56 protein-coding genes, 1 tRNA gene and 1 pseudogene (1 of these 58 running past the window's edge) are annotated in these 57671 nt (G+C 64.7%); 19 read left to right on the top strand and 39 right to left on the bottom strand.

Going from position 1 to position 57671, the window contains the following annotated elements; translation table 11 throughout:
* The 6 genes from IPL75_14165 to recN all read right to left on the bottom strand — a co-directional run.
* Window positions 1-220, bottom strand: the 5' end (the start) of a protein-coding gene (locus IPL75_14165) for an LptF/LptG family permease (protein MBK9241366.1). The gene continues 2081 nt to the left of window position 1, outside the view; the window shows 220 of its 2301 coding nt (coding positions 1-220); it begins with the start codon at window positions 218-220; its stop codon lies beyond the left edge, outside the window.
* Between the two features lie 362 nt (window positions 221-582).
* The gene (locus IPL75_14160; protein MBK9241365.1) at window positions 583-1377 is read right to left on the bottom strand and encodes a ParB/RepB/Spo0J family partition protein; all 795 of its coding nucleotides are present in this window, start codon (window positions 1375-1377) and stop codon (window positions 583-585) included.
* Window positions 1378-1402: 25 nt separating this feature from the next.
* Window positions 1403-2158, bottom strand: coding sequence for a ParA family protein (locus tag IPL75_14155; protein MBK9241364.1), 756 nt, complete (start codon window positions 2156-2158; stop codon window positions 1403-1405).
* A 56-nt stretch (window positions 2159-2214) separates the two neighbouring features.
* Complete coding sequence (locus tag IPL75_14150; GenBank protein MBK9241363.1) at window positions 2215-2697, bottom strand: bifunctional nuclease family protein; 483 nt, start codon at window positions 2695-2697, stop codon at window positions 2215-2217.
* A complete protein-coding gene (miaB, locus tag IPL75_14145; protein ID MBK9241362.1) occupies window positions 2687-4024 on the bottom strand; it encodes a tRNA (N6-isopentenyl adenosine(37)-C2)-methylthiotransferase MiaB in 1338 nt (445 codons plus the stop codon). The genes IPL75_14150 and miaB overlap by 11 nt, the downstream gene beginning before the upstream one ends.
* Complete coding sequence (gene recN, locus IPL75_14140; protein ID MBK9241361.1) at window positions 4014-5717, bottom strand: DNA repair protein RecN; 1704 nt, start codon at window positions 5715-5717, stop codon at window positions 4014-4016. The genes miaB and recN overlap by 11 nt, the downstream gene beginning before the upstream one ends.
* Window positions 5718-5930: 213 nt before the next feature.
* Between recN and IPL75_14135 the strand changes: the two genes are divergently transcribed.
* From IPL75_14135 to ssb, 8 genes are read left to right on the top strand one after another with little or no spacing between them, the layout of a single operon-like run.
* Window positions 5931-6596 (top strand): MotA/TolQ/ExbB proton channel family protein, encoded by a 666-nt coding sequence (locus IPL75_14135; protein MBK9241360.1) that lies wholly within the window; start codon window positions 5931-5933, stop codon window positions 6594-6596.
* Between the two features lie 12 nt (window positions 6597-6608).
* Entirely contained in the window at window positions 6609-7082 is a 474-nt protein-coding gene (locus tag IPL75_14130) for a biopolymer transporter ExbD (GenBank protein MBK9241359.1), read from the top strand.
* Window positions 7079-7867 carry a TonB C-terminal domain-containing protein gene (locus tag IPL75_14125; GenBank protein MBK9241358.1) on the top strand — a complete coding sequence of 263 codons (789 nt, stop codon included), beginning with the start codon at window positions 7079-7081 and terminating at the stop codon, window positions 7865-7867. The genes IPL75_14130 and IPL75_14125 overlap by 4 nt, the downstream gene beginning before the upstream one ends.
* 2 nt (window positions 7868-7869) lie before the next feature.
* Complete coding sequence (locus tag IPL75_14120) at window positions 7870-9261, top strand: PD40 domain-containing protein (protein MBK9241357.1); 1392 nt, start codon at window positions 7870-7872, stop codon at window positions 9259-9261.
* A gap of 14 nt (window positions 9262-9275) precedes the next feature.
* Window positions 9276-10649 (top strand): PD40 domain-containing protein, encoded by a 1374-nt coding sequence (locus IPL75_14115; protein MBK9241356.1) that lies wholly within the window; start codon window positions 9276-9278, stop codon window positions 10647-10649.
* Between the two features lie 27 nt (window positions 10650-10676).
* Window positions 10677-11273, top strand: coding sequence for a peptidoglycan-associated lipoprotein Pal (pal, locus tag IPL75_14110; protein ID MBK9241355.1), 597 nt, complete (start codon window positions 10677-10679; stop codon window positions 11271-11273).
* A 28-nt stretch (window positions 11274-11301) separates the two neighbouring features.
* Complete coding sequence (locus IPL75_14105; GenBank protein ID MBK9241354.1) at window positions 11302-12183, top strand: tetratricopeptide repeat protein; 882 nt, start codon at window positions 11302-11304, stop codon at window positions 12181-12183.
* A 47-nt stretch (window positions 12184-12230) separates the two neighbouring features.
* Entirely contained in the window at window positions 12231-12701 is a 471-nt protein-coding gene (gene ssb / locus IPL75_14100; protein ID MBK9241353.1) for a single-stranded DNA-binding protein, read from the top strand.
* 100 nt (window positions 12702-12801) lie between these two features.
* Here the strand turns inward: ssb and IPL75_14095 are convergent, their stop codons facing one another.
* From IPL75_14095 to guaA, 13 genes are all read right to left on the bottom strand, one after another.
* Window positions 12802-13152, bottom strand: a complete 351-nt coding sequence (locus tag IPL75_14095; GenBank protein ID MBK9241352.1) for a cupin domain-containing protein — start codon at window positions 13150-13152, stop codon at window positions 12802-12804.
* 21 nt (window positions 13153-13173) lie between these two features.
* On the bottom strand, window positions 13174-14925 hold the full coding sequence (gene ptsP / locus IPL75_14090; GenBank protein ID MBK9241351.1) for a phosphoenolpyruvate--protein phosphotransferase: 1752 nt from the start codon (window positions 14923-14925) through the stop codon (window positions 13174-13176).
* Entirely contained in the window at window positions 14922-15188 is a 267-nt protein-coding gene (locus tag IPL75_14085; protein MBK9241350.1) for an HPr family phosphocarrier protein, read from the bottom strand. The genes ptsP and IPL75_14085 overlap by 4 nt, the downstream gene beginning before the upstream one ends.
* An 8-nt stretch (window positions 15189-15196) precedes the next feature.
* A complete protein-coding gene (locus tag IPL75_14080; GenBank protein ID MBK9241349.1) occupies window positions 15197-15643 on the bottom strand; it encodes a PTS sugar transporter subunit IIA in 447 nt (148 codons plus the stop codon).
* On the bottom strand, window positions 15636-16523 hold the full coding sequence (gene rapZ / locus IPL75_14075) for an RNase adapter RapZ (GenBank protein ID MBK9241348.1): 888 nt from the start codon (window positions 16521-16523) through the stop codon (window positions 15636-15638). The genes IPL75_14080 and rapZ overlap by 8 nt, the downstream gene beginning before the upstream one ends.
* Complete coding sequence (gene hprK / locus IPL75_14070; protein ID MBK9241347.1) at window positions 16523-17494, bottom strand: HPr(Ser) kinase/phosphatase; 972 nt, start codon at window positions 17492-17494, stop codon at window positions 16523-16525. Before hprK ends, rapZ begins: the two co-directional genes overlap by 1 nt.
* A complete protein-coding gene (gene rpoN / locus IPL75_14065) occupies window positions 17494-18915 on the bottom strand; it encodes an RNA polymerase factor sigma-54 (GenBank protein MBK9241346.1) in 1422 nt (473 codons plus the stop codon). Before rpoN ends, hprK begins: the two co-directional genes overlap by 1 nt.
* A 30-nt stretch (window positions 18916-18945) precedes the next feature.
* Window positions 18946-19671: an LPS export ABC transporter ATP-binding protein gene (gene lptB / locus IPL75_14060; GenBank protein ID MBK9241345.1), complete on the bottom strand. Its 726-nt coding sequence runs from the start codon at window positions 19669-19671 to the stop codon at window positions 18946-18948.
* On the bottom strand, window positions 19672-21675 hold the full coding sequence (locus IPL75_14055) for a hypothetical protein (protein MBK9241344.1): 2004 nt from the start codon (window positions 21673-21675) through the stop codon (window positions 19672-19674).
* 270 nt (window positions 21676-21945) lie between these two features.
* Window positions 21946-23685, bottom strand: a complete 1740-nt coding sequence (gene recJ / locus IPL75_14050; protein MBK9241343.1) for a single-stranded-DNA-specific exonuclease RecJ — start codon at window positions 23683-23685, stop codon at window positions 21946-21948.
* On the bottom strand, window positions 23685-24680 hold the full coding sequence (locus IPL75_14045) for an acetyl-CoA carboxylase carboxyltransferase subunit alpha (protein ID MBK9241342.1): 996 nt from the start codon (window positions 24678-24680) through the stop codon (window positions 23685-23687). The genes recJ and IPL75_14045 overlap by 1 nt, the downstream gene beginning before the upstream one ends.
* 7 nt (window positions 24681-24687) lie before the next feature.
* Complete coding sequence (gene dnaE / locus IPL75_14040) at window positions 24688-28191, bottom strand: DNA polymerase III subunit alpha (GenBank protein ID MBK9241341.1); 3504 nt, start codon at window positions 28189-28191, stop codon at window positions 24688-24690.
* Between the two features lie 2 nt (window positions 28192-28193).
* Window positions 28194-29738, bottom strand: a complete 1545-nt coding sequence (gene guaA / locus IPL75_14035; GenBank protein ID MBK9241340.1) for a glutamine-hydrolyzing GMP synthase — start codon at window positions 29736-29738, stop codon at window positions 28194-28196.
* Between the two features lie 35 nt (window positions 29739-29773).
* Here guaA and IPL75_14030 point away from each other — a divergent pair, with 35 nt between their 5' ends.
* Window positions 29774-30901, top strand: a complete 1128-nt coding sequence (locus IPL75_14030; protein MBK9241339.1) for a PQQ-binding-like beta-propeller repeat protein — start codon at window positions 29774-29776, stop codon at window positions 30899-30901.
* On the opposite strand, the gene IPL75_14025 is transcribed toward IPL75_14030, so the two are convergent.
* Window positions 30846-32102: a PLP-dependent aminotransferase family protein gene (locus IPL75_14025; GenBank protein MBK9241338.1), complete on the bottom strand. Its 1257-nt coding sequence runs from the start codon at window positions 32100-32102 to the stop codon at window positions 30846-30848. The genes IPL75_14030 and IPL75_14025 overlap by 56 nt on opposite strands.
* Window positions 32099-33148, bottom strand: a complete 1050-nt coding sequence (locus IPL75_14020; GenBank protein MBK9241337.1) for a hypothetical protein — start codon at window positions 33146-33148, stop codon at window positions 32099-32101. Before IPL75_14020 ends, IPL75_14025 begins: the two co-directional genes overlap by 4 nt.
* 66 nt (window positions 33149-33214) lie before the next feature.
* Here IPL75_14020 and IPL75_14015 point away from each other — a divergent pair, with 66 nt between their 5' ends.
* Window positions 33215-37030 (top strand): HAMP domain-containing protein, encoded by a 3816-nt coding sequence (locus tag IPL75_14015; GenBank protein MBK9241336.1) that lies wholly within the window; start codon window positions 33215-33217, stop codon window positions 37028-37030.
* Here the strand turns inward: IPL75_14015 and pssA are convergent.
* From pssA to tsaB, 5 genes are all read right to left on the bottom strand, one after another.
* Complete coding sequence (gene pssA, locus IPL75_14010) at window positions 36984-37757, bottom strand: CDP-diacylglycerol--serine O-phosphatidyltransferase (GenBank protein ID MBK9241335.1); 774 nt, start codon at window positions 37755-37757, stop codon at window positions 36984-36986. The two genes, IPL75_14015 and pssA, sit on opposite strands and share 47 nt — an antisense overlap.
* 23 nt (window positions 37758-37780) lie before the next feature.
* Window positions 37781-38410, bottom strand: coding sequence for a phosphatidylserine decarboxylase (locus IPL75_14005; GenBank protein MBK9241334.1), 630 nt, complete (start codon window positions 38408-38410; stop codon window positions 37781-37783).
* 81 nt (window positions 38411-38491) lie between these two features.
* Window positions 38492-38731, bottom strand: coding sequence for a YdcH family protein (locus IPL75_14000; GenBank protein MBK9241333.1), 240 nt, complete (start codon window positions 38729-38731; stop codon window positions 38492-38494).
* 37 nt (window positions 38732-38768) lie between these two features.
* On the bottom strand, window positions 38769-39275 hold the full coding sequence (gene rimI / locus IPL75_13995) for a ribosomal protein S18-alanine N-acetyltransferase (protein ID MBK9241332.1): 507 nt from the start codon (window positions 39273-39275) through the stop codon (window positions 38769-38771).
* Window positions 39265-39960: a tRNA (adenosine(37)-N6)-threonylcarbamoyltransferase complex dimerization subunit type 1 TsaB gene (gene tsaB / locus IPL75_13990; protein ID MBK9241331.1), complete on the bottom strand. Its 696-nt coding sequence runs from the start codon at window positions 39958-39960 to the stop codon at window positions 39265-39267. Before tsaB ends, rimI begins: the two co-directional genes overlap by 11 nt.
* Between tsaB and mutS the strand changes: the two genes are divergently transcribed.
* From mutS to speB, 3 genes are read left to right on the top strand one after another with little or no spacing between them, the layout of a single operon-like run.
* The gene (mutS, locus tag IPL75_13985; protein ID MBK9241330.1) at window positions 39959-42631 is read left to right on the top strand and encodes a DNA mismatch repair protein MutS; all 2673 of its coding nucleotides are present in this window, start codon (window positions 39959-39961) and stop codon (window positions 42629-42631) included. The two genes, tsaB and mutS, sit on opposite strands and share 2 nt — an antisense overlap.
* Window positions 42628-44184, top strand: coding sequence for an ABC transporter substrate-binding protein (locus IPL75_13980; GenBank protein ID MBK9241329.1), 1557 nt, complete (start codon window positions 42628-42630; stop codon window positions 44182-44184). Before mutS ends, IPL75_13980 begins: the two co-directional genes overlap by 4 nt.
* Before the next feature lie 14 nt (window positions 44185-44198).
* On the top strand, window positions 44199-45095 hold the full coding sequence (gene speB / locus IPL75_13975) for an agmatinase (GenBank protein ID MBK9241328.1): 897 nt from the start codon (window positions 44199-44201) through the stop codon (window positions 45093-45095).
* 84 nt (window positions 45096-45179) lie between these two features.
* Here the strand turns inward: speB and IPL75_13970 are convergent, their stop codons facing one another.
* Genes IPL75_13970 through IPL75_13960 form a run of 3 tightly spaced genes read right to left on the bottom strand, consistent with a single transcriptional unit; the run spans window position 45180 to window position 47332 of the window.
* Window positions 45180-45755 carry a class D sortase gene (locus tag IPL75_13970; GenBank protein MBK9241327.1) on the bottom strand — a complete coding sequence of 192 codons (576 nt, stop codon included), beginning with the start codon at window positions 45753-45755 and terminating at the stop codon, window positions 45180-45182.
* The gene (locus IPL75_13965; protein ID MBK9241326.1) at window positions 45752-46624 is read right to left on the bottom strand and encodes a VWA domain-containing protein; all 873 of its coding nucleotides are present in this window, start codon (window positions 46622-46624) and stop codon (window positions 45752-45754) included. Before IPL75_13965 ends, IPL75_13970 begins: the two co-directional genes overlap by 4 nt.
* Window positions 46625-46627: 3 nt before the next feature.
* Window positions 46628-47332, bottom strand: coding sequence for a hypothetical protein (locus IPL75_13960; GenBank protein ID MBK9241325.1), 705 nt, complete (start codon window positions 47330-47332; stop codon window positions 46628-46630).
* A 255-nt stretch (window positions 47333-47587) separates the two neighbouring features.
* Between IPL75_13960 and IPL75_13955 the strand changes: the two genes are divergently transcribed.
* Entirely contained in the window at window positions 47588-48073 is a 486-nt protein-coding gene (locus IPL75_13955; protein ID MBK9241324.1) for a hypothetical protein, read from the top strand.
* A 117-nt stretch (window positions 48074-48190) separates the two neighbouring features.
* Here IPL75_13955 and IPL75_13950 read toward each other — a convergent pair whose 3' ends face one another.
* From IPL75_13950 to IPL75_13920, 7 genes and pseudogenes are all read right to left on the bottom strand, one after another.
* Window positions 48191-48913 (bottom strand): tetratricopeptide repeat protein, encoded by a 723-nt coding sequence (locus IPL75_13950; GenBank protein MBK9241323.1) that lies wholly within the window; start codon window positions 48911-48913, stop codon window positions 48191-48193.
* 32 nt (window positions 48914-48945) lie between these two features.
* A tRNA-Arg gene (locus IPL75_13945) sits at window positions 48946-49022 on the bottom strand.
* 12 nt (window positions 49023-49034) lie between these two features.
* Window positions 49035-49549 (bottom strand): annotated as a pseudogene (locus IPL75_13940) (adenine phosphoribosyltransferase).
* Window positions 49550-49614: 65 nt separating this feature from the next.
* Window positions 49615-50031, bottom strand: a complete 417-nt coding sequence (locus tag IPL75_13935; protein MBK9241322.1) for a hypothetical protein — start codon at window positions 50029-50031, stop codon at window positions 49615-49617.
* Between the two features lie 13 nt (window positions 50032-50044).
* Window positions 50045-51814, bottom strand: coding sequence for a hypothetical protein (locus tag IPL75_13930; GenBank protein MBK9241321.1), 1770 nt, complete (start codon window positions 51812-51814; stop codon window positions 50045-50047).
* Complete coding sequence (locus tag IPL75_13925) at window positions 51708-52148, bottom strand: hypothetical protein (protein ID MBK9241320.1); 441 nt, start codon at window positions 52146-52148, stop codon at window positions 51708-51710. The genes IPL75_13930 and IPL75_13925 overlap by 107 nt, the downstream gene beginning before the upstream one ends.
* 7 nt (window positions 52149-52155) lie before the next feature.
* The gene (locus IPL75_13920) at window positions 52156-52791 is read right to left on the bottom strand and encodes a hypothetical protein (protein ID MBK9241319.1); all 636 of its coding nucleotides are present in this window, start codon (window positions 52789-52791) and stop codon (window positions 52156-52158) included.
* 229 nt (window positions 52792-53020) lie between these two features.
* Between IPL75_13920 and IPL75_13915 the strand changes: the two genes are divergently transcribed.
* The 3 genes from IPL75_13915 to IPL75_13905 all read left to right on the top strand — a co-directional run bounded on the left by IPL75_13915 (window position 53021) and on the right by IPL75_13905 (window position 54710).
* On the top strand, window positions 53021-53602 hold the full coding sequence (locus IPL75_13915) for a TonB-dependent receptor (GenBank protein ID MBK9241318.1): 582 nt from the start codon (window positions 53021-53023) through the stop codon (window positions 53600-53602).
* Entirely contained in the window at window positions 53575-53820 is a 246-nt protein-coding gene (locus IPL75_13910; protein MBK9241317.1) for a hypothetical protein, read from the top strand. The genes IPL75_13915 and IPL75_13910 overlap by 28 nt, the downstream gene beginning before the upstream one ends.
* A gap of 149 nt (window positions 53821-53969) precedes the next feature.
* Window positions 53970-54710, top strand: a complete 741-nt coding sequence (locus IPL75_13905; protein ID MBK9241316.1) for a TonB-dependent receptor — start codon at window positions 53970-53972, stop codon at window positions 54708-54710.
* Window positions 54711-54982: 272 nt separating this feature from the next.
* Here the strand turns inward: IPL75_13905 and sugE are convergent, their stop codons facing one another.
* On the bottom strand, window positions 54983-55306 hold the full coding sequence (gene sugE / locus IPL75_13900) for a quaternary ammonium compound efflux SMR transporter SugE (protein ID MBK9241315.1): 324 nt from the start codon (window positions 55304-55306) through the stop codon (window positions 54983-54985).
* Window positions 55307-55390: 84 nt separating this feature from the next.
* Between sugE and IPL75_13895 the strand changes: the two genes are divergently transcribed.
* Together IPL75_13895 and IPL75_13890 are read left to right on the top strand one after the other, a co-directional pair.
* Window positions 55391-55741: a hypothetical protein gene (locus tag IPL75_13895; protein MBK9241314.1), complete on the top strand. Its 351-nt coding sequence runs from the start codon at window positions 55391-55393 to the stop codon at window positions 55739-55741.
* Window positions 55741-56904 (top strand): aspartyl protease family protein, encoded by a 1164-nt coding sequence (locus tag IPL75_13890; GenBank protein ID MBK9241313.1) that lies wholly within the window; start codon window positions 55741-55743, stop codon window positions 56902-56904. Before IPL75_13895 ends, IPL75_13890 begins: the two co-directional genes overlap by 1 nt.
* Window positions 56905-56910: 6 nt before the next feature.
* Here the strand turns inward: IPL75_13890 and IPL75_13885 are convergent, their stop codons facing one another.
* Together IPL75_13885 and IPL75_13880 are read right to left on the bottom strand one after the other, a co-directional pair.
* A complete protein-coding gene (locus tag IPL75_13885; protein MBK9241312.1) occupies window positions 56911-57246 on the bottom strand; it encodes a DUF2339 domain-containing protein in 336 nt (111 codons plus the stop codon).
* Window positions 57247-57294: 48 nt separating this feature from the next.
* Window positions 57295-57657 (bottom strand): hypothetical protein, encoded by a 363-nt coding sequence (locus IPL75_13880; GenBank protein MBK9241311.1) that lies wholly within the window; start codon window positions 57655-57657, stop codon window positions 57295-57297.
* Window positions 57658-57671 lie beyond the last annotated feature (14 nt).

Genomic DNA, 57671 nt, shown 5'->3' with positions numbered 1-57671 from the left:
CGACGCCGGCCAGGAATGCCATGGGCACCGTAATGCCGAGTGCCTGCGGCAGCAGGGTCAGCAACAGGTACCCGATGGTCTGGATGGGCGCGCCCTTGGCAATGAACATCTCAGCCGTTTTGAGCATCGGCTGGACCCAGAGCAGGAACGTGAACAGGGCCAGGGCCAGCGCAAACGGGCCGAGAGTTTCGCGAATCAGGTAGCGGTCGAGGGTCCGCATTCAGGCTTGGTTTGAGACGATATCACGCTGGAAGTGGCTCCGCAATTCATGCACAGGCACCAACCCCGAACAATATATTCAATGTCTGATAAGACATATTATGTCATCTATTATTGCTGATTCATAGCCCTGCGGGTGCTTGTGGCTTGGGCTTCCGGCCTGAGTCGTATGCAGGCCGCGTGTATAACTATGCGCCCGGCCTACTCCGTGACGCGCACAGAACTTCAAGCGCGCGTGTGTCCGCGGCCTTGAGAACCAGGCCGCGCTACGAAATGCGTGTCCTCGTAGGGCGCGCTGGGTCTCAAGCGCGCCGGACATCGCGGCCTTGAGACCCAATGCCGCGCTATGTTTCGGGTCGCGTCTCAACTCTTTCGGAGGTCGGCGATGATGCCTTCGAGTGCGGCGATGACTTCCGTCTTGTCCACTTCAGACTTCTTGAACTGGAGCTTCAGACTAAAGGTTTTTGCCGGCGGAAGGTACTTGAAGACGAACGCCTTGGGACGACCAGGCTTCGGTTTTGCGGCCACTTTCCGCGCCTGTTCACGCGTTACAGCGGCACCGCCGCCATCCCTGGTCAATCGCTCTATTAACGCGATCATTTTCTGTGGGTCCTGTTGCCTAACTATCTGTAAAAGCAACGACTTAGAGGAAATGTCGGCCAGCCGACAGAGATTTCTGACCTCTGTGGGCATCTGCGCGAGCGCCAGAGACTCCGTGACGTTGGTACGCGACTTCCCCATCCGCCGTGCGAGATCTTCGTGGGTGTATCCGCAGCGTTCGGCCAGTGTATGGAGCGCCTCGGCTTCTTCAAAGGCGCTCAGGTCCTTGCGCTGGATGTTCTCAACGAGCGCGACTTCCACAATCTCGTTGTCGTCCACATCGCGAATGACGACCGGCAGCTCGCGGAGCCCCACCTGGACCGAGGCTTGATACCGGCGCTCGCCGGCAACAATCTGGTACCGGCCGCCGCGCTGGCGGACGATCAGCGGCTCGATGATTCCCTTCTCGGCAATGGACGCCATCAACTCCGACAGGTCGCCCATGACCTGGCGCGGCTGATCCGGGTTGGGGTCAATCTCGTCGATGGGAATCATCCGGCCGATCGGCGTGCCCGCCGAGTTGGTCAGCGCGTCCACGTAGTGTTCGTCATGACGCATCTTCAGACTGGTTGGCAGGCCTCTTTTAGACACGATCCAACACCTCCTCGCAAAGCCGGTAATACTCTGTCGCGCCAGACGACTCTGGTGCGAACTTAAAAATGGACTCTTTGTACGCCGGACTTTCCTCCAGCCTGACGCTCTTCGTAATCACCGTCTTGAACACCTTCTTGCCAAAGACCTTGTCGATCTGGGCACGGATGTCCTTCGCCAGGGCCGTGCGTTTGTCGTGCATGGTAATGACCACGCCGAGAATCCGAAGGTCGGTGTTGGCCCGCATACGGACCTTCTCAATCGTCTCGAGCAAATCGTCCGTGCCCTCAAGTGCGAAGTACGACGACTGAATCGGAATCAACAGGTGCGTGGCCGCCACGAGTGCGTTGACCGTCAGCAACCCCAGCGCCGGCGGACAGTCGATGACAATGGCCTCGTAGTCGTTGATGATCGGCGCGAGTTTGTCCTTGAGCCGGAAGTGCGAGTCGAGCTCGCCCGACAGCTTCCCCTCGAGCTTGGCCAGCGCGATGCGCGACGGTGCCACCCACAGATTCGGATGGGAAGACGCCTTGACGATGTCCTGGATCGCGACCGCGGGATCGGTGATCGCGTCGTAGACCGAACGCTCCACCGTCGCCACGTCCACGTAGGACATCGTGCTGTTGGCCTGGGGATCGAGGTCGACCAGAAGCGTACGCTGGCCCCGAAGGGAAAACGCTGCCGCCAGATTAATGGCGGTGGTCGTTTTGCCGACGCCGCCCTTCTGGTTGGCAATGGCAATAATCATGTTGTTGGAACGGTCAGCCTGCGCGCCGGCAATCCGCCGCGTTGATGATACACCCACTACATCTTGTAGCCAAGATCATCCGGATCCAGGCTCTCAAGCCAGCGCTGTAATCGCTCCTGATCGACGTGTTGCGGTCCCACATCCACCGCCTGGACGTTCGAGAAGACGCTCTCGTTGACGAAGATGGGGACCTTGGCCCGAAGTGAGAGCGCCAGGGCGTCACTCGGGCGGGCGTCAATCAGCAACCGCTCGTTGTCGCGAATGACCTCGAGGAAAGCATAAAAAGTACTCTCCCGCAGTTCGTGAATGATGACGCGGTTCAACCGGCCACCCATCCCCTCAAGAAGCTGCCGCAGCAGGTCGTGGGTCATCGGCCGAGGCGTCGCGACGTTCTCCATCTGGAGGGCGATCGCGTTGGCCTCAACGGGACCGACCCAGATCGGCAGCACCCGCTCATTCGCCTCGTCTCGCAGAATGATGATCGGCAGGTTGGTCAGCGGGTCCACCATCAGTCCCTTGACCGACATCTCAATGAGCATGCGCGACCTCCGCGACTTCCCCACGCAGGCTGTTCGGCGCGGCCGACGTCACCCGCACCTGAACAAACTGGCCAATCAACTCTTCAGAGCCGGAGAAATTGACCAGCACCCAGCCATCGGTGCGCCCCGCCAGCTCCCAATCCCTGCGACGTGATTTTGATTCCACCAAAACCTCAACGACCGAGCCGACCTGCTGCTGATAAAGGCCGAGCTGAATCTCCGCCTGCAGAGCCTGGAGGGCCATGATCCGGCGCGTCTTGTCGGACTCCAGAACGTCATCAGACAAACGCTTGAAGGCCAGCGTGTTCGGCCGGGGCGAGTACTTGAATGAATACATCGACGAAAACTGCACCCTTCGAACCAGGTCCATGGTCTCTTCGAAGTGGCTTTCCGTCTCGCCAGGGAACCCGACAATCACGTCCGTTGAGACAGAAATGCCCGGCACGTCGGCTCGTAGCTTTGTCACCAGAGCCAGGTAGTCCTCGCGCGTGTAGCGGCGCCGCATGGCCTGAAGGACGGCATTGGATCCTGACTGGACGGGCAGATGGAAGTGCCGGCAGACCTTGGGCAGGTCGCGTATCGCGGCGATCAGCCGGTCGGTCGCGTGCCTGGGATGGGGACTCGCAAATCGAATCCGCCTGATGCCGGGCACCGCACTCACCCGCTCCAACAACGCCGCAAAGTCGCACGAAGCATCATCGGGCGCCTGGTAGTGATTGACGATCTGGCCAAGCAGTTGCACCTCGACCCGTCCGCTCTGTGCCGCGCGTTCGACTTCTGCGAGGATGTCGGCCACGGGCCGCATCCGCTCGTGGCCGCGGGTGTACGGCACCACGCAAAACGAGCAAAATTCGTTGCAGCCCTCGATGATGGTCACCCAGGCCCGCGACGGGTCGGAGGCTTTTGCCACCCCCAACGGAAACGACACATCGTCGTACGGCTGGATATCGACGAGTCTGGCCTGGCGCTCGGTGGCCTCACGCACAAGGGCCGGGAGCTGCTTGAGGGCCTGGGTGCCGACGACCACATCAATGGATTTGTCGCTGTCGATGAGCTTGGCGCCCTCCTGCTGTGCCACACAGCCAGTGACCGCGATTGTGGGGCGCCGACCGGCCGCGCGTGCCGCGCCTCGAATTTCGGCGAGGCGATGATGGAGCTTGTCTTCTGCCCGTTCACGGACACTGCAGGTATTGAGAACCAGCAGATCGGCCTCGGCATCTGAGCCAGCCAGTTCGAACCCGTCCGCCTCCAGCAGTCCTGCAATGCGTTCGCTGTCGTGGAAGTTCATCTGACAGCCGAAGGTCTCGAGGCGGTATTTACGCGCCACGCCGCTTGCCTTTCGCTTTCGCCATCGACCCACTTTCGCTTTCGCCTTTTGCTTTATCTTCGACGAAACGGCGGGCGGCCAGCATGTCGCGGGCGGACGCCAGGATTGGGGCGGACACGTCCTGCCCCGCAATCATCCTGGCAATCTCAAGTTCGCGGTCCTCCCCGTCGAGCCGCGAGACCGCGGTGATGGTGCGGCCCTGTTTGACCTGTTTGGCGATGTGGAGGTGGGACACCCCGCGTGAGGCAATCTGCGGCAGGTGGGTAATACACAGGACCTGGAACCGCGCGCCCAGTTGCTGGAGCCTGGCGCCGACCGCATCCGCGGCTGCCCCGCCGATGCCGGCATCAACCTCGTCAAAGATGAGCGTCCGGCCGGCCACATCAGGGGTGGCCAGAGTCTTGAGGGCCAGCATGATGCGGGAGAGCTCGCCACCTGAGGCAATGCGTGCCAACGGGCGGAGGTCCTCGCCAGGGTTCGGGGACAGGAAGAATTCGACGGCGTCCACTCCGAGGGCGGTCCAGGTGTCTGGCTGGTCCGGACTTGAAGAGACCCGGACGTCGACCCGGGCGCTGGGCATGGCGAGCTGACCGAGCGCGGACTCGAGTGCGGCCGACAGGCGCTTCCCCGCCGCCTTTCGGGACGCCGACAGTTCGAGCGCCCGAAGCCGGAACCTCTCAGCCGCCGCCGCGGCCTCTCGCTCAAGCACGGCAGCTCGCTCGTCGTTGGCCTCGAGGGCGGCCAATTCGTCATGGAACGCCTGGCGTGAGGCGATGACCTCGTCCAGCGTCGGTCCGTACTTCTTCTTCAGCCGCTCGATCGCGGCCAGGCGGTCTTCGGTGAGTTGCAACCGTTCGGGCGAGGCGTCGAGGTCACCCGCATAGGACCGCAGCATGAAGGCCAGGTCTTCGAGACGGGCTTTCACTTCATCGCGCTGATCGACGTACGGCGCAAATCGCGGATCGATCTCGGCGAGATCGGCAACCCGCTTCCAGACGACCGCCAGAGATTCGAGCGCCGACCCTTCCTTGTCATACAAAGCGCCGTAGGCTTCGGTCGAGAGCCGTTCGAGGCGGTCAACATTCGCGAGCACTTGGCGATCACCGGCGAGTCGATCGTCCTCACCCGGCGTTGGCGCCACGCGATCGAGTTCGGCAAGGTGAAAGGTCACGGTCTCGATGCGCGCCGCCTTCTCGCGCTCCGAGAGTCGCGTTCGTTCCAGGGCGCCGGCGGCCGCACGCCACTCGGCAAACAGTCGGGCCACATCAGAGGCCAGTTCATGATGCCCGGCGTACGCGTCCACCAGTCCGGCGTGTTCCAGCGGATTCAGTAATGTCTGGTGTTCGTGCTGTCCGTGCAGGTCCACGAGCGACGCGCCCAGTTGCCGCAGGGCGGCCGAGGTGGCGAGCGCATCATCAATAAACGCGCGGCTGCGGCCCTGCGAAGAAATCTCGCGACGGACGATGACTTCGCGCCCGTCCTCGCGCTCGAAGATCGCTTGAATAGTGGCGGTCTCCTCGCCGGTGCGCACCAGGTCCGCGCTCGCTCGTCCGCCGACGAGTAAATCGATGGCTTCCACGAGCATCGATTTGCCGGCGCCTGTTTCACCGGTGAGCACCGTGAGCCCCGGCACAAACTCCACCTCGAGGTGATCAATGACCGCGAGATGACGAATCGCAAGAAAGCGCAGCATGGGAATTGAACGAAGTCCAATCGTATCAAACCTTTGACAGCCCTTTGACCTAGTGGTACATTCAAATCTGTTCTCGCGCTTCCCAGCGCGCCCCAACTTGTGTAGGCGGAGGTTTTGTTGCGCACGCTAGGCACACTGATCCTGGCTTTTCAAACCCAGGGTCCGGCTGGAGATGCGGCCGTCACCGGCCCGAGCAATACCGATATCGTTTCGCTGCTGAAAGACGCGTCGCCCCTCTCGTGGGCGGTGCTCGTCATTCTGCTGCTGTTCTCGGCATTGTCCTGGGGCATCATTTTTCACAAGCGGAGCCAGTTCCGTCGCGCGGAAAAACAGACGGCGACGTTCCTGGAGATCTTTCGCAAGAGCAGCCGCTTCTCCGAGGTCCACTCGGTGTGCGGCAGTCTGGTGGCCAGTCCCCTCGTGGGCCTGTTCCACATGGGATACGCGGAGTTGAACACGCAACTACGCGCGGCCGGTGAAGTCAAACCCGGTTCGGCTGTCCCGCGTCCTACTCTACGAAGCCTTGAGAGTCTGGACCGTGCGCTCCTGCGTGCCACTACCGTTGAGGTAAGCCGCCTGGAATCGCGCATCGGTTTCCTGGCGACCACCGCTTCAATCACGCCGTACATCGGATTGTTCGGCACGGTCGTGGGCATCATGTCGTCGTTTCAGGGCATTGGTGAAACCGGGTCGACCAATCTCGCGGTGGTGGCCCCTGGTATCGCCGAAGCGCTCGTGGCCACCGCGGCCGGGTTGTTTGCGGCGATCCCGGCGGTGTTTTTTTATAACGACCTGACGTACCAGGTGAAGGGCTTTGCCGCCGCGATGGATGACTTCTCGATGGAGTTCCTGAACATCGCCGAGCGGAATTTTTCCTGAAGGAGCGCGCCCGTGCCAAAGGTCGAACAAGTCTCGCAGGGCGGCGGTCGCAGTCGGCGTGGACGGAGCCAACGTGTCTCCACGTCCCTCGCCGAGATCAATGTGGTGCCGCTGGTGGACGTTATGCTCGTGCTGCTCATCATCTTCATGGTGAGCGCGCCGATGATGCAGCAGGGCTTCGGCGTGCGCCTGCCCCAGTCGCGCAGTGCGCAGCCCATCAAAGCCGAACCGGTTTACGTCACCGTCCCTCTCAGCTTTGAGCGCGACAGGGTTGTACTCCTCGGGAAGTTGCGCGTCGGAATCCGGTTCCTGGCCGAGCGAGTTTCGCAGGAGCTGAAGGATCGCCCAACCCGAGACGTCTACGTCAATGGCGATGCGGACGTCACACTGCAGACCCTGTTCACCGTGCTGGACACTCTCAAGGCTGGAGGCGTGGACCGGGTCCAGATTGCCACCGCCCCACCCGACGGGAGACAGTTCCCGTGAGAGGCGCGATCACCGACGTCATCGACGCACGTGCGAAAGACGACGGAGGGCTGACGCGGCTCTTTGGATATTCCCTGGCCATCCACCTGATCGTTTTTATCGGCGCCGTGCTGATTCCCTCGAATTGGTTGTCGAGCGAACCGGTCAAGCCGAATGTGATTGAGGTGAGCCTGGGCGGTTCGTTTGGCGAAAAGACGACGGGAGTCGCGCCGATTGCCGGGCGACCGGTTGAGAAAGCCGTACCCGACCCGCCGCGCCCGGAACCGGTCAAGCCGGTGCCCCCACCAAAACCAGACGTCATGCCGACGCCGACCAAGGCCGTCACTCCGGCGAAGGTGCCTGAGAAAGTGCCCGAGAAGGCCGCGCCTCCAGCGGTGACTCCCCCGAAGCCGCCGACCACCGGAAAACACGTGCAGGTCGGCACGGCCGTGACCGATACAGGGGCCACAGGCATTGGACAGGGGTTGACGCAGGCCGGAGGCGGCGGCACGGGTGGCGTCGTAGACCTCAATACGTTTGATCCTGTCTGGACCAAACAAATGGTAGACGCGATCCGGAAAGTGTGGAACAACCTCCAGCAGGAAACGGGCTGGAGCGAGATCCTGTTTATCGTCGCGAGAGATGGCAAGGTCATCGCTCGGGACCCGGTTGCCTCGAGCGGGAGCTTTATCCTCGATCAGGAGGCGCGCCGAGCCGTGGGGCTGGCGATGATTCCTCCGCTGCCCCGCGACTACAAAGAGAGCACGCTTCGGGTTCGGCTACGCTTCGACTACGGAGTCAAATAGCGATGCGTGCGACTGCCCTCGTTGCCGCCGCGTTGTTCGGAACCACACTCGCGGCCTGGGCTCCGGCGATCCACACGGACGACGTCACGTCCGTGCCGCTTGATGATCAGCAGACGGAGATTCGCGCAAGTATTGGCGGCGGCAGCGGCCGCCTGCCCCGCCTCGCGATTCCTGCCTTCCTGGTGACCGGTGCCGATGCCGAGGTGCAGGAGGCGTCCGCGACACTTGCTGAGGTGCTGTGGAACGACCTCGAGTTCGAGCGCGAATTCCTGATGATCAGCCGGCAAGGCGTCAGCCAGATTCCTGCCGCGCCGGCCGAGTCACTCCCCTACGACCTCTGGAATCAGATTGGCGCCGATGAGGTGCTGGTCGGAAGTGTGCGGCGTGTGGACGGCAACATCCAGTTCGACGTGCGGATGATGAATGTCGAGCGGAAGGTCTCCACGTTCGGCCGGCGCTACACCTGTTCACTGCGCGGCCTCCGGCTCTGCGCGCATACGGTGGCCGACGAAGTGCACAAGGAGCGGTTCGGCCTCGATGGCGTGGCGCGGACCAAATTCGCCTTCACGTCGGACCGCGATGGCGATCGCATGGGCGACACCATCGAGGCGCGCTCGGTCAAGGAAGTGTATGTGTCGGACTACGACGGGTTCAGGGCCAGCCGCGTCACCACACGCGGGTCACTGAATCTGGCACCGGCCTGGGCTCCCGACAGCCGCGCCATCGTGTATCAGTCGCATCAGTCGGGCTTCGTGGACATCTACGTGCAGAAACTCTACGAGGCGCAGGCCCAGCAGGTGCGTCCGGCGCGCGGCACCGACCGCACCCAGAACTTCCTGCCCGACTGGTCTCCCGATGGCACTCGCATCGCCTATGCCTCGAGCCAGGACGGCAATTGGGACATCTACGTGGTCAACGTGGATGGCAGCGACATGCGCCGGTTGACGTCCGACAAGAGTACCGACAGTTCGCCCACGTGGTCGCCCAACGGGCTGCAGATCGCGTTCACCTCGAACAGAGGCGGCAGCAATCAGATTTACATGATGAGCGCCGACGGCGGCCCCGTGACGAAGTTAACGAGCGAGGCCCGGCGCGCAGACCGTCCGACGTGGGCGGGCGGCTACATCGTCTATAGCGCCGAGACGCCTGACGACCGCGTGGAGATCAAGCGCATTGACGTGGGCACCCGCAAGGTGGACCAGCTCACCGACGGCGCGTCGAATGAGAGTCCCACCGTGGCGCCCAATGGGCGGCACATCGCCTTCGTCACCACCCGGTGGGGCAAGGGCGAACAGATCGCAGTGATGAACCTGGACGGTAAGAACGTGCGACAGGTGACATTTGTCGGCAACAACAGATATCCCAGCTGGTCTGCCAGCCCCCAGGGAAGATAGAGGTCAAACAAACGATGCGTGTTACTTTTTTTGTCGCGACGGCCCTGTGCGGAACCGCGCTCGCGGCGTGGACCCCGCCGATCGGCACGACAGAGGTCACCTCAATGCCGCTCGATCAGCAGACCGAGATCCGCACGAGTATTGGCGGCGCCAGCGGCCGGCTGCCGCGCCTCGCGATTCCAGCGTTCCTCATGACTGGCGCCGATGCCGAACTCCAGGATGCGGCCAAGACACTCGGCGATGTCTTGTGGAAGGACCTCGAGTTCGAGCGCGAATTCCAGATGATCAGTCAGGCCGGCGCCGCGCAGGTGCCGTCTGCGCCCGCGGAATCCCTTCCCTACGACTCATGGAACCAGATCGGCGCCGACGATGTGCTGGTGGGGAGCGTGGTGCGGGCCGACGGAAACCTGCAACTCGATGTGCGCGTGATGAACGTGGAGCGCAAGGTGGCGACCTTCGGCAAGCGATACACCTGTTCATTGCGAGGCGTGCGCCTTTGCGCGCATACCATCGCCGACGAACTGCACAAGGAACGATTCGGTCTCGACGGTGTGGCGCGGACCAAGTTCGCGTTTGTCTCAGACCGCGATGGTGAACGGATGGGCGGCACGATCGAAGCCCGGTCGATCAAGGAAGTGTATGTGGCCGACTACGACGGCTTCAGGCCCAGCCGCGTGACCGTGCGCGGCTCGCTCAATCTGGCGCCCTCATGGTCGCCCGACAGCCGCGCGATCGTGTATCAGTCTCACCAGTCGGGGTTTGTCGATATCTACGTGCAGAAGCTGTACGAAGTGCAGGTGCAGCTCGGCCGGCCGGCTCGCGGCACTGATCGCGCACAGAACTTCCTGCCGGCATGGTCGCCCGACGGCACCCGCATCGCGTACGCGTCCAGTCGCGACGGTAACTGGGAGATCTATGTCGTCAAGGTGGACGGCACCGACATGCGACGGCTGACGTCGCATCCGTCAGACGACAGCGCTCCCGCGTGGTCGCCAAACGGCACGCAGATCGCGTTCACGTCAGACCGCGGCGGCAGCAACCAGATCTACATCATGAGCGCCGACGGCGGGCCGGCCACCAAGATGACCAGCGAGGCCAGAAAGGCCGACCGTCCCACGTGGGCGCTCGACTTCATCGCATACAGCGCCGAAGTGCCTGGCGGTGTCGAGATCAAGAAAGTCAACGTCGGCACCCGCGACGTCGTACAGTTGACTGATGGTCCTGGCTCCAATGAAAGTCCCACCGTCTCTCCCAACGGACGCCACATTGCGTTTGTGACGACACGCTGGGGCAAGGAACACATCGCCGTCATGGATGCCGACGGAAAAAACGTGCGGCAAATCACCAACGCCGGCAACAACCGCTACCCACGCTGGTCAACTCGCTAGTCGAACGATCAAAAGGATCCCACGCTTATGTCACGTTTCTCGCTCTCGTCTCTTCTGGTGGTTGGTGCGCTGTCGCTTGCCACGGCATGCGGTGGCAAGACGCCGCCCGCGACCAGCCCCACGACTCCGCCGCCCGGACCTCAGGCATTTCCCGGCGCCGGCGGCACACCATCCACACGCCCACCGGTGCCGCAGGCGCCCGACGCACCGCCTGTCATCTCCGCAGAGCCGCTCGTCGTCTCGTCAGACCCGCTCGCGACCATGGATACGGATGAAATTAACCGGCAGGCGCCGCTTGGTCCCGTGTTTTTCAAGTACGACAGTGATTCGGTGGACGAAGAAGGACAGAAGGTGCTGACCGACAACGCGGCCATCCTCAAGAAGTACCCCACATGGGCCATCACCATTGAGGGCCATAGCGATGAACGTGGCACCGCCGAATACAACCTGGCGCTCGGCGAACGTCGCGCCCTGTCCGCGAAGAGTTATCTGCTCTCACTCGGGATTTCGGCAGACCGCATTCGCACGGTGAGCTACGGCAAAGAGTTTCCGTTTGACCCCGGTCACGATGAGGCCGCCTGGGCCAAGAACCGCCGGGGCCACTTCGTCGTCACGGCGAAATAGGTCTTTCCGTCCGCGAAGGGATGACGTCATGAATGTTCGGTCACTGACCCGCACCGGTCTGTTTGTGATCGCGGTGGCGGGCTCGTTAGCGCCCGGTGTCGCCTCCGCGCAGAATCGCGAGCACCAGCAACTGTTTGCCGACGTCCGCATGCTCCAGGAGCAGACGCAGCAATTGCGGCTGGCCGTGGCGTCGCTGTCCGAGGCCCTGGCCAAAGTGGGTCCGCGACTGGACGAGCAGGCCGGCGCGACGCGCAAACTGTTCGCCGATCAGGGGCTGGTGATTGGGGCACTGACCGACAATGCGCGCATCCTGCGCGAGAAACTCGATGCCACGAACGTGAGTCTCTCCAAGGAAGCGCACGAAATGGAGACCATGCGGCAGGAACTGGCCGCCCAGCGGACCCTGCTCACCCAGATCATCACGCTGCTGACCGCGGCGTCGGCGGCAACCGATCCGTCAGCGGCCGCGGCCGCCGGCACCGGCGCGACACCTCCCGTCGCCACTCCCCCGCCCGCCGTGCCCGCCCCACCGCAGAACCCGCAACGCGCCTTTGATTCCGCGTTCGGCGATTACGCCCGTGGTGACTTCGAAATGGCGATTACGGGGTTTGAGTACTACATCAAGATCTTCCCGACCTCGCCCGACGCCGCCAAGGCCCGCTTCCACATCGCCGAGTCGTATTACGGCAAAGGTGGATTCAAAGAAGCCGTTGCAGCCTATGAACAAGTGATTACAATTCACAAGGGGACGGACTGGGAACCGCAGGCGATCTACAAACAAGGCCTGGCCTACGAACAACTGGGCCAGACGGCGCGTGCCAGGACGAATTGGGAACTGGTGCGGCGGTCATTCCCCGATAGCAGCGCGTACATGCTGGCCACACAGGCATTGGCGCGTATTAATAAGTAGCACCACCCACGCGCGGGGTATACGCGCGAGAGAGCAAAGGACGGGTCATGGGCAGTGTCAATAAAGCAATTCTGGTGGGGAACCTCGGTCGCGACGCAGAGATGCGTTTTACAACCGGCGGCACAGCCGTCGCCACGGTGAGTATCGCCACCACCGATCACTTCACAGACCGCGATGGTCAGAAGCGTGAAGATACGCAGTGGCATCGCATTGTCATCTGGGGCAAAACGGCCGAGTCCATTCAGCCGTATCTCACCAAAGGCAAACAGATCTACGTCGAGGGCAAGATCCAGACGCGCGAGTGGACCGACAAGGAAGGCAAGCAGGTCAAGACGACTGAAATTCGCGCCGACCGTGTGGTCCTGCTTGGCGGCGCCGGAGGTGGTGGTGGCGGCGAACGCGCCGCGCGGCCCCAGCGTGACCGCTACGCGTCAGCGGGCGCCGGTTCCGGAGGCTCGGACATGCCCGACGACATGGGCCCGGTCGACGCCCCGAACGACGACGACATCCCCTTTTAGCTGAATCGGTTCATGCATGTCGCCGGGTCTGAAGACCCGGCCTCCTTCCGGATGGACGCCGGGTCTTTCCGGATGGAGGCCGGGTCTTTAGACCCGGCGACTACGTCTTCCGTCCGTAGAGGTCCTGTAGCCGGACGACGTCGTCGAGCTCTGGCGTCGAGACTTCCATGATGTCCGAGTCTTCGATCGCCGTCATGCGGTGCACGGTCGGCGGCGTGATGTGCACGGATTCTCCCGGCAGCATTTCGCGCTCGACGAGCTTGCCGTTCTCTTCGATCTCAAACTTGATCTTGCCTGACCAGAGGAAGATCGTCTCGTCCTTGACGTTGTGGTACTGCAGGCTCAGCGCGTGACCCTTGTTCACGTGGATGACCTTGCCCACGTAGCGATCCGTCTTCGCCCAGTGCAGTTCGTAGCCCCAAGGCTTCTCTACCCGTATCACGTTCACCATTGTTCCCTCACTCCTGTGCGGCTACCCACCCGCAATCGCCTTGTGCATCACTTCTGCGATGGGCGCCAATAGTCTGTGCACATCCTCGGCCCCGTCGGCAATGATCGCCTGGCGCGCGCACCGTTCCGCGAGGCGGCTGTCCACAGCCCGCAGGCCCCGCTTCACGACTGGAAGCGCTGCCGGCGTCATGCTGAACGCCCGGTATCCCAGCCCGACCAGAAGTGCCACCAGCAACGGGTCGGCCGCCATTTCGCCGCAGACCGAAAAATCACGGCCCGCCCGCCGGCCGGCCACCGCCACCATGCGCAGCAGCCGCAACACCGCCGGCTCACGCGGCTCATAGTGGCCCGACAGACGTTCGTCTGTCCTGTCTATGGCCAAAGTGTACTGGATCAGGTCGTTGGTGCCGACGCTGAGAAAGTCAGCGTCGCGCGCGAGGCGATCGGCCGTCAGGGCCGCCGCCGGCACTTCAATCATGGCGCCCACAGGCACGGCGTCTGCGCCTGGCAGGCCACGGCCGATCTCCGCGATGAGGGCCCGCGCCTGCCGGAACTCCGCCGCTGAGGTCACAAACGGCAGCAGGATGCGCAACTGCCCGAACGGCGCGGCACGCAGCAGGGCGCGAATCTGGACGCGAAATCGATCGTCGTGCTGGAGCGCGGCGCGCACGCCCCGAAGGCCGAACCGCTCGCGGTGTGCCAGGCCGTGCGTCGCCCGTTCCCATCGCTCTTCGCCAGCGTCGAATGTACGGATCGTGACCGGCCGTGGGGCCAGCGCTTCAAGGAGCCTGCGGTAGGTGTCGAACTGGGCGTCTTCGTGGAGCCCGCCGGCGACCGGCGCGCGGTCGAGCAGGAACTCGGATCGGTAGAGCCCAATGCCTTCGGCGCCAACGTCGAGCACGCGGCCCACTTCCTCCGCGATCTCGAGATTGGCGTCGAGTCGAATCCGCAGACCGTCGGCGGTGGCGGCCGGCACGGCGCGCCACTCATCGAGTTTTCGCAGGGCGGCGGTCGCCAGCTGTGCCCGCAACGTCCAGCGTTCCAGCGCTTGCTGGTCGGGCTCCACCACCACTTCGCCCGTGGCGCCATCAATCGCGATGGTCTGTCCAGGCAGGATGACCTGCGTCGCGCTGCCAAGCCCCACCACCGTCGGGATGCCAAGGGAGCGCACGAGAATGACTGTGTGGTTGGTCGGGCTGCCGACGTCGCACACCAGCCCGCGCACTTTCGTCCAGTCGAGCTGAGCGGCGATCGACGGCGACACTTCGTCTGCCACCACAATCAAGGGGCCATCGAGCTCCTGGACGAGTGACACCAGCGGATCGCGACCCGGACGCAGGTTGCGTTGCAACCGCCCGCCCACATCGGCGAGGTCGCCTATGCGTTCGCGCAGCCAGGCATCGCCTTCCCTGGCAAACACCTCGTGCAGTTCCTCCATCGCCCGCTCAAGCGCCCAGTCGGCGTTGATGCGCTCGGTGCGGATCAGTTCATCCACTCTCGAGGCCAGCATCGGGTCATCAAGCATCAGCAACTGCGCGGCGAAGATGGCCGCCTGGGCCTGGCCCACGGTGCGCGAGACGCGCGTCGAGATGTCCTCAAGTTGGGTTCGAGTGATCGCCCGGGCCGCCCGCAATCGCTGCCGCTCGCGATCCACCCGGCCGGCTGCGAGCCGGTAGCGCACCTGCCGAGCGTCACTGACGGCCACGACGGCGCGGCCAATGGCGGTCCCTTCCGCGACGCCCCGTCCGTTCAGGCGCACATTCGTGCGGGTCATGGTTCGTCGAATCCCCGCGCCACCAACGCCGCCAGCGAGTCCAGCGCATCGACCGCATCCGGCCCCGACGCAGACAGCTCAAGCGTGGCTCCTCTGGGCGCCGCAAGCAACAACAGCCCGAGAATGCTCTTGCCGTCTACGGTACGAGCCCCGCGCGTGATCTTGATCTGGCTCTTGAATCGCCCTGCGTGATGGACAAATCTCGCAGCCGCCCGCGCATGAAGCCCCAACGCGTTGACGATGGTTACCGTACGCGCCTCCATAGGGCCAATCAGCTGCCCGTGCCGCGCAACAAGTCGGACGCCACACGAATCGCCTGCCGGCCATCGTCGGCGATCGCTCGAGCCGCGGCCAGGACGTTCCCGGTGGCGGCCGCGCGCGCCAGTTTGATGAGCATCGGCAGATTGACGCCCGTGACCACTTCGATGCGGTCGGCTTCGAGGAAGGTCATCGCCAGATTGGACGGCGTGCCGCCGAACATGTCCGTCAGCAGGAGGACACCCGCCCCGGTATCCACTCGCGCGATCGCGCGTGACATCGCACTGGTCGCGACGGGCACATCGTCGTGCCAGCCGATGGAGACTGCGGTAAACCCCGGCAGGTCGCCCACGATCGTCTCTGCGGCGTTGAGCAGTTCAGTGGCGAGCAACCCGTGCGTCACGATCACGACGCCCACGACGGGACCAGCCGAGGGAAGCACCGGTTCGTTGTCAGACATTGGCCAACTCCCTGTGCCGGACCCTCACCTGCACGTGCCGTGTCCGGCGAAGCGCGCGCCCAAGAGCCTCCGCGATGGCAACGCTGCGGTGCTGCCCACCTGTGCAGCCGATGGCCACGGTCAGGTAGGCCTTCCCCTCCGCCACGTACTGCGGCAGCAGAAACCGCAACAGCGCGGTGGTCAGCGTGAGAAATTTTGCGGCTTCAGGCAGGCCGAGCACGTAACGCGCGACTTTTCGGTCAAGGCCTGTGAGGGGCCGCAGGGTCGGGACGAAATGCGGGTTCTTCAGGAAGCGCACGTCGAACATGAGGTCGGCATCAGATGGCACCCCGCGCTTGAACGCAAAACTCTGCAGCGTCACGGTCAGCGGCGTTGTTGCCGGTGTGCCACCACCGAAGGCGAGCATCTGCCTGCGGAGGTCGTGCACGGTCAGGCGGGTCGTATCCAGCACGAAGTCGGCCAGCTTCCTGATCGGCGCCAACCTGCGTGACTCTTCGGCGACGCCCTCGGCGGCGGAACGCCCGCGACCCAGGGGATGCGGACGCCGGGTTTCACTGAACCGCCTGACGAGCGCCTCTGGCTTTGCGTCGAGGAACACCAGCGTCGTGTCGACATCGGTGCGCCGCTTCAGCGTGCGATACACGCCTGGCAGCTGAGACAGTCTGGCGCCCTCGCGCACATCCACGACCACCGCGACGCGGCGACGAGTGTCGTCATCCCTGACAATCAGATCGACAAACGTGGATATCAGCGCCACGGGCAGGTTGTCGATGCAAAAGAACCCCAGGTCTTCGAGCGCGTGAATGGCCTGGGACTTCCCCGCCCCCGACAGGCCTGTCACCACCACGAGGTGCGGGCTCGGGTTTCGTGCCTTCCCCATCAGTCCTCCTCCAGCCCTGTGTCGTCCTGCCGTTCCGCGGCGCGCGCCAGTCGATCCTCCAGACGTCCAGCCAGCAAGCGCGCGGCATGGCGGCCTCGCGAGCGCAGCAGCGTGTTTCTGGCGGCGACCTCCACCAGCATGGCCACGTTCCTGCCCGGCGCCACCGGCATGCGGATGAGCGGCACAGCCACGCCCAGCAGGTCGCTGGTCTCCACGGTCAGACCCAGGCGATCGTATTCACGCCCCATTTCCCAGCGTTCCAGCTGCACCACCAGTTCGATCCGTTTTGAGGACCGCGTCGCGGCCACACCAAACAGGTCCGTCACATTGACCAGACCCAGGCCGCGAATCTCGACGTAGTGGCGGGTCATTTCCGGGCAGCTGCCAATCAGCACCGACTCGCCGCGGACTTTGACCTCCACGGTGTCGTCGGCCACCAGCCTGTGGCCGCGACAGACCAGATCCAGCGCACACTCACTCTTGCCGATCCCGCTTTCGCCCGTGATCAGCACGCCCAGGCCCAGGATATCGAGGAGAACGCCGTGCAGTACTTCGCGCGCCGCCATCCGGTCTTCGAGCAGCGTGGTGAGTCGTGCGATTGCGGTGGGCGTGGTCGCGCGGGTGCGCAGGACGGGAACGCCGGCGCGCTCGGCTTCCGCCAGCAATTCGGCGGGCGGCTCCAGCCCCAGCGTCAGTACCACGCACGGAAAATCCCGGGTGAAGAGGCGTGTCAGCGCCTGGCGCCGGTCGTCGGCCGCCATGCGCTCGAGATAGCGGACCTCACTCTCGCCAAACACCAGCACCCGGCCCGGCCGGAGGTATTCGTCGAATCCAGCCAGGGCCAAGCCTGTTTTCTGTGCATACGGCAGCGTGATCGCCCGCTCGAGGCCAGCGGCGCCCGCCAGAAGATCAAAATCGAGACCGGCGTCGGCTCCGCGGGCCCCAATCAGGGACGCCACCGGCACTGACATCAGAAGAACACCTTGCGCTGATTGGAGGTGGGAATCCGCAACTCCTCGCGGTATTTCGCAATCGTGCGGCGTGCCAGCACCAGGCCTTCGCGCTGCAGCACATTCATGATCTTCGAGTCGCTCATCGGCCGCTTCGGATCTTCCCCTTCGATGATCTTCTTGATCCGCTGTTTGATGGTCACCGACGACACGTTTTCGCCGTACGAACTGCTGATGCCGCTGTGGAAGAAGTACTTCATCTCGTACACGCCCTGCGGCGTGTGCATGTACTTGTTGTTCACCACACGCGAGACCGTGGATTCGTGCATCCCGATATCGTTCGCTACATCCCGCAACACCAGCGGCCGCAGATACTCGATGCCCTTGTCGAGAAACTCGCCCTGGAACGTGATGATGCTGGTCGCCACCTTCACAATCGTTTTCTGGCGCTGATCCACCGACTTCAACAGCCACAGGGCGGATCGGAATTTGTCTTTGACGTATGCCCGCGTTTCGTCGGATGCTTCGCCGCCCTTGTCGAGCAACCGTCGATACACGGGACTGATGCGCAACTGCGGCAGGCCCTCTTCATTGAGCACCGCGCGATAGCCGTCTTCCGTCTTGATGATGTAGATATCCGGGATGACGTACTGGGAGTCTGCCGGCGTGTAGCGCGCGCCGGGTTTCGGATCCAGATGGCGCACCACTTCGAGGTACGCCTTGATTTCCTCTGGCGGCAACCCCAGCGCCTTGGCGAGTTCAGGCACGCGGTGATTCTGCAGCAGCGGCAGATGATCCCGCACGAGCGTCTCTACCGGCGTGCCCGCCAGACCCGCGCCGCGCAACTGCAGCAACAGGCACTCCTGCAGGTCCCGTGCGCCGACGCCGATCGGGTCGAACGACTGGATGTGCTCCAGTGCCTTTTCGACGATGGCCACAGGCCAGGGGCCGAGGCCGGCGATTTCGCCGATCGACGCCACCAACATGCCATCGTCATCGATGTTGCCGATGATGGCTTCGCCAATGTCGCGAATCAATGGGTCGGCGGTCTGCAGGCTCAGTTGCCACTTCAGGTGATCGGCCAGCGAGCCCCGATTGGCCAGCGTATTTTCAATCGGCGGCAATTCGCGTACTTCATACGCCTGCTTGGGCCGATAACCGTCGTTCAGGTAGTCGCCGAAAAAATACTCGTAGTCGGCATCATCCCAGGTGTCGCCTTTTTCATCGGTCTTATCGGGAACAGGCTCGGCTTCGGCGGCCACTTCCGGCGTGGGAACATCTTCGGCCGATTCCTCGAGGAGCGGGTTCTCGATCATCTCCTGGTTCAGCAACTCCGCGAGCTCGATCGTCGTCATCGGCAGCAGCTTGATCGCCTGCTGGAGCGATGGCGTCAGAATCAGCTTCTGGGAGAGCCGCGCGGAGAGTTTTTGTGAAAGGGCCATCAGGGACGAAATACTGCTGTCGATCCCATCTTAGTCCAGGCGGAAATCGGTCCCGAGGTAAATCCGCTTCACATCGTCATCATCGGCCAGCGCCTGCGGCGTTCCGCTGCGGAAGATCGCACCATCGTGAACGATGTAGGCGCGGTCGGTAATCTTCAGGGTCTCCCTCACATTGTGGTCGGTCACCAGCACGCCGATGCCCCGGGTCTTGAGGTGCACCACGATCTGCTGGATATCGCTGACCGCGATCGGGTCAATGCCCGCGAATGGTTCGTCGAGCAGGATGAACTTCGGAGAATTCACGAGCGCGCGGGTGATCTCAGTCCTGCGGCGTTCGCCTCCAGACAGCGTATACGCCTTGGACCTCGCCAGGGCTGTCAGACCCAGTTCTCCCAACAGCGTCTTGAGGCGCGTGCGCCGTTCAGCGGCCGACAACGGCAGCGTTTCGAGGATCGCCAGAATGTTCTGCTCCACCGTCAGGCCACGGAAGATGGAGGCTTCCTGCGGAAGATAGCCGATGCCTTTGCGCGACCGGACATACATCGCATCGCCGGTCACGTCGGCATCATCAAGGAGCACGCGTCCACTATCGGGCGCCGTCAAGCCGACCACCATGCCGAATGTGGTGGTCTTACCTGCGCCGTTGGGGCCCAACAAGCCGACGATTTCGCCGGACGAGACCGAGATGTCCACGCCCTTGACGACCGTGCGTCCGCCGTAGGCCTTGGTCAGGCCTTCACTTCGCAGGGTCGCCATCTATTTGATGACCTCAGCGCATTTCCGCTCCCGTGCCGTGCCCAACGAGCCTCCCTTGTTTTTCACGTTCGAGTATCCTTCCGTGCGCAGGAAGGACAATTCCGTCCCGGTTCCAACCTCGCAAATGCCGGGCCCCTTCGTGGCGGAGCGTGACACGAATAGCGCCTGCGCTCCGGTGACCACATACCGATCGGTCTCAGCATCGTATGTCAACCGCGTGCCGATCGTGACTCGGCCCTCGGGCAGGGTCGCGCGCACTTCGCCTTTGTCTGCGGCCACGGCTTCCAGATTCTTGAGCGCGCGGCGCTCGGCCATCATGTCGAGTGTGATGCGCTCCGCCGTGAGTCGTTGCGCCACGCCTGCCTCGATCGTGTCCATGGTGGCGTCGCCCGAGAACACCACCTGCCTGGTGGCGTCAACAAACGTCATCCGATCGCCCGTGAGTACCGTGCGGCCCGGCACCTTCGCGTCGCGCGCCCCGGGGGCCTGCTCGATCAGCAATTCCGCCCGCGCGTTGCCATTGGCTTCAATGTCGTGTTTCCGTTCGTCGAGCCGAACCTGGTCCCCGCGGATGACGTTGGCCGCCGCGTTCCCCTCACCCCTCTGCACCAGCACCACGTCTCCGATGTACTCCGCGATGCCCGTGACTTCGGAGTAGGCCAGCTCACTCGCAACTCCTGAAATCGGTCTTCCCCTATCGAACAGTCCAGCTGTTTTGGCACCTTTCGCCGCGGTCGGCCGCGGCATGATCGTCGACTTCACTCCGCCGTGCGCAGTGAATGCGTCCTGCCTGATATCCAAATTGATCTCAACCGCCGTGACATCGGTTTGCTGGTTCACCACTTTCGACTGTGACTTCTGGACACCGGGTCGCAGTTTCAGGGTCTCAGCCTTGGCGTTATACAACCCCTGGTCGCCCGCCGCCACCACCGACGTGTCCCGCGTTCCCGCGAACGCAGGCATCTTCGCGGCCGAACACTGGACGACCGAGCCGGGGGGCGTTGGTGCAATGGGACCGACGAAGCAGAAGTTCTGCCGGAAGTCCGCCACGGTGACCTGGTTCAGCGCACCTTCGAGACCAAGCACCAGCGAGTTCGAACTCGCGACGCGAATGGCGGCGGCCTGGCCTCGCGACGCAGGCAACGTCTCGCGGTACTGCACCCCGCCGGAAAACACGGCCCGGTCCAGGCCTTTGGGATCAGGCCCCTCTGCCAGCAACTCGGCGGATTGAATCGTGCGGGCCGGCGTCTCACCGTCGCGCGGCAGCAGCACCTCTGTGGGCGCTGTCGTCGAGAGCCGGGTCAGCACTTCCCCGTCCGCTCCGACATAAAACTCGATATCACTGCCGCTCACACGTGTCGTGCTGTTGTTCTCCCGCATCGTCAGCACGGCGCTGCCGCCGATTTGTGCGTGGGCCAGCAAACTTGTCTCGGGCGCGAAGTCCATGAAAATCCGGTCACCACGCATGTCGGGCCGGTCGCCCGTGCCGGTCTGCCTGACCACAGACTTGCCCTCCAGTTCGATGCGATTCACGCTCTGCGTGTTCTCACCAAATCGCACCACCATCGCATCCGCGCTGAAATGCTGGTTGTCACGGGTGAGCTGTGTGCCTTCTTCGGCGCGGATGTACCGATCCGCCTCCGCGAGACCGATGCGTTTTGCCGTGACCACCACCGACGGCCCACTGCCCTCCGGGGCAATGGTGAGGCGCGACTGGTCGTACATCCAGAACACCGAGCGGTCCATGTACAGGTCGCCGCCCACCCCCTCGCCCGTCATCCGGTCACGTTTGAATGACACCGGGCCAGGAAAGTTCGTCCGTTTTTCCTCATTGAGGTAGGTCGCCTCATCGCCAGACACTTCGAACCCGTTTTCGCCCGTCATCCGAACCTTGCGGCGAAACACGACGGTTGAGGGTTGGTCCCCCGTCGGTCCCGACTTGCCCGCCAACTCGGCCACACCCGCATTCACCGTGTATGGGACGCCGTTGTGCCCAAAGGTCATGTGAACCTGACTTCCTCAAATACCTTGCGGCCGTCGGCCATGATCCGAGCATCCTCTTGTAGTCGATGGAATAACTCACGAGGCCGGTTGCGGAATCAACCACCTTCGTGGTGCCTTCGGCCGCGGTCGCCGTCACCGTCGCGTCCAGCATCGTTGGAGTCGCGATCGCGGGCGGCGGCGCGACGGGTTTCTTGCGCAGCACGACGTACACGGCCACCGCGCAGCCCACGCCAATGAGGGCGACCACCACCCGCGCGACCTTCTGCCACTTCACGCCGCTGTCTCCCCTTCCGGCGCCCGTACATCAGCCACCGTCAACTCCGTGACCCGCTCGCCTCGAAAGTCATTCTGATCGAGAGAGTACGCCAGTTCCAGCCCAAATCGGTTTGCCGACAGGTAGGCCTCCCGCTCGGCCGCCCGCCACGCCACACCCCTGAAGGAGCGCCCGTCCTGGCGGAACATCAGCGAGAGGTGCCGCTCCTTCATGACGCGCGGCGGCTGCGCCAGTTCCACGGGCGACGCCCTGAAGATCGGCTTGGGATTGGCCGAGCCAAACGGCTCGAGGCGCGATAGCGCCTGGACCACATCCCCGGTGATGTCACGGAGTCCCAGGGGCGCGTCAATCCGCAGGCGAGGAATGAGGTCGGCCGGCTCGAGGTTGAGGTTGGCGTACTCAGTCAACCGGCGTCGCATCTCGGGCAGCCGCCCAACGTCAACCGTCACGCCTGCGGCCTGCTTGTGGCCCCCGAATTTCATGAACACGTCAGGGTTGGCCTCGAGCGCGGCGAGCATGTCGAACGCGGGAATGCTGCGACACGAGCCGTGAGCCACGCCGTTCTCGATGGCCAGCACGATGGCCGGCTTGCAGAACGAGTCCACCAACTTGGATGCGACGATCCCCACCACACCCCGATGCCACCCCTCGGACGCCACCACGAGCATGTTGTGACCGCCGATCTCCGGGTCCTTCTCCACCATGCGCCTGGCTTCCACGAGCATCCCGGCCTCGCTCTCCTGCCGGCGGGTATTCTCGTCGGTCAGTTCCTTCGCGAGCGCGCGAGCCGCCACTCTCGACTCCGCGTCTCGCCCTCTGGACAAGAGGAGGTCCACCGCGCGGCCGGCGTGCCCCATTCGCCCGGCGGCGTTCAACCGGGGCGCGAGCACGAAGCCGACGTGAAAACTGTCGAGTCGCTTGCCCGACAGCCCGCTCTCCTCCAACAACGCCTCCAGTCCCGTGCCATGCGGCCCGCGCGAAAGTGCGTCGAGCCCGAACTTTGCGATCACCCGGTTCTCGCCCACCAGCGGCACCACGTCAGCCATCGTGCCGATCGCCGCCATCTTGATGAACGACGACAGCGCGCCAGCGCCCGCCGCGTGGTCCTGTAGCAAGGCCTGCACCAACTTCAGCGCCACGCCGGCTCCGGCCAGAAACTTTTCGGGATAGGCGCAGTCGGGCCGCTTCGGGTTGATGACGGCGACGGCCTGCGGCAGTTCTGCCTCAGGTTCGTGGTGATCCGTGATGATCAGATCCACGCCGAGGTCGCGCGCACGCCGTGCGGCCTCGCTCGCGCGAATGCCGCAATCGACCGACACAATCAGCCTGGCCCCCAGCGAAGCCAGATGTTCGATCGTTTTCGGCTGCAATCCATACCCGTCCTTCATGCGATCGGGTACGAAATGACCCACGTCTGCGCCGAGCATTTCGAGCGCGCGCTGAAGCATCGCGGTGGACGTAATGCCATCCGCGTCGTAGTCGCCATGAATCATCACGCGCTCGCGGCGCTCGATCGCCTGGTGCAATCGGGCCACAGCCGGCCGCATGTCGGTCAGCAAGAACGGGTCATGCAGGTGCGCCAGGCTCGGGTCGAGAAAGCGCTGTGCTTCGTCCGGATCGGTCAGGCCACGCTGGTGCAGCAACCGCGCGAGCACCGGCGGCAGGCCGAGGGCCGCGGCCAATCGTGAGGCGCCGTCGGCATCCGACGGTACCTCGTCCCAGATCTTCCGGGCCATCACTCAGCGGGCGTGGCCGCCGCGCCGGCGCTCTCGTCGGTAAACGCGTGATCGAGGCGTCCGATCGAGCGGAACTTCTGGTAGCGGGCCTCAAGACGGTCGGGACCGCTCATGGCCGACACCTCGGCCAGGTGCCGGGCGATGGCCTCATCCAGGAGCGCGGTGGCTGCGGCATGGTCCTGATGCGCGCCACCAAGCGGCTCTGGAACAATCTCATCGATGACCTGCATGGCCAGCAGGTCGGGCGCCGTGATCTTGAGCGCTTCGGCCGCCTCCACTTTTCTCGCGGCATCGCGCCACAGGATCGCCGCACAACCTTCGGGCGGGATGACGCTGAACACCGCGAACTCCTGCATCAGGATGCGGTCGCCGATGGCAATTCCCAGCGCGCCTCCTGACCCGCCCTCGCCAGACACCACGACAATGATCGGGGTATCGAGCAGCGCCATCTCGCGCAGATTGAGGGCAATCGCTTCAGCGACACCGCGCTCTTCGGACTCCACACCCGGGAACGCCGCCGGCGTATCAACAAACACGATGACCGGCTGCTTGAACTTCTCCGCCAGACGCATCACGCGGAGCGCCTTCCGGTACCCTTCCGGCTTCGCGTACCCGAAATTCCTGTAGATCTTCTGTTTGGTGTCGCTGCCCTTCTGGTGGCCAACGATGAAGACCGGTTGGCCGTGGAAGTGCGCCATGCCGGTGACGATGGCCTTGTCGTCGCCAAAGCGGCGATCACCATGCAGTTCAGTGAAACCGGTAAACAGGCGGCCGACGTAGTCCAGCATGACGGGCCGGTCTGCATGGCGGGCGACGAGCACACGCTGCCAGGGCGTGAGGTGAGAGAAAATTTCGGCGCGAAGTTCCCGCACCCGCGCGTCCAGGCGCGCGATGGAGGCCAGCCGTTCGGGGGTTGGCGGCATCAGGCGCATGGCCTGAATCTCCTTTTGCAGGATGGCCACAGGCTCTTCAAATTCCAGGGCGTCTACCGTCATTGACTCCTCACTTCAAACACACTGCGCCGGCGCCACAGACCAACTCGACGTCGCGCACAAATCCTTCGCTGGGGCGAATGCGGTGCGACGTCCCGGCACGCACGCGCAGGCCACCGCCGCGTCCCGGCACTTCGACCACAAACGACACGCGCCGGTCGCCCGGGTGCCGTTCAAAGACCTGGGCCAGCGTTCGCAGCACGTCCCGCGAACCGCCGCGCCCGGCCACCGTGATCTGGACCTCGCGCACCACCCGTTCCCGGGCGGCCTCAAGGGTGCTCAATTCGGCGGCCACCATCTTGCCCGTCTCATCGTCGCGCTCGAACTTGCCCCGCACAATCAGCATGGCATCATCCGCCACGAGGCGGCCGAATTTCGCGTAGGCCTCGGGGAAGACCACCACCTCGAACTTGCCGCCCTCGTCTTCGAGGTTAAAGGCCGCCATCGGGTCGCCCCGCTTCGTTTTGAGCCGGCGGACACCGGTGACCACGCCGGCCACCTGGCAATCCGGCTCGGACTGGAACAAGGCCGACACGGTGCGCGCGCCGACGGCCGCAATGACCTCCGCGTAGCGCTGTAGGGGGTGCCCACTGATATAGAGACCGAGGGCTTCCTTTTCGAAGGTCAGCGCTTGTGTCTCGGTCCAGGGCGCCGCCTCGGGCAGCACCGCCGCATCGCTTTGCGGCACGGCACTGTCCTCGTCATTGCCGAACAACTGTGACTGGCCCTGATCGCGATCCTTCTGGTGGCGGTTGCCGTGGTCCAGGATGCGGTCAATGCCGGCCAGCATGCGCGGCCGCCATTGGAGGTACTGCTCACGCCCACCGGGCGCCAGGCTGTCGCACGCACCCGCCTTGATCAGGCTCTCAATGACCTTCTTGTTCACCAATCGGAGGTCCAGGTGTTCGGCGAGCGAGAACATCGATGTGATCGTGCCGCCCAGGGCTTCGCGTGCGGCCATCAGCGACACGATCGCCCCTTCGCCGGCGCCCTTGACCGCCCCGAGTCCGAACCTGACGCCGTCGGGCTGGCCATCCGTCTTCTGCACCGTGAAGTGGAGCGCGCTGGCGTTGATGTCGGGCGGCCGCACCGCCACACCCAATTCGCGACACTCCGCGAGGTACAGCGCGACTTTCTCTGAGGTCTGCGACTCAATGGTCAGCAGGGCCGCCATGAAGTGCTGGGGGTAGTTCGCCTTGAGGTACCCCGTCTGGTAGGCCAGCAATGCGTAGGCCGTGGAGTGCGACTTGTTGAAACCGTACCCGGCGAAGAATTCAATGAACTGGAAGATCTTCGTGGCCTTCTTCTCGGAGATGCCACGCTCGGCGCACCCGGACATGAATCGAAGGCGGGTGGCCTCCATCTTCTTTTCGTCTTTTTTACCCATGGCGCGGCGCAGTTCGTCCGCCTGCCCCAGGGTGAAGCCGGCCAGGTCGCTGGCCAGCCGCATGACCTGCTCCTGATACGCGATGACGCCGTAGGTCTCTTTGAGGACCGGCTCCATCTGCGCCAGTTCGTACTTGATCTCGACGCGGCCATGTTTCCGGTTGATGTAGTCGTCAACAACGCCGCCACGCAACGGTCCGGGCCGGTACAACGCGTTGAGGGCGATCAGGTCTTCCAGGCACTGCGGCTTCGCTTTCCGCAGCGTCTCGCGCATGCCCGAGCTTTCAAACTGGAACACGCCGTGTGTCTGGCCGTTGGCAAACAGCTGATACGTCTTCGCGTCGTCCACCGCCAGATGGTCGAGGTCCACCACATCGCCGGTGGTTTCCTTGATGTGCTTGACGGCATCATCCAGCAGCGTCAGGGTGCTCAAACCGAGGAAGTCCATCTTGAGCAGGCCCACCCGCTCGATGTCCTTCATGGCCCACTGGGTCGTGATTTCGTCCTTCTGGCTGCGATAGAGAGGAGCGAACTCCACCACCTGCCTTGGCGCAATGACGACGCCCGCGGCGTGCACCGACGCGTGCCGCGTCATCCCTTCCAGGCGCCTGGCCACCTTCAACAGTTCGCGCACGCGCTCGTCCTTGCGTTCAAGGTCGGCCAGCGCGGGCACCTCCTCGATCGCCTTGTCGAGGCTCATGTCGAGCGTGCCGGGAATCAGCTTGGCCACGCGGTCAACTTCGGAGATCGGGAACTCCATCACGCGCCCGACGTCGCGGACCACGGCGCGAGCCTTCATGGTGCCGAACGTGATGATCTGCGCCACGTTTTCGCGGCCGTACTTCTGCGTGACGTACTGGATCACTTCGGCGCGCCGCCGCTCGCAGAAGTCGATATCGATATCCGGCAGTGTGATGCGCTCGGGATTCAGGAACCGTTCGAAGTACAGGTCGAAGTGCAGGGGATCGATGTCCGTGATCCGCATGCAATACGCCACGAGACTTCCGGCGGCGGACCCGCGGCCCGGTCCGACAGGAATGCCGCGTTCACGGGCGTGGCGAATGAAGTCCCAGACGATCAGGAAGTACCCGTCGTACTTCATCTGCCGGATCATGTCGAGTTCGTACTGCAGCCGCGCCTCGTACTCGGCAAACGTCCGGCGCAATTCACCGCGCGCTTCCATCTCGCGCCAGCGCACCATCCGTTCCTGGAACCCCTCACGCGCGACGTGCTCGAAGTACGAGCCGGCCGTGAACCCGGGCGGCACATCGAAGTCGGGAAGATGGTTGACGTTCTTCGGAATATCGACCGAGCACCGCTCCGCGATCCGCAGCGTGTTGGCCAACGCGTCTGGATGGTCACCGAACACCACGGCCATTTCCTCGGGAGTCTTCAGGAAAAACTGATCCCCGTGATATTTGAGGCGCTTTTCGTCGCTGACGTTCTTGCCCGTGCCGATGCACAGCAGGATGTCGTGCGGGTGCTGATCGGTGTTCTTGAGGTAGTGCACGTCATTGGTCGCCACCAGCGGCAGCCCAAGTTCTCGTGCGATGGGCAGCAGGCCGGTGTTGACGATGCGCTGCTCTTCGATGCCCTGGTACTGCATCTCGAGAAAGAAGTTGTCCGGTCCCAGGATGTCGCGATAACGCGCCGCTGCGTCCATCGCCTTGCGCGCCTGGTCAGTGCGAATGCCGGTTGCCACTTCCCCCTTGAGGCAACTGCTGAGTCCAATCAACCCCTTCGCGTGCTGAGCCAGCAGGGCGTGGTCGATTCTCGGCTTGTAGTAGAAGCCCTCGGTGTAGCCCGATGACACGAGCTTCATCAGGTTGTGGAACCCTTCCGTGGTTTCCGAGAGCAGCACCAGGTGGTTGGCCGTCTCACCTGGCGTGCCGGACCGGTCACGCCGGTCGCCGGGGGCAATGTAGACCTCGCAGCCGAGGATGGGCTTGATGCCGCGCTTGTTGGCTTCGTCGAAGAACGAGACGGCCGAAAACATGTTGCCGTGTTCGGTCACCGCCACGGCGGGCATCTTGAGTTCGACGGCGCGGTCCAGCATCTCGCCGATGCGGCAGGCGCCATCAAGCAGCGAGAACTCCGTGTGCAGGTGCAGATGGACGAACTCGGCCATCCCTATTCCCACTCGATCGTGGCCGGCGGCTTGGAACTGATGTCGTAGACGACGCGATTGATGCCGCGCACCTCGTTGACGATCCGCGACGAAATGGCGCCGAGGAGTTCATGCGGCAGGCGCGCCCAGTCAGCGGTCATGCCGTCGCGGCTTTCCACCGCCCGCACCGCGATGGTGTATTCGTAGGTGCGCTCATCACCCATCACGCCGACGCTCTGCACCGGCAGCAACACGGCAAACGACTGCCACACCCGCCGATACCAGCCGGCGCGGCGGATTTCGTCCGCGACGATCGCATCCGCCAGTTGCAACAGCCGGAGCTTGTCGCGACTGATCGGGCCGAGGAGCCGCACCGCCAGACCCGGGCCCGGAAACGGCTGGCGCCACACAAACTCGTCGTCAAGCCCGAGCGTGGTGCCCACCGCGCGGACTTCGTCCTTGAACAACTCGCGCAGCGGCTCAACCAGCTTGAAGTTGAGTCGCTCAGGGAGGCCACCCACGTTGTGGTGGCTCTTGATCACGGCCGACGGGCCCAGGACCGACACACTTTCAATCACGTCCGGATACAGCGTGCCCTGCGCCAGGAATCCGAAGCCGCCCAGCGCGTTGGCTCGGTCTTCGAACACTTCGATGAACGCCGCGCCAATGATCTTCCGCTTCTTCTCGGGGTCGCTGACACCTTCCAGGCGCGTCAAAAACAAGTCTGTCGCGTCCACAAAGTCGAGCTGCAGACCGAGTCGCTCAAACCGTGTGCGCACCTGCACCGCTTCATTCAGCCGCAGCAGGCCGTTGTCTACAAAGATGCAGGTCAGCCGATCGCCAATCGCCTTGTGGATGAGGAGTGCGGCCACCGTCGAATCGACGCCGCCCGACAAACCACACACCACCCGGCCGTCGCCCACCGTCGCTCGAATGCGCGCCACACTCTCTTCCACGAACCCGGCCATCGTCCAATCGCCACGGCAGCCGCACACGTCGAACGCAAAGTTATGAAGAATCGTTGCGCCCTCGTCCGTGTGAACCACTTCCGGATGAAACAGCAACGCATAGAGGCGGCGCGACTCATCCTGCATCGCCGCAACTGGGGCGTTGACCGATGTCGCCAGCACGTCGAATCCTGCCGGCGCTGCCGCCACGCAGTCTCCATGGCTGGCCCACACGCGCAGCGACGCCGGCACACCCGTGAACAATGGACTGGCCGCGCCGGACGCTTCCACCACAGCGAGGCCAAACTCGCGTTGTGGTGCCGGCTCCACGGTGCCGCCGAATGTATCGGTCATCACCTGCATGCCGTAGCAGATACCGAGAATGGGCACACCCATCGTCCAGATACCCGGATCGGGCCGTGGCGCCCCGACGTCGGACACGCTGCGAGGACCGCCCGACAAAATGATGCCGGCCGGACGATGGCGGGCGATTTCTGCGGCGGCCGTGTGAAACGGCACGATCTCCGAATACACCGAGAACTCGCGGAGCCGCCGCGCAATCAGTTGTGTGTACTGGGAACCGAAGTCAAGAACGAGGATGGTCTGATGGGTCACTGGTATCGGCCAAGCTGAAGGAATACCGCTATTATAAGCGGGTGAGCATCACTCGCGCGGCCTTCCGGCTCGCCGCGCCCCTCTTCTCAGCGGCCCTTGTCGTTGCGGCGGCTCCCGACCCGGTGTGGCCGATGGACACCGTGTGGACGCGCCCCTTCCCCTTTGGCGATCAATTTTCGATCGCCGTCGGGGAGACTCGCCTGCTGGTCGTGGAACCGACTCAAATGACGGCGCATGCCTGGAAAGACGGCGCGTCGACCTGGATCAGCGACCTCGATGCCACCGTGACACCGGTGATCGATGAAGGCCGGGTGTTCATCGCAGCCGAAGAGCAGGTGCACGCGTTGTCCGAGATGACTGGCGTGCTCGCATGGCGTCTGCCCACCGGACCGCTGTCGATCGCCCCGACCGCACGGTCGGGCTGGCTCATCGTGGCCAGCGAGACAGGCACGTTGACCGGCGTGAACGCGTCGCTGGGCCGTGTCGTGTGGAAGACGGAAATCGGCATGGCGCTGACCACGCCAGTGTCCATTGACGGCGACCTCGTGGTGGCGGCGTTGGCGGACGGCCGGGTCACCGGTTGGCGCGTGACCGACGGCAGTTCGCGCTGGGAAACGAAGATCGGCACCCGTCCGGCGCAGGTGCTTGCTGCGGCGGGCCGCGTCTTCATCGCCGGTACGGATGGCCGCCTCATCAGCCTGCGGCAGCGCGACGGACGCCAGGAGTGGGACTACCCGTTCGGGATGCCCGTCGTCGGCCGGCTGGCCGTGGACGACCGCCACATCTACGCCACGACCATCGACAACTCGGTGCGCGGGCATACGTTCAACGGGCATCAGAAATGGCGCAACCCCGTGGACGCCCGGGTGGTGGACGGCTTAATCGCAGATGCCGGACGAATTTTTGTCCCGCAGTCCAATGGAGAGATCGCGATATTCACGAGCGCCGGCGAACCCGCCGGTCGACTTCCCGGAGCGGAAGACGCCAGCGTGCTCGGCGGCCTGGCCTCGTCGGGCACTGGCGCCGGACTCCGGATGGCGATCATCAACTCCGCCGCGTCGGAGCTGACGGTGACGGCCTATCAGCCCACGGGCCTGCCGGCGACGGTGGCGGTTACCGCGCCGCCTGGGACGCCGCTGCTGCTGGCGCTGCCGCCCGTGCGTCGCTGAGCGCGTCTGCAAGTCGTCGCACGCCTTCATGAATCCGATCGGCTGGCGGCGACGAAAATGACAGCCGGATGAACTGCCGCTCGGTCCCCGACACAAAAAACGCGCTCCCTGCCACGTAGATCACGCCCCGCGCGAGCGCCATCGGCAAGAGCGAGTCGCCGTCGATGGGCTCACGGAGGCGCGCCCACAGGAAGAATCCACCGCGCGGCATGTCCCACGTGAGCACGTCGCCGCACGCACGGGTCAATTCGTCCACCATGACGTCACGTTTCTCACGGTAGAGGGCGCGCAACCGCGGCAACTGGCGCGCAAGCACACCGCGGCGGCAGGCTTCGTTGACGATCTGCTGCCCCAGCGCGCCGCTGCACAAGTCGCTGGCCTGCTTCGCCAATTCAAACCGGCCGACCAATTCAGGAGCCGCGCTGAGCCAGGCGACGCGAAAGGCCGGCGCCAGCGTCTTGGAAAAACTGCTCATGTAGATCACGCGGCCCGTGGTGTCATCAGCGGCCAGCGCCCGCGTGTCGGCCTCCTCGGTGACATCGGTGAAATACAAGTCCCGATACGGATCGTCTTCAACCACCAGCACATCGCGGCGTTCGGCCCACTCGAGCAGGCGTCTGCGTTTGTCGAGGCCGACCAGCAAGCCTGTTGGGTTCTGGAAATTCGGGACGGTGTAGAAGAACTTCACGCGCCGTCCCTCGGCCCGTAGACGCACCAACGTGGCGTCCAGCGCGTCAAGGTCACAGCCGTCGGCGTCCTGCCGTACGCCCACCAGTTCGGCGCCCACGCCACGGAACGCAGAAATGGCACCGGTGTAAGTCGGCAGTTCAACCAACACGACATCGCCGCGATCGAGCAGCACCCGTGCGGTGAGGTCCAGGCCCTGCTGAGAACCGTTGGTGACCACCAACTGCTCCACTGGCGCGCGAATACCCCGCTCGGCCATGAGCCCTGTGATGGATTCAAGCAGCGGCCGGTACCCCCGGGTCGCGCCGTACTGCAGGACCGTCTCGCGCCGGCTCGACAACACATCATCGGCGATGGCGCGGAAGTCATCCCACGCAAACGCCGCCTCCGCCGGATACCCGGGAGCAAACGACACCAGGTCGCGGGAATCGGCAAGCATCGAACCCATCTTGCGAATCGCCGACTCCTGCATCGTCTCGCCCGCGCGCGATAGAAACGAATCGAAGTTCGTCATGCCGGAAACCTCCTGGCCTCAATGGGGCCGTTGCTCGTCGAGGCCGGCTCACCCGACGCAGGCTCGGCATAACGCCGGTACTGGCTTTGATACGCCGACCATGCCGACAGATCCATGTAGTGAAACACCACGCCACGCACCAGCCACGCGGCCAGCTGCAGCGGGACGACGGCAAGCCCGACAAACGGCACCCACGCCACGAGCGCCAGTCCGGCCGTGGCCAGCACCGACGCCGCTGTGGCCAGCAACACGAGCATCAGCACGACGCTGAAGATGCCGAGCACTTGCCGTGCATCGTGCAGCAGAAACACCCGCAGACGCGTGACCGCTGAACTGAGACGGCAGTCATCGGTCGCCATGATGACCTGCAGCAGCGCATGCGCGAGTTGCAACCCTGCCACCATCACGAGCGCCACCGCCGTGACACCCACAGCCGACACCGGCAACGCCATCGACCAGCCCGCGCGTCCCGCCAGCCGTGCGGCAAGAACCAGACTGCCGATCGCGCCCGCCGCCACGATGGCATATCCGACGTACAGCCACGCCCCAACCAAGACGTACCGGCGCCCGAGGTGATTGACCGCCTCCATGAAGCCTTCCAGGCTGAAGGCCCCGGCGCGGCTCACCGCTTCCAAGCGAAGTGGCGGCTTCTGCAGATCACCGGCGACGCGTTCCCCACGATCGAGGATGCCCATCACGCCGGCCTGAGTCAGCCACGAGAGCACGCCGCTGCCCACAGCCACAACACCCATGGCCACCACGAAACTCCAGAGTGCCACCGGTCGATGCAACAACGAGGTGATGACCAGGCCCGTGGCGGAGGTGATGCCATCCGCGAACATCATGCGCACGTCGGCTTCAGCGAGCACCGCCACCATGAACGCGCCGCCAATCACCGGGACGGCCAGCGCGAGCCGGCACACCGACACCGACACAAACTGCGCAATGACGACGGGCCAGTTTGCGGCGGCGACCAGCGCGCCGCGCTTGAGCGCGGCCCGCAACGGTAGGCCGCCGAGGCTGCCACGCACAATCAGGAGGGACACACGCGAGTATAGCCCAGCGCTTCTCTGATATCCTGCGGCCGGACGGCCCACCTGCCCCGGTTACCGGTGCTCTCCTCGCCTGTTCGCCTTCTCGCCCTGGCTCTTGCAGCCGCCATCGTCATCGCGACGGGGGGGGCGGCGTGGGAGCTTGTCCGTTTCGGCTCAAACCAGGACACGGCTTCTCAACAGCTTCAGGCCGAGGTGCGGGCGCGCCTGGACCACAGCGCCGGCCAATTGCGCGCAGCTGCAGCACAGGTGGCGGCCAACGCTACACTCATCGACGCCGCCACTGCCGACCGGGACCGGATTGCCGAGTTGTTTGCGGCCCTGCCCGCCTCGCCTGATGCCGCGCTGACCGTATATGTCCCAACCGGCACGGGGACGTTCCGTGTCCTTGCGTGGAACGACGGCCCCGCCGAAGACCTGGAGGTGCCCGCCTCCGTGCTGGAGGCGCCTGGGCTGTTTGTGGCCCAGGGCACGCTGGGGCTGCGGTTGGTCGCGTGGCATCCGGTCCTGGTTGATTCACGGCGCGTGGGCGTGGTGGCGGCGGAGCAGGTGCTGTCCACGACGGGAGGGTTGCACCCCAGCCTCGCCGAGTACCACCTGCAGACCTCGTTCGGTCCGGTCCAGGTGGTGCCGTCGAACGTCGACCCGCCAGCTGCCGCTGACACGATCAAGCCGACGGTGCTCTCCGCCAAGAACACGGCGCTGCTGGATATTATCTTTGCCCCGGCGGAACTCGACGACGCGCGCAGGGAATTCCGTCGCAGGGTGCTGCTCGCCGGCATCCTGCCGCTCGTGGGCGCGCTGCTCATCCTCGCGGCGGGTCTGGTGCAGAGCCCCCGGCGCAGCCTTCAGCTCGGCGCCCCACTGCTTGTGATCGTCGCGGGTGGTCTGTTTGTCTGGATTGGCTCGATGGCCGGTCTGCCGCTGGTCGGCGTCACCGCGATTGGCGCTCTGACGGCCGTCGGCCTCACGCTCACGCTGCCGGTGGCTTCGTGGTGGCGGTCCGCAGCCCGCCGCCAGATGTCTGGTGGTTCGAGCCTCGTCATGTGGTCGGAGTTTCTCGGCGGAGGACTCCTGACGGCGGCCGTCCTCTGGCTCACCTTCTGGGCCCTTGATCGCCAGTTGACCGCCGTCGGATACGACCGCCTGGCGTCGCCATTGTTCCCGCCAAACGGCGCGGTGCTCGCCGCACATGCCGCGCGCCACCTGCTCGCGTTTGCCAGCGTCTGGGCCGTGGCCACGATGCTGGCACAGTCGGCCGAGCGATGGCGTGTGTCGTGGAGGCGACCGCTCGTCGCGGTCCTGGCCAGCGGCGCCTGGGTGGTGCCGACCGCGATCGGCGCACTGCCCAACCCCTGGTCACCCCTGCCCACACCTGCGCTGATCGGCGTCGCCGCAGTCGCCGCGCTGTTTGCGTTGTCGGGTGTCGGCTTGCGGCACTTCTATCGCCACGCGTCCCCCTCCTCCCGGCTCCTGGCGCTGTGCGCCGCCGCTGTCATCCCGGCGACGATCTGGTATCCGATTGTCGCGTTCTCTGCCAATCGCAGCACCGAGCGCCAGATTGAGTCGGTGTACGCGCCCACGACCATGGGGCTGCCTGAGCAACTCCGGTCGGAACTTGAAAGAGCCACCGAAGCCGTGGATCGGCTGCCGGATCTTTCTGCGCTGCTCGTCCAGCCGTCGGGTGAACCCCGGAGTCCTTCATCGGACGCCGCCTTTCTCGTGTGGAGTCAGACGGGACTGTCACGATCGCGCCTCACATCTGCGCTTGAGCTGTATGGCCCCGATGGACAGCTTGTCAGCCGATTCGCGCTGAACGTGCCGGACTACGGCATCGACCGATCGTCCACCGAAATCCGCTGCAAATGGGACACCTACGGTGAAGTCACCTCGTTCGGTGCCCGCGAGCAGGCGACGCTCCATGCCGAGCGCAGTCTCTGCGACGCCACGGGGCGCTCATCGGGGTCGGTCGTCATCCACGTCCTGTTCGACTACCGCGCGTTGCCGTTCATCTCGGCGATTAACCCCTACGACGACCTGCTCCGGAGGGCGAGTCAATCGCCGCAGACCGGGCCGCACGGTGTGCAAACTGTGGTCTATGGGTGGGGCCGGCAGGCCACGTTTACCTCAGGCAGGACGGCGTGGTCACTCGACCAGGGCCTGCTCAGCCAGATTGAGCGCTCGCGCACCCCCTTCTGGATTGCACGAGCCACAGACACCGACACGTTCCGGGTATTCTTCGCGAACGATCGCGCCGGCATCTATGCGTTCGGGTATCCGATTCCGCGTGTGTTCGATCACCTCACAAAATTGGCAGAGAGCACCGTGCTGGCCGCCCTGCTGTTCGTCGGGCTGTTTGTCATCAGCACCTTCGTCGCCTCGATCGCGGGCCGCCGGGTGGCGCCTCTGCGCGCGTTGATCTTCGAATTCCGCACCAGTTTTTATCGCAAGCTGTTTCTGTACTTCGTGTTCACGGCCGTGGTGCCCGTCCTGGTGTTTGCGTTCTCGTTCAGCGCCTACATGAGCGACAAACTCAGGGGCGACGTCGAAACCGAGGCCCTGACCGCCGCCACCATTGCGCGCCGTGTGCTTGAAGACACGATCGCGCTGCAGGAAGTGCCGCCAACCGACGACATCCTCGTCTGGATCGGGCAGGTCATCAACCAGGACGTGAACCTGTTTGACGGCCCGCGCCTGCGCGCGACATCACAACGCGATCTCTTTGAGTCGGGCTTGCTGCCAGAGCGCACGCCCGCAAGCGCCTACCGGGCCGTGGCACTCGAGCGGCGTCCCTCGTTCGCTGGTGAAGACCGCGCGGGCTCGTTCAGCTATCTCGTGGCAGCCGCGCCTGTCCCCGCGCTCGGCCGCCATGCCGTGCTCAGTGTGCCGCTGGCCCTGCGCCAGCAGGAAATCGAACGGGAGATTACCGATCTCAACCGGGGCGTCCTGCTCGGCGCGGTGCTGGTCATCCTGCTTGCGGCGTTTATCGGCGCCTCGGTCGCGCGGCGCGTCTCAGATCCAGTTGAGCGGCTGACACGTGCCACCCAGCAGATCGCCGCGGGTGAATTTAATGTGCGGATCGTCGCCGACACCGCCGACGAACTCCGGCGGCTGGTGAACGACTTCAATGGCATGGCCGCCACCCTGCGCGAGCAACGCGCGGAACTGGGCCGCGCGCACGAACTGAAGGCGTGGGCCGACATGTCGCGGCAGGTGGCGCATGACATCAAGAACCCCCTGACGCCCATACAGCTTGCGGCCGAACATCTGCAGCGAGTGCACGTGGACCAGGGCCGCCCCCTCGGCGCCGTGTTCGATCAATGCGTCGGCACCGTGCTCAAACAAGTCAAGTTGCTCCGCCAGTTGGCCAACGACTTTTCGTCGTTTGCGGCGGTGCCGGTGCCGAAACTCGAGCGCGTTCCGCTCGCGGCCCTTCTTCACGAGGTGGTGGAACCGTATCTCGCGGGCCTCGCCTCGCACACCGAAATCTCGATCGATGTGACGCCTGACGCTCCCGACGCGCGCGCCGATCGCACGCTGCTGGCCCGGGCGCTCACCAACCTCATTGAAAATGCGCTGCAAGCCATGCCCTCAGGCGGGCGCGTCACACTCTCAGCCGCGCCAGACGAGGCAGACCGCGTGCGGGTGACGTGTGCAGACAACGGCATCGGGATGACCAGTGACGCCGCCGAACGCGCGTTCGAACCCCATTTCTCGACCAAGACAGGCGGATCGGGCCTGGGCCTGGCCAACGCCCGGCAGAACATCGCGTCATGCGGCGGAACGATTACGCTCGAAAGCGCCCCGGGCCAGGGCACGACCGTGACGGTCAGGCTTCCGGTGGCAGGGCCGGACGACGCCCGCGGAGGCGCGTGAGCGCCATACCGACAAACGCCGAAGCTAAATAGCTGTAGGCGATGATGACGAGCGCCCAACTGGGCTCGGTGGCGATAAACACCAGCAGTGCCGCGAAGACAAAGAGCTTGATGTACGACCGCTCCCATCCGAAGTTGATCGTCTTGAAACTGCGAAACCGAATGGTGCTGACCATCAGGATGGCCGGAATGACCACAACCGCGATCGCCGCCATCGCCTCCATCTTCCCCATCAGCGGGTACGGGTAAAAGAAGATCGTCGCCGCCGGCACGCCGGCTGCCGCGGGACTGGGCATCCCGACGAAGTACGCCTTGTCGGTTTGGGTCCCGGTCTGGATGTTGAAGCGCGCCAGACGAATCGCCGCGGCCGCCACATACAAAAAGCCTGCGGCCCATCCCCAACGCCCGAGTTCGGAGAGCCCCCAGGCCGACGCCAGCACTGCCGGGGCCAGGCCGAATGACACCACGTCGGCCAGAGAATCGAACTCGACGCCAAACGCGCTGGTCGTGCCAGTCAGCCGTGCGATCCGACCGTCGAGCATGTCCAGCACCACCGCCACACCGATAAACGGCGCGGCTGTTGTGAGGTCGCCACGCATCGCGTACATCACGCAGGCGTAGCCGCAAAACAAGTTGCCAACGGTAATCAGACTGGGCAGCAGATACGTGCCCCGCCTGGCTTTCCGCCCGTTTCGGTCAAATCGACCGGCGGGCATTCCCTGGGTCATTCGCGGACCATCATAACGTGGCATCACGCTGGCCAACGGGCCAGGACGGTCTCACCCCCACGTACGGTCTGCTTCTCGATCACTTCAAGCCGGGCAGTGGGCGGCACAAACACGTCCATGCGCGATCCGAACTTCATGAGGCCCAACCGCGCTCCGGCAGCCACCTGCTGGCCGGGGGTCAGGCGGCACACGACCCGGCGCGCGAGGAGGCCCACCACCTGGCGCGCCACCACCGGCACGCCCGCGTGATCGAACCAGATTTCGGATCGTTCGTTGCGAAAGGATTCACGCTTGTAGGCCGGCAGAAAACTTCCGGGCTGGTAGTCCACACGAGTGACACGTCCCGAGACGGGCGTGCGGTTGATGTGGACGTCGAGCACCGACAGGAAGATCGTCACCTGGAGCCAAGGGCCTTCGGCGGGCGCTTCCTCCTCGCGAGCGGGGCCGGCATACATGACCCTGCCGTCCGCCGGCGACAACACCAGCAACGGATCCTGCGAAGCGGCGCGATCGGGGTCACGGAAAAATGCGGCTGTCGCCAACGGCAGGAGCAGCGCCGGCGCCGCCGCAAGCGCGCCCCACCACAGCCAGACGATCACCGCCGGCACAGCAGCGATCAGGACGAACGGAATGGCGGCTCTGTCGATGCGCATGACTCACTCACACCACGCCATCCGTGGCCCTCGGGATGTCCGGGGGCCACGAAAGGCATGTGAAGCCACCAGTGTAGTGCGTCAGCGCCGCTGTGCGGCAGAGAGCGCGGCGATCTGATCCTTGATCGCCAGTTTGCGTTTTTTCAGGGTGAGTTCTTCAAGGTGTTGGGCATCGGAGAGATGCCCCAGAGACGACAGCGCGTGTAACCGTTCGTCGAGTGAGTGGTGTTGCCGGGTGAGTTCCTGGTAGCGGGGGTCTACCGTTGAGGGGGCCGCGTGTGCGGCAGCGGAAGACCCTGGGACATCATGAGCGTTGGCCATGCCCTGCCTCCTTCGTACGTTCGATGGGAGATTACCATCACCCTGCCTGACCGGCAAGCAAATGCAGCGCTCGATGCCACAGAATCAGGGCATCCTCCCTTGGCTGCTGATAGTAGTTCGGCCGAACTCCTTCCACCTGGAAGCCCAGGCCTGTGTAGAGCGCGATCGCGGCTTCGTTGGATCGCCGGACTTCCAGAGTGGCCGACGTGGCGCCGCCCGCGACCGCATCCCGAAACACGCCGCCCAGCAGCTGTCTCGCGTGGCCCCGACGCCTGGCCTCGGGTGCCACCGCCAGGCTGTTGATATGGAGTTCGTCAAAAATCAGCCAGCACGCGCAATAGGCACGCGTCGACGGCGTGCCATCGGCGGCCGCCCCACCCGCTTCAAGCACATACACACGTGCGACGTCGGTTTCGCGTAATTCCCAGCCGATCGCGTCCGCGCTCCACGGATTGGTGAATGACTGGCGCTGGATGTGCGCGATCGCGTCAAGCGGCTCGCCCGCCAGTACGCGCCGCACGACCGTCGGAGTGTCAGGGGACATTCGATCGGCCGCGTTCGCGCGCCAATTCCACATCCGGGCGGCGCACGTAGAGGGGCCGCAACGCGTGAGGCGCGGCCGACGGCCATCCACCGCCTGCCGCAAGCCTCGCAGCCCCGGCCGCGATCGCCTCGGATGTCTCTCCAATGTCATCGCTCACGCCGGACCATGACGATGCGTAGCGGGCGGCGCCGCTGCCCACGAGCGACACGCCGCCGGGGTGCGGTGTCCATCGCACTTCGTCCGGAGTCATCACCGCCGCCTCGCCCAGAGGATGCATAAGCCTGCCGTCAAAATGAAACTCGCGAACAAACACCTCGGACCGCAGGCCGTCGAGACATGCGATCACCGTGCGGGGCGGTTGCCCGGCGTGGGCCACCCGCCAACACTCGGCGATTGCGTCGAGCGTCGGAATGGCGGTGACCTGCCACCCCCGCGACAGCGCAAGGCCCTGCGCACTCGCCATGCCGATGCGCACTCCGGTAAAGGACCCCGGGCCCGACACCACCGCCAGCACATTCACGTCGTCGAGCCCGACTCCCGCCGTGGCCAGCGTGTCGAGCCACGCCGAGGGAAAGCGCGCGGCGTGCGGCGTGGTGGCGTCGCCCGTGCGCGATGTGATGCCGCCATCGCGCCAGACAGCCACGCTCCCCTGCGGCGTGACAGTTTCGAGCGCCAGTACGACCATGACCGCAATGTTATACTCCACCGAGTCCTTCGGCCGTTTCCCCGTGACAACTTCACCTTCATCGCTCGCCGCCACACCGGCCATGCGTCAGTACCTTGACGCGAAGCGGCAGCATCGCGACGCGATCGTGCTGTTTCGCATGGGCGACTTCTACGAAATGTTCTTTGAAGACGCGATCACGGCCTCCCGGGTGCTGGAGCTGACGTTGACGTCGCGATCGAAGGATACGGCTGGGTCGGCCATTCCCATGTGCGGAATGCCCTACCACGCCGTGGATGGCTATTTGTCACGCCTGATCCGCAAGGGTTATCGGGTGGCCATCTGCGAGCAGGTGGAAGATCCCAAAAAGGCCAAAGGCCTTGTGAAGCGCGAAGTCACCAGAGTCGTGTCGCCCGGCACGTTCACCGACGCCGGGTATCTTGATGCGAGGGAACCGGCGTTTCTGGCGGCGGTGGCGCAGCAGGGGCCCGACCGGTACGGCGTGGCGTGCCTGGACGTCTCGACGGGCGAGTTCTCGGCCGCCGAATGGGTGGGGGCCGATGCCGCGCAGTCTGTCTCGGCCGAACTCGCCGTCCTGCGCCCCAAGGAACTGCTTGCCGCCGAAGGCGCCGATCTCGATCGACTGCTGTCACCACTGACCTCGCCGCGAGTGACCAGGCTTGACGCCTGGGTCTTTGAAGTCGGCCGCGCCCGGGAGACGCTCCTCGATCAGATGCGCACTGCATCACTGTCGGGGTTCGGACTTGAAGACGCGCCTGCGGCGACGGCGGCGGCCGGCGCCATCGTGCACTATCTCCGCACCACGCAGCGCGTGGAACTGGCGCATGTGCGAGACATCTCGCGGCGCCTGTCGGCTGACGCATTGCTGATCGATCCCGTCACGCTGCGCCACCTCAATGTGGTGGAAGGTGTGGATGGCGGCCGCGCAGGCTCGTTGCTGGACGAGATCGATCGCACGGCGACCGCGATGGGCGGACGTCTGATTCGTGCATGGCTCGTGCGACCGCTCGTCGCACTGGCGCGCATCCAGGATCGCCTTGACGCCGTGGAAGACTTTGCGTTTCACGGCACCGACCGCGCCAAGCTTCGGGACCTGCTCAAGGGCATTCACGATCTCGAGCGGCTTGTGGCACGAGCGGCGCTCGGCACCGTTGGGCCGCGCGACCTCGTGGCCCTGGCCCAGTCGTTGACGCTGCTGCCGCGGTTGCGGACAATCCTCAACGACCTGCAGGCGCCACTCGTGCGCAGCCTGCTGGCTGAAGTGGACGACCTGACGGACGTCCGCAACACCATCGACGACACGTTGGTATCGGAGCCGCCAGCCGTGGCTCGCGACGGCGGGCTCATCCGTGATGGCGTGGATGCCGAGATTGACGAACTGCGCGGCATCAGTCGCGGCGGCAAGACCGCGATTGCCGCCATGGAAGACGCCGAGCGTACGCGCACGGGGATCAACTCCCTCAAGATCCGCTACAACCGCGTCTTCGGCTACTACATCGAGATCACGAAGGCCCAGCTGGCCAACGCCCCGCCCGAGTACATCCGCAAGCAGACGATCGCCGGGGGCGAACGCTACATCACGCCGGCCCTCAAGGAGTACGAGGAAAAAGTCCTGCACGCCGACGAACATCTGGTGGCGCGTGAACTGGCGTTGTTTGAGGCGCTCCGACTGCGGGTGGCCGCCGAAGCACCGCGCATCCTCGATACCGCGCGCGCCGTGGCTGCACTCGACGTGCTGAGCGCCCTCGCCGAAACGGCGTCGTCGGGCAACTACACCAAGCCCCAGGTGCACGATGCCGATGAACTGTCGGCTGTTGATGCCCGGCATCCCGTGGTTGAACGCCACGCCGCCGCGGCCTTTGTGCCCAACGACGTCTCGCTCAACGGCACCACACGGCAGCTGGTCATCCTCACGGGGCCGAACATGGGCGGCAAGTCCACGTTCCTGCGGCAGACCGCCCTGCTTGCCGTGCTGGCGCAGATGGGGTCGTTTGTGCCGGCCCGCCGCGCCAAGCTGTCCATCGTGGACCGCATCTTCGCGCGCGTCGGCGCCTCCGACAACATTGCGCGCGGACAATCCACCTTCATGGTCGAGATGCAGGAGACCGCCACCATCCTGCACATGGCCACGTCGAGGAGCCTCGTCATCCTCGACGAAATTGGCCGCGGCACGGCCACCTTCGACGGCCTCAGTCTCGCCTGGGCGGTGGCCGAACACCTGGCCACCAGCGACCGCGCGCGACCGAAGACCATTTTCGCGACGCACTACCACGAGCTCACCGACCTTGCGGACTCCGTGTCCGGCGTCGCCAATTTTCACGTGGCCGCCCGCGAGTTCAAGGACGACATCGTCTTCCTGCACAAAGTCATCGAAGGCCGGTCGGACCGCTCCTACGGCATTCAGGTGGCGCGCCTGGCCGGTCTGCCACCCGCGGTGGTTCGCCGCGCCACCGAGATACTGAAATCGCTCGAACAGGACGAACTCCAGCGGGGCGGACGGCCGAGTCTCAGTGGCGCCCCTGCGCCAGCGCAAAGCCAGCTCGGCCTGTTCCAGTCGGCGCCCGACACCCACCCCATCGTCGACCGCGTCAAGGCACTCGATCTTGAACGGATGACGCCGATCGACGCGCTGAACCTGCTGGCCGAGCTCAAACGCGAGGCCGACCGGTGATTCGCCGCAGCCGCTCTCTCGCTCGCGTCGCCACCGCGCTTGTGGCCGCATGCGCGGCTCTTTCCGGATGCCAGGCGGAAACGCCGCGTCCCACCGACGTGATTGTCGTGGCGATGACCAACTCGCCCACCAATTTTGATCCCGCTGTCGGCCTCGACGAGGCGTCGCAGAAGATTCATCAGCTGCTGTTCAGTTCGCTGATGCGCATCGACGACACCCTGCGCGTAGTGCCCGACCTGGCCGTGCGGCTCGACTGGCCCGACCCGCTCACCTACATCGCCGAACTCCCCACCGGCGTGCGGTTTCACGACGGCAGTGAGCTGACCGCCGAGGATGTGGCGTTTACCTTCCGGCGGTTTCTGGACCCGGCCTTCGTCTCGGGCCGCAAGGGCGCGTATCGCGGACTCAAATCGGTGGACGTCATCGACGCGACTCATGTGGCATTCCGGCTCCACCAACCTGCCGCCTCGTTTCCCATCAACCTGGTGATGGGCATCGTGCCCGAAGGCACCGGCGCCGCTGCTGCCAGAGCACCGGTTGGCAGTGGTCCGTATCAGCTGGGCGAATTTGTGCCCGATGACCGGACGACACTCCGGCCATTCGACGGGTACTACCGCGGCAAACCCGCGAACGCCGGCCTGGTGCTGCGAGTGGTGCCCGACGAAACCATGCGCGGGCTCGAACTGCGCAAAGGCTCCGTGGACCTGGTCGTGAACGACCTGTCTCCGGACATCATCGACGGCCTCCGGAAGGAGCCGCACCTGCGCGTGAGCACCGCTCCGGGGACGGATTTCGCCTACCTGGGTTTCAACCTGCGCGATCCGCTCCTGCAGGACCGACGGCTTCGAATGGCGGTCGGGTATGCCATCGACCTCAACGCCATCGTGGACTTCCTCAGGCGCGGCCTCGCCAGCACTGCGGTTGGCATCGTGCCGCCGATGTCATGGGCGTATGACAACACGGCGTTCCGGTTCACTCGCGACCTGGACCGCGCCAGAGCACTGCTTGACGAAGCGGGCTATCGCGACCCCGACGGGGATGGTCCACTGCCCCGCCTCCGGCTCAGCCTCAAGACGTCCACCGCCGAGGCCTACCGGTTGCAGGCGGCCGTCATCCAGCAGAATCTGGCCGAGGTGGGGATCGCCCTCGACCTTCGCTCGTACGAGTTCGCCACGTTGTTCTCGGATGTCATCCGCGGCAACGTGCAGCTCTACACCCTGCAATGGGTGGGCGTCACCGATCCCGACATGCTGCGGCGCGTCTTTCATTCATCGCAGATTCCCCCGGGTGGTTTCAACCGGGGGTATTACAAGAACACCGATGTGGATCGCCTGATTGATGCGGCGAGTTCCGCGCTCGCTGAAGAAGATCGTCGCCAGCTGTACGGGCAGGCTCAACGGCAGATCGCCGAAGATGCGCCCTATATCAGCCTCTGGTACAAGACCAATGTTGCGGTGGCGCACGAGCGCCTGACCGGCATCGCGCTGTCTCCCACTGCTGAGTTCACGTTTCTCCAACACGTCGGCATATCGGCCGGCGTCGTCCGTCCCTGATTCGGAGTGCTTTGATGTCCTTCCCTGTTGACTACGATCACGCTCACCCCCTCTGGTTCGGAGGCGCCCTCCCGGTCACCACCGGTTACGACGAGTCGGCGGCGATCATTCTCCCCGTCCCTCTCGATCGCACGACCTCATACGTGCAGGGCACCCGCAACGGTCCCAGGGAACTCATCCTGGCGTCGGCCCAGGTGGAGTTGTGGGACGAAGAGCTTGGCGTGGATATTCACCCCCGCGGCATTCACACGCTGCCCGAGATGGATCTTTCCCATGGATCGATGGAAGGCGCGATGGCACGCATCCACCGCACGGCCAGCGCCATCATGGATTCGGGCAAGTTCCTGGTCACGCTCGGCGGCGAGCATTCGATCACGCCGCCGCTGGTGGCCGCTGCGGCCGCGCGGCATCCCGGCCTCACGGTGCTCCAGATTGACGCCCACGCGGACCTGCGGGACGGCTATATGGGCGAACACAACAGCCACGCGTCAGCCATGCGCCGGTCGCTGGAGTCCGCTCCCGTGGTGCAGGTCGGCATCCGCAACATTTCGAAAGAGGAAGCCGAAGCGGTGCCGTCGCTGCAGACCACGATCTTCTACGACTGGAATATGCGCGACGACCCCGACTGGATGTCGCGAGTGCTTGATGCCCTCACGGGCCCGGTGTACCTGACCATCGACCTCGATGGTCTGGAGCCTGGGCTGATGCCCGCCGTGGGCACGCCGGAGCCTGGTGGGCTTGCGTGGCGTGAACTGATGACACTGTTGCGTCGCGTCTTCACCGAGCGCGACGTGGTGGCATGCGATGTGGTGGAACTCTGCCCCATCCCCGGGGTATGGTCGCCGAACTTCGTTGCCGCTCGCCTGGTCTACAAGCTCATCACGTACAAGCTCGCCCTCCCGAGGACTTAGATCACGTACGGATCAGATCACGTACGGATCACAGGAGGCGCTGAGGCACGGAGTTCCTCTTGAAAGGGCCTACGCAACGCTGCACTACTGAATGACTCGCTTGGCCCTGACGATGAATCGGTTTGGTGCGGATCCGATGTACTTGAACGGGTGGCAGGTGATGAGGGTGAGCGTGCTGCCGCCGGTGGGTTCCAGCACGGACAAATCGTCGGGCGAGACAATCGTCACCCGATCCACCGAGTACGCGGCTGTGCCGCCGGGCGTTGCGATCTCAATCACATCACCGGGTTGAATGCCCTCGAGCGGGCGGAACACGGTGTCACGGTGGCCGGCCAGCGCCACATTGCCGTCCTGCCCCATCCAGGGCGTGTCGGCCAGGTGCCCCACGCCACTTTGGAGCACGGACTCATCCTCGCCCTCACGGATGTCTGCCCTCAAGCCGAGTCGCGGAATGTGAATTTGACCAAGCGACTCACCCGCCACGAGAGGCCGGCCTACGGGCGCAAGTTCGCTCGGCGCTGAGGGCGGCGAGTCGGGAAGCAGGGCCATATCTGACGGTCTCGCCTGTGCGTAGACCAGGCCCACGTAGAGCAACGCCGCCAGACCCAGGGCGATAGCCGTGGTGCCGGCGATGCGGGCGGCGCGCCGGAGGCCCGTCATTGTGGCGACCTCGTCGTATAGCCCGCCCGAGTCCGCACCCGGAGCTTGGCCCCCACGGGGCTCACAGCCGTCACCTTGACCGGGCGGAACCCATGCCGAGCGCTGTTGGCCGCCGGGGTAAAACCGATCGTGTACTGCGTGCGAAGGTCACGCGCGATGTCCCCCACCGCTTTCGAGATATCCGCCTGCGTCGCCGGAAAATAGGCAACTCCTCCGCTGTCCCTGCACAACCGCTTGAGTGCCTCGGGGTTTTCCTCCTGGGACCGCGCGCCGGTGAGACCGACGCCGTAGATGACCGCCTGAGAGGCGCGAGCCAGATCACGGACCTGGCTGTATTTGAGCTGGCTGGCATTGTCGCCACCGTCGGTCACGACGATCAGCGCCTTCCTGTCAGCCCGGCCTGCGGGCAGGTGCCGCAGTCCCAGGGCGACCGCGTCATACAGGGCTGTCATCCCGGCCGGCGTCGCCGCGTCGAGCGCGGCCGACAAATCCGCGGCATCGCTCGTAAACGGCTTTCCATCAGGCAGTGGCTGCAACAACACGCGGTCGTTGAACCCGACGACAAACAGTTCGTCATCGGCGCGACCAGCCACGGCAAACGCCGCAATCGCGGCGTTTACGGCGGGCAATTTCGAGCGCATGCTCTGACTGTGATCAACGATGAGGCCCACGGTCAGCGGGACCTCACCACTGCGAAACAGCGTAATCGGCTGAAGCCGCCCGTCGTCGTACACGCGAAAGTCGGTGAAGGTCAGGCCCGCCACACTCTCTCCACGTGTGTCGGTGACCGTCACCGGCAGGACGACCATCTCCGTGCGAACGGAGAAGGTCGCCTGCACGACAACGAGCAAACAAACGGCGAGACGCATGTCTTAGCGGGTCGCGGGCTTCACCGAAAACCGACGAAGCACCAGACCGAATGCGAGTGTGCCAAAACCGATGAGCGCGATCAGCGGGAGTGTGCTGGCGGTTTTCGGCAGGGCGCGGCGCCGCGTGGGTTCCACCGGCGCAACAGCCGGCGTGGGTTCAGTGCGCACCGGCTCGACAACAACCGGCGTCGGAGTCGGGTCAGGCGTCACGGACACCACATCTGCCGTCTTCATCGTGTCGACTTTGGCGTCGGCATAAAACGAGTCCTCGACCGCCGGAACAATCACGTTCGACGTGGCGGCCAGCTCACGGGCGCGGGTTTTCGGATAGACCATTTCCTGGCCGACGGTCTGCCCGGGGTAGAACCAGGCGCGGAGAGCCTGAGGCTGGCCGGCTGCCACTTCGGCGAACTTGATCACCGTATCAGTCGTGGGCGTCAGGCGGCGGTTGGGAACCGCAAGGACGAGCGCCACGATCTTGGTGCCGGCCTGATCAAAAATCTGGACGATGTGGCGATTGGCCATGCTCTCGTTCAGTTCAAACGTGTAGGTACCAGCAGGCAGAACCTTGCCTGGCACTTCCACCGGCTGTGAGAACGTCACGACGGTCCGGTTGTTGAGATTGGTCTGCGCGATGGCAGGTGACGCTGACACGGCGCCAACCAGCGCGAGGGCGAACGCGACCGAGGTAATCTTGTTTTTCATCATGCGGCCAGCGTACGAGCCTTCCCGGTGACCCGCTGTACAGAAGCGGACATTGGCTTTGCGCGCACGGAGTCCAAGCCCCGTCGTCAACGACGGATCACACGGAGGCGCTGAGGCACGGAGTCTCTTTGGGAACACCGGCCCTGCTTGACTGATGTACTAATACACTAATACAATGACTCCATTGAACGACACGGAACCTTTCACCCGTTTGCGGAGGCTCACATGACTGATTTACGTGCACGTTCGTCCCGTTGGATGTCCGTGGCTGGTCTGGGTTTGGTGGCTGTGCTGTTTGCGGCGGCTCTGGCCGACCCAGCGCTGGCCTGGTTCGCGGTCCTGACCGCCGTCGGTGGCGGACTCGCAGCCGGGACGTTGATCACGTCCCGCCGAAACGGACTCGGTGCCGGCACACTGACTCAGCCCGACCCAATGTCACAGGGGCGGATACTGGGCGACGTCATCAACTTTGCAAGTGTTCGCGTCGCCGGCATCGGCGGCCTTCCGCTCGTCGCGTTCGCCGTCGTTCTCGCGCTCAACTTCCCGAAGATTGGCTGGACCGTGACCGTCGGCCTGGCGGGCGGAGTCGTGCTGGCGGTGGCTACTATTGTGGTCCGCCGGTGGCGGGGCCGCTCAACTCCGGCCACGGTGCGCCGCGCGGACGCGGGGTCCTGTTTACGAAGGATGACGCCGAGACACCGCGAACCAGGCCAAACAACTCTCAGTGGCTACACCGTGCGCTGACCGTCTCAGCGTCTCCGCGTCTCCGCGTCTCCTGTAGATCCGTCGTCGCAGAATGGAGGTAGCCTCGGCGCCTCTGCCCCTCCTGTAGATCCGTCGTGGATGATGATGCGTCGGGCGCTATCCGAGCCTGACGAGTTCCTGCCGGGCCTGCGACACGTACTGCGAGTCGGGGAACTCATCCACCACGCGTTTGTAGGTCGTCCGCGCCTCGGCTTGTTTGCCGGCCTTTTCGAACGCGCGGCCCAACTGCATCAGGACGCCGTCCACTGGCAACATGCCGTCGCGATCCGCGGCGAGAGCTTCAAAGATGGCGACGCCTTTGTCGGCCTGGCCGCTCGCCACGAGGGCCTCGGCCTGTCCCATTTTTGACATCGGCTCGAAAATCGTGCCGCCCGCGGCGGCGGCGGCCGCCTGGAATCCCTTTTCCGCATCGGCGAGGCGCCCAAGTGTCATCAGCGCTGCGGCGTGATGATACCGAGCGGCGACGCCGGCGCTTGTGGACGGGTACGCGTCGATGATCTTCTGGAACGCGGCCACCGCGGCTTCGGCTCGCGCGGTCGGCGTCGGGAAGGTCCCCGCCTGCTGGGTCGCACCGGGCACCGTCGGCGCCGGCACAATCGGCGCGTCGTAGGTGGTCATGGCCGCGCCAAGCAGCGCCCCGGCCTGGTCGGCCTTCCGGCCCTGGAACCAGGAGTACCCGACGATGGCGACGATGAGCACCACAAAGAGAATGGCGCCAAGCACCAGTCGATCACGATGGGTGGCGACGACCTCGGTCACCCGCGCAACGCGGATGGCGAACTCGTTGGTCTTCAGGTGGTGCCGTTCTCCTGCCTTCATCTCTCACTCCCTCAACACAAGCCGATGACAAATGGTGCGCCCGGCAAGATTCGAACTTGCGACCCCCGCCTTAGGAGGGCGATGCTCTATCCAGCTGAGCTACGGGCGCGTGACGTTTCGTTCAGTACGCGAGCACGGTGTGCACGGACTCGGTCGCCAACTTCGCGCGGCCGCCCAGCGCCACCAGTTCGATCAAAAATTGCACTCCCACCACTTCAGCCCCGAGGCCCCGCACAAGTCCCACCGTGGCTGCCGCCGTGCCGCCGGTGGCGAGCAGGTCGTCCACCACGAGCACCTTCTGTCCGGGCGCGATGGCGTCCTCGTGAATCTCCAGGGCATCGGTCCCGCATCGAGGCTGTATGACGCGCGCCTCGTGGCCGACGGCAACTTGCCCAGCTTGCGGACCGGGGCAAACCCCGCCCCAAGCCGATCCGCGACGGCTGCACCAAAAATGAACCCGCGGCTCTCAATGCCCACCACCAGATCAACCTTCTGGTCCTTGTAGGGGGCCGCCATGGCGTCCACGGACGCACGAAACCCCGCCGCATCCTTCATCAGCGTGGTGATGTCGTAAAAGAGAATCCCCGGCTTCGGAAAGTCGGGGACGTGGCGAATTCGTTCCTTAAGCGCATCCATGCAAAGACGACCAGTATATCGAAGGTCCGCGGGTCCGGTGAGGACCCACGGACCTCGATTCGTCCCTACTTGACCGTAACGGCGGTCAGTCCAGCCTTGGTCGCCACGGCGTTGTACGCCGCCACGTCCTTGGTGAGCACCGCCTGGATGTCGGCGAACAGTCTGTTCGTTTCCGGCAACAGGTCGTTGTAGCGCTCGATGACGCCCTTCACAGGCCATCGCTCCGCGCTCGCCGCGTTGCTGTACAACACGGTCCACTGGTTATCGAGCCGGCCCGGGTAGTTCAATCCGTCCTGCCCGCCTTCGCCCTGAATCTGGGTCAGCACACTTTCAACGCCCACCAGCTTCTCAGTGAGCGTCCGGCCGGCGGCCGTGGCAGCGCCAGGCGTCTTTGCGTGTTCGGCCACTTGCCGTTTGACGTCACGGATCTTCGCCAATTCGTCATACAGCCGCTTGGTGGTCGCGCCAATGTCGACCGTCATCTTGAACTGCTCGTCATGCGCCGGCGTCGCGGCCGGCGTCCGGGGATCCGGCAGCAAATTGAACGGCTGCGTGGCCGACCAGGCGCCCGACGTCACCTTCACGGTACGCGCCCGGCTTGAGCTTCGCCCCCTGCCCACCGCCAATGCCCCATCCCACGATGCCTGGCGGCACGGTGTACGGCGAAGGCAGACGCGGGTTCCACGTTGCCGTGTTCATACCCTGATATCCCGTTGCGGCAGCGCCGCCGCCGGGACCGCCACGGCCACCACGGCCGCCACCACCCCCACCACCGCCGCCGCGTGCCCCACGGCCGCCCGCCGGTGCGGCCGCCGCCACTGTCGGCGCGGGCCGATCGGCCGGCTGCGCACTGGTCGAATGCACGACTGTGCCGGCCGCATCAGTGACGGTGATTTCCACAGGTGCGGTCGGCTTCTCACGGAACCAATACTGGAAGCTCGGCAGCCGGCCACCCTGACGGAATCCATCCTCGGGCTTGAAAAGAATCGCCGCGGGTGCCGAAGCCATGCCGGCGGCCACCGACTGCACCGGCGCCATGTTGTCCATGATCCAGAAGCCGCGGCCCTGCGTGGTCACCACCAGATCGTTGCGATACACCATGAGGTCAGTCACGGGGGTCACGGGCAGGTTCTGCTGGAACCGCTGCCAGTTGACGCCGTCGTTGAACGACACATACAAACCAAACTCGGTGCCGGCGTAGAGCAGGCCCTTCTTCTTCGGGTCTTCGATAATCGCCCGCGTGAAATGCCAGTTCGGAATCCCGTTCGTCCCGTCCGCGATGCGCTTCCATGTCCGGCCGTAGTCGTCGGTCAGGTAGAGATACGGCGCAAAGTCGCCCATGCGATACCGCTGCATCGCCACAAGAGCGCGGCCAGGCGCGTGAGACGACGGGGCAATCGCGTTGATCGTCCCTTCAGGCCAATTGGCCGGCGTCACGTTGTTCCACGACTTGCCGTTGTCACGCGACACGTGCACCAGGCCGTCGTCGCTTCCTGTCCAGAGCAGCCCTGGCGTCGTTGGTGACTCCTCGAACGCGAAGATGGTGGCGTACACCTCAACACCGGTGTTGTCGCGTGTGATTCCCTCGCCGCCCGAGTACTGCTGACGCCGCTTGTCGTTGCGCGTCAGATCGGGGCTGATCACATCCCAGTTCATGCCGCCGTCGCGTGTGCGATGCACCACCTGCGACGTCGTGTACACCGTGTCGGGCGTGTGCGGCGAAATCAGAATCGGCGCGTTCCACTGGAAGCGGTACTTCATGTCGGCTGCGCGCTGGCCTGTCTGCGAGTCGGCGTAGACACGCACCGATTCGCTCATGCCCATCCGTGTGTTCGTGCGGGAGATCGCGCCGCCGTAGTTGCCGGCATAAACGATGCCGTGGTCACGGGGGTCCACGGCGATGTAGCCGCTCTCGCCGCCGCCCACACCATACGTGGCTTCGTTCCCCTGGCTCGGCACGGCCACCGTGCTGTTGTCCTGCTGCGCGCCGTACACCCAGTAGGGATACCGGTTGTCCACTGTCAGCCGGTAGATCTCCGACGTTGGCTGATTCTCCTGCTGCGACCAACCCTGCCCGGTGGTGATGGCGCCGCCGCCGTCATTGCCGACGATGATGATCTTGTTGTTGGTCGGGTTAATCCACATGTCGTGGTAGTCGCTATGCGAGTTGATGCCCGCATTGCCGAACGTCTTGCCGCCGTCCGTGGACTTCGACGCGCCGACATTGAGACCGTAGACCGTGTCCACATCCACGGGGTCTGCCACGATGTGAGTGTGCACCGCGCGCTGCTGCTGGGCGCGGCCCCTTGAAGCCCGGCGTCCAGGTGATGCCGCCGTCGTTCGAGATATAGACGCCGCCCAGGTCGTTACCCGCTTCCACCTGCGCATACACGCGCTTGGGATCCGCGCCGGAAATCGCGACGCCGATTCGGCCCACCATCACTTTGTCGGGGAGGCCGCCGCCGAGCTTCGTCCACGTGTCGCCGCCGTTCGTGGTGCGGAACATGCCGCCCTCGGTGCTGCCTGACTCGATGGTCCACGGCTTGCGCTCGGTGGTCCACATCGCCGCGATCAACACGTCCGGATTCTTGGGATCCATCGTCAAATCAACCGCGCCCGTGCGGTCGCTGATGGCGTGCACCTGTTCCCACGTGGTGCCGCCATCCTTCGAGCGGTAGACGCCGCGTTCCTTGCTGGGCGCAAACAGATTGCCCAGGACGGCGACGTAGACCAGGTTCGGATTGGTCGGGTGAATTCTCACGCGGCCGATCGTGCCAGCTGCGCAGGCCGATGTGGCTCCAGGTCTTGCCGGCGTCGGTGGACTTATACATGCCCACACCGGGCGAGACGTTGCCGCGCGGGCACGCCGACCCGGTGCCGACGTAGATGACGTTCGGGTCGGACAACGACACATCGATGGCGCTAATCGACCCCGCTTCGAAGAAGCCGTCTGAAATATTGCGCCAGCTGACGCCCGAGTCGTTCGTCTGCCAGACGCCGCCGCCGGTCGAGCCCATGTAAAAGAGCGACGGGTTCGACGGCACACCGGCCACGGCCGTTGAACGTCCGCCGCGGCTGAACACGCTCAGGTGGCGGAACTGCATCGTGCTCAGGATTGACGGATCCACCGTGACATTGGGATCTGCAGCCTGCGGCGCGCGCGCGAGCGGCGTGGCGACCACGGCAACAAATGCCAACGCCCCCAGAATGACACCCGCACCCGATTGCCAATTTTTCTTCATCTGTTTTTCTCCTGTAACTGCCATCCACCTGTCGTTCGCCTTCACGCGCAGGATCGTGGCCGTACCGGTCAAAGAGTACCCGATTCGCCGTGCTTCACCAATACGCCCCCAGGGTGTCGCCGCGGCGGCCTGCGTGATGGGTGATACAACAAATGGCCATGCTTCTATCGTTTCTCCTTGGGCTGACCTGCCCCGCCGAGGCGCCCACCCAGGCTCCCTGCTGCCGCGCGTGACCGCCGAGGTGGTGGTCACCGCCACCGCGTCGCCGGCGCCCACCGCGGGCGTGGGGCGCACGGTGACCGTACTTACGCGGGCTGACCTGGAGCGGCTCGGCATGACGTCAATCATCGACAGCCTCCGGTTGGTGGCGGGCGTCGATCCCAAGGCGCGCGGTGGCCGTGACGTGCAGACCGACTTCAGCCTGCGGGGCGCCACGTTCGGACAGTCGCTGGTCCTGATCGACGGCGTCCGGCTGAATGACAGCCAGAGCGGCCACCACAACGGCGAGATCCCGGCCCCCTGCTCGGCATCGATCGAATCGAGGTGGTCTTTGGCCCCGCCTCGGCGGTGCATGGCGCAGACGCGCTGGGAGGCACGCTTCACGTCGTCACGCGCACGACCCGCACACCACAGGGCTTGTCACCGCCGGCCAGCACGGACTGGTCACCGCCCAGTGCGTCAGCCTCGGGTGGTTTCATGCCCAACGGATGGACACTGTCCGGCTGGGGAGGCCGAAGTGACGGCTTCATGTTCGATCGTGATTTTGCATTGGGCGGCGGCAGCGTGCGCGGCCTCGTCGGCCGGGCGCTGACGCTTGACCTGCGGCATCAGCGCCGGGCGTTTGGGGCCAATGGCTTTTACGGCAACTCCCCGTCGAAGGAATGGACCGACCAGACCCTCGTGTCGGCACGATGGGCCCGGAGTGGCGACACCGGACGTCGTCGGCCCGCGTCGCCGGGCGCAATCACGGCGACCACTTCCGCTGGGATATCGCCCGGCCGGGATTTGCCGAGAACCGCCATCGCTTAAACGCGCTGGATGCATCCGTGCAAGTGGCCCGGACGGGTAGGTGCACGGCTGCTCGTCACCGCTGGGGGCGGCGCCGGTGGAGACTGGATCGCGTCGTCCAACCTTGGTGATCGCACATACGCGCGCGGACATGGATACGCTGAAGCGCAATGGACGGCTGGACCGCGAGTCTCGACGCAGGTTGGCGTGCGCTTCGACGAGCATCGACCTTTGGCCATGCGTGGAGTCCATCCGTGTCGGTGGCCGCGTGGCTGACGCCGTCCATGCGCGTGCGGGCATCGGCGGCGCGGGGCTTCCGCATTCCGACGTTCACCGAACGCTTCTACACTGACCCCGCCCATCAGGCGAGCGACACGCTCCTGCCCGAGCGTGGTTCCGCGCTTGATGGCGGCATCGATTTCATGACACGCGGCTGGACATTTTCTGCCTCGCCGTTCATCCGGTGGGATCAGGACGTCATTGACTGGGTGCGCAGCGTGTCCACCGACCGATGGCGCACCACGAACGTGCGCGACGTGACCACGTCTGGCGTTGAACTGGGCGCCACGGCAACGTCGGCGCCACGCTGTTGCGCCTGCACTATTCCGGGTTACGCGTTGACGCGCCGCAACTTGCGTTGTTGTCCAGCTTACGTCCTCGAGTACGCCCGGCACTCAGCCGGTCTCTCAGCGGCCACGCCGGTCGGCGCCGGTGTGCGCGCTGCGCTCAACGCGGACTACCGGATCGTGGATGGGCAGCAGCATTGGCTGATCGGCGCACGGCTCAGCCGCACCATAGGCAAGTTCGATGCCTTCATCGAAGGCAGTAACCTGCTGGACCGGTCGTTTCACGAAGTGGCCGGCGTGCCGATGCCTGGCCGATGGCTGTCAGTGGGACTGCGGATCTTCTAGGAGACCGGCTCGTCTTCCGCTTCTTCGGTGTTTCCTCACCCCACGGCGCGTCATCACCCCACGGGATGCCTGGGGGCCCGGGACGATGCCTTCGATGTCGGGGGTCACCGCCGCCTCCGCTCCGAGGCGCCGTGGTCTTGCGGTCTTTGGCCTCCCCGCGGCGCGCCGTCTTTCCCTTCTGCCGTTCCTGTCGAGCCCGTTCCCGTGCGCGTTTCTGCGCGCTGACTTTGGGATGATTTGCTGCGATCTCCTCTGCCTTAGTCCGGGCGCCGTCAGCGGCTGCCTGGAGCGAACTTCAAACCGATCAGCCCGATGACGATCAGTCCCACACACGTAATTCTAAACACCGAGGCCGACTCCCCGAACTTCAGGATGCCGACGATCACCGTGCCCACGGCCCCGATCCCCGTCCACACCGCGTAGGCGGTGCCGATGGGAAGGGTCCGGACAGACAGCGCCAATAGCCAGACGCTGGCCACAAGCGCGAGTCCTGTCAGAAGCGACGGTACAGGCCGTGAAAACCCTTCGGTGTACTTCAACCCGACTGCCCAGGCCACCTCAAGCAGCCCGGCCAGGAACAGGATCACCCACGGCATGTCCTTCCAATGTAACCGGTCGGCCGCGGCCGAGCAATGGGCAGCAGCCACGCGGCCAGCCTCCGTGATAGGCTCCGGGCCATCATGTTTCACGCCATGAGAGGCTTGGCGCGAGGTTCGCTCGCGATGATCCTCCTGACGCTGACGGTGTCAGCTCAGGAACCGGTTTCCCAGGAAACCCAACTGGCCAGGTCCGACACCCTGACGTCGCGTCTCCAGTACGAAGAGGCCTACGTCGCGTACCGCGCCGTGCGCGAAAGCGACGAAGCGTTGACGCGGGTGAAGGCCGGCACGGGCATGGTGCGGGCGCTGCTCAGGTTGAGCCTGTTTGCGGAGGCGGCCAAGGAAGGCGCCGCCGTCGCCGAGCGTGACGGCAACCTGGCGCCGGCTCTGGCCCTGCACGGCGACTCCGCTGTGGGCGTCGGGCCTGTTTGATGAGGCCGAAAAACCGTTATGAAGCCGCGCTGGCCGTGGATGCCGGCGACCCCACTGCGTTGCACGGCCGTGGGCGCTCTCACGCCTCCCGCCGCCGGTTTGATGCGGCGCTCGCCGATGTGCGCCGGGCCATCAGCTCTTCTCCAAAAGAGCCGGCGTTTCACTACACGCTGGCCGCGATTCTCGAAGAGACCCGGCAGTTCCGGCCGGCCGCCGATGCGCTCGATCGGTATCTCGATCTGATTCCGTCACGCGACGAAAGCGAGATGGCGAAATGGGCCGCCGCCCAGTCGGCGTTCCTTCGCAGCTTTGACGACCGGGTGCCGTACGAGGTCATCAGCCGGCGTGAGAGCTACACCATTCCGTTCCGGGTGGTGGACAACCGGCTCCTCGTCAGCGGCCGCGTCAACGGGAACACGCCGGTGGAGTTTGCGCTCGACACCGGTACCGACCAGACCACGCTCCCGCCGGCCATCGCCGCGCGCGCCGGCGTTCGGCCAACCCTCACGCTGCAGACGGCCGGCGTCGGCAGCTTCGGTGTGGGTTTCCGTGTACTGCAGGTCGCGCGGATCGATGAATTGCTCATCGGCGACTTTCGCATCCGCAACATCCCGGGCCTTATCAAGAGTCCGACCCTGACCGAGATTCCACGGCAGGAGGGCGCCGGGTTTTCGCCGCTCGCCCTGGGTTTCTCCATGGAGATTGACTACGAACGCGGCGTGCTGACCATGTCGCGGCGTTTTGCGGAGGCCGACTTCCCCACGCGCCTCCCCCTGCGGATGCAGCGCCTCGCCACCGTGCGGGGGACGCTCAACCGCGACACGCCCGCCAGCTTCATCCTGGACACCGGGGGCACCGCGGTCTCGGTCAGCCGCAAAGTGGCCAGCCGGCTGCCCTTGGCCCCCGACACGCGCCTGGTGCCGGTGCGGGTATTCGGCACGTCGGGATGGGACCGCGGCGCGTTCCTGCTGCCGTTTGTGGATCTGGAGCTGGCGCCAGGCGTGGGAACCTCCCAGCGATCCGTCGCGGTGTTGAACCTTGATGCCCCCAGTGCCCTGCTCGGCTACGAAATGGGCGGCATCATCGGGCACGAGTTCCTCAGGCACTACCTGGTGCGCATCGACCTCGAGCGCGGCGAACTGGGCCTGCGGCCGATCAAGTAGCGGCTCTTACAGGAACTTCTGGATCCGGGCGCGATAGCGCGTGTAGATCCACGAGACGGCCAGCAGCACGGCGCCCAGCGCGACGAACGAAATGATGCGCGCCAGTTCCTCGAGTTGCGGCAGGTCGAAGAGGAACAACCGGGCGATGCAGGCCAGCAGCACGGCGAGCCCAGAGAGGCGCATCAGTCGCTCGCGAGCGGGGAATCCGACCACGAGCAGCGTGGCCGCCTGCAATCCCCACGTCAGGGTGATGAGCGTCGGACGCACTTCGTTGTAGACAAGCGCCACCAGCGCGACCGTGGCGATGACCGACAGCGCGATGCGCACCCGCATCTTCCACATCGGCAACCGCCTTCGTCGCCTGAGCGATGGCCCGCCGCACGACGGGGCTCACGGCATACAGCACCAGGATGACGCCCAGGCGGACGCCAGTTGGGTCCGCGTGGCGCTTTCCGTATTGAGGACCGGGCCAATCACCCACGCAGGGCCATCAGGAGCAACGGGGCACGCCTGCCACCGCAGGTCACTGACCCGGCGCCACCACCCCAGCGCGCCGAGTACCACGGCGGTGGCGGCCCACGCGGCGCCCAGATACTCCGGATCGATCACGACCCACTCAAGCACCACCACAAACGCGGAGCCGAACGCGCCGGACGCGGCGGCGGCCATGACGCGCTCGCGGCGAAACGGCGCGGACGCGTCCGGCCCTGGCGCCAGACGCCACGCGCCCACGTACGCGAGCACGGCAGACACCCTGGAGAATCCAC

The sequence above is a fragment of the Acidobacteriota bacterium genome, assembly GCA_016716905.1.
GTDB lineage: Bacteria > Acidobacteriota > Vicinamibacteria > Vicinamibacterales > SCN-69-37 > SYFT01.
This window is presented reverse-complemented; position numbering and strand designations above follow the sequence as displayed.

Coding starts and splice junctions, on each gene's coding strand:
- IPL75_14160 (MBK9241365.1), bottom strand. CDS start 1,377: ATGCGTCATGACGAACACTACGTGGACGCGCTGACCAACTCGGCGGGC.
- IPL75_14155 (MBK9241364.1), bottom strand. CDS start 2,158: ATGATTATTGCCATTGCCAACCAGAAGGGCGGCGTCGGCAAAACGACC.
- IPL75_14150 (MBK9241363.1), bottom strand. CDS start 2,697: ATGCTCATTGAGATGTCGGTCAAGGGACTGATGGTGGACCCGCTGACC.
- recN (MBK9241361.1), bottom strand. CDS start 5,717: ATGCTGCGCTTTCTTGCGATTCGTCATCTCGCGGTCATTGATCACCTC.
- IPL75_14120 (MBK9241357.1), top strand. CDS start 7,870: ATGCGTGCGACTGCCCTCGTTGCCGCCGCGTTGTTCGGAACCACACTC.
- IPL75_14115 (MBK9241356.1), top strand. CDS start 9,276: ATGCGTGTTACTTTTTTTGTCGCGACGGCCCTGTGCGGAACCGCGCTC.
- pal (MBK9241355.1), top strand. CDS start 10,677: ATGTCACGTTTCTCGCTCTCGTCTCTTCTGGTGGTTGGTGCGCTGTCG.
- IPL75_14105 (MBK9241354.1), top strand. CDS start 11,302: ATGAATGTTCGGTCACTGACCCGCACCGGTCTGTTTGTGATCGCGGTG.
- ssb (MBK9241353.1), top strand. CDS start 12,231: ATGGGCAGTGTCAATAAAGCAATTCTGGTGGGGAACCTCGGTCGCGAC.
- IPL75_14095 (MBK9241352.1), bottom strand. CDS start 13,152: ATGGTGAACGTGATACGGGTAGAGAAGCCTTGGGGCTACGAACTGCAC.
- ptsP (MBK9241351.1), bottom strand. CDS start 14,925: ATGACCCGCACGAATGTGCGCCTGAACGGACGGGGCGTCGCGGAAGGG.
- IPL75_14085 (MBK9241350.1), bottom strand. CDS start 15,188: ATGGAGGCGCGTACGGTAACCATCGTCAACGCGTTGGGGCTTCATGCG.
- IPL75_14080 (MBK9241349.1), bottom strand. CDS start 15,643: ATGTCTGACAACGAACCGGTGCTTCCCTCGGCTGGTCCCGTCGTGGGC.
- rapZ (MBK9241348.1), bottom strand. CDS start 16,523: ATGGGGAAGGCACGAAACCCGAGCCCGCACCTCGTGGTGGTGACAGGC.
- hprK (MBK9241347.1), bottom strand. CDS start 17,494: ATGTCAGTGCCGGTGGCGTCCCTGATTGGGGCCCGCGGAGCCGACGCC.
- rpoN (MBK9241346.1), bottom strand. CDS start 18,915: ATGGCCCTTTCACAAAAACTCTCCGCGCGGCTCTCCCAGAAGCTGATT.
- lptB (MBK9241345.1), bottom strand. CDS start 19,671: ATGGCGACCCTGCGAAGTGAAGGCCTGACCAAGGCCTACGGCGGACGC.
- IPL75_14055 (MBK9241344.1), bottom strand. CDS start 21,675: ATGACCTTTGGGCACAACGGCGTCCCATACACGGTGAATGCGGGTGTG.
- recJ (MBK9241343.1), bottom strand. CDS start 23,685: ATGGCCCGGAAGATCTGGGACGAGGTACCGTCGGATGCCGACGGCGCC.
- IPL75_14045 (MBK9241342.1), bottom strand. CDS start 24,680: ATGACGGTAGACGCCCTGGAATTTGAAGAGCCTGTGGCCATCCTGCAA.
- dnaE (MBK9241341.1), bottom strand. CDS start 28,191: ATGGCCGAGTTCGTCCATCTGCACCTGCACACGGAGTTCTCGCTGCTT.
- IPL75_14025 (MBK9241338.1), bottom strand. CDS start 32,102: ATGACGAACTTCGATTCGTTTCTATCGCGCGCGGGCGAGACGATGCAG.
- pssA (MBK9241335.1), bottom strand. CDS start 37,757: ATGACCCAGGGAATGCCCGCCGGTCGATTTGACCGAAACGGGCGGAAA.
- IPL75_14005 (MBK9241334.1), bottom strand. CDS start 38,410: ATGCGCATCGACAGAGCCGCCATTCCGTTCGTCCTGATCGCTGCTGTG.
- IPL75_14000 (MBK9241333.1), bottom strand. CDS start 38,731: ATGGCCAACGCTCATGATGTCCCAGGGTCTTCCGCTGCCGCACACGCG.
- rimI (MBK9241332.1), bottom strand. CDS start 39,275: ATGTCCCCTGACACTCCGACGGTCGTGCGGCGCGTACTGGCGGGCGAG.
- mutS (MBK9241330.1), top strand. CDS start 39,959: ATGACCGCAATGTTATACTCCACCGAGTCCTTCGGCCGTTTCCCCGTG.
- tsaB (MBK9241331.1), bottom strand. CDS start 39,960: ATGGTCGTACTGGCGCTCGAAACTGTCACGCCGCAGGGGAGCGTGGCT.
- speB (MBK9241328.1), top strand. CDS start 44,199: ATGTCCTTCCCTGTTGACTACGATCACGCTCACCCCCTCTGGTTCGGA.
- IPL75_13970 (MBK9241327.1), bottom strand. CDS start 45,755: ATGACGGGCCTCCGGCGCGCCGCCCGCATCGCCGGCACCACGGCTATC.
- IPL75_13965 (MBK9241326.1), bottom strand. CDS start 46,624: ATGCGTCTCGCCGTTTGTTTGCTCGTTGTCGTGCAGGCGACCTTCTCC.
- IPL75_13960 (MBK9241325.1), bottom strand. CDS start 47,332: ATGATGAAAAACAAGATTACCTCGGTCGCGTTCGCCCTCGCGCTGGTT.
- IPL75_13955 (MBK9241324.1), top strand. CDS start 47,588: ATGTCCGTGGCTGGTCTGGGTTTGGTGGCTGTGCTGTTTGCGGCGGCT.
- IPL75_13950 (MBK9241323.1), bottom strand. CDS start 48,913: ATGAAGGCAGGAGAACGGCACCACCTGAAGACCAACGAGTTCGCCATC.
- IPL75_13935 (MBK9241322.1), bottom strand. CDS start 50,031: ATGACGGTCGACATTGGCGCGACCACCAAGCGGCTGTATGACGAATTG.
- IPL75_13925 (MBK9241320.1), bottom strand. CDS start 52,148: ATGGATCCCAAGAATCCGGACGTGTTGATCGCGGCGATGTGGACCACC.
- IPL75_13920 (MBK9241319.1), bottom strand. CDS start 52,791: ATGAAGAAAAATTGGCAATCGGGTGCGGGTGTCATTCTGGGGGCGTTG.
- IPL75_13905 (MBK9241316.1), top strand. CDS start 53,970: ATGGACGGCTGGACCGCGAGTCTCGACGCAGGTTGGCGTGCGCTTCGA.
- sugE (MBK9241315.1), bottom strand. CDS start 55,306: ATGCCGTGGGTGATCCTGTTCCTGGCCGGGCTGCTTGAGGTGGCCTGG.
- IPL75_13895 (MBK9241314.1), top strand. CDS start 55,391: ATGTTTCACGCCATGAGAGGCTTGGCGCGAGGTTCGCTCGCGATGATC.
- IPL75_13890 (MBK9241313.1), top strand. CDS start 55,741: ATGAGGCCGAAAAACCGTTATGAAGCCGCGCTGGCCGTGGATGCCGGC.
- IPL75_13885 (MBK9241312.1), bottom strand. CDS start 57,246: ATGTGGAAGATGCGGGTGCGCATCGCGCTGTCGGTCATCGCCACGGTC.